The following is a 51,232-nucleotide window of genomic DNA, read 5'->3' on the forward strand; positions in this document are numbered from 1 at the left end:
AGTCAGGTATGACCATCGAGGAGCGCCGGCTCCGTGAGCGCGCTGCGCAGCGGGGGCTCATCACCGCGACGGCCCGCGCGCTGGCCGAGCGCGACGGCTGGGACGCGGTAACCACCCGTCGGTTGTCCACCGAGATCGAGTACAGCCAGCCGGTGCTGTACAAGCACTTCGCCTCGATGGAGGACATTGTCGAGGCCGTCGCATTGGAGGGTTTCGGTGAACTGACCGAAGCCCTCGGCACGGCCCGGCGCGGAGTCGGTGCGCCCGAGGAGGCGTTGGGTCGGGTCGCCCACGCGTTCAGCGCCTTTGCCGCAAGCAACCCGGCGCTGTACGACGCGATGTTCACCCGCGCCACCCGACTGCGCTTCGGTGCCGACAACACGCCGGCGCCGTTGTCGGCGGCGTTCGGCGAACTACGTGAGGCGGTCGCCACCGTCGCCAACGGGCGAGACGTCGACACCCTGACCGAGGTGCTCTGGGCGGCCCTGCACGGACTGACCACGCTCGGCCGGAGCGACCGGTTACGCCCCGGTCAAGACGCCGCCCGCATCGAGCTCCTGGTCGCCCAGTTCCACACCGCCCATTCCTAATTGCTCTGTCGCTCCCGCGACGCGTTCTGGTACCTGTGGGGTCCGATTCCTATCGCGGTGCGAAGGTGCTGCTGGACCGGCTGAACGGGGGCATCGCCGAGCTGGTCGATCGGCAGGCAACCCTGTCGGCCGAGGAGGCGACCCTTCACGCACGCACAAACCTGGACGCCTACATCAACCAGCTCTACCGCTGCGTAAAGAGTCGCCGAGACGGCTTCGCCGAGGCCGCTCTGCTCGACGAGGCGGAGAGTCTGCCCTGGCTGCTGGAGACGGTGTTCGCCTTGCACGGCAGACTCCGTCCCTACAACAAGTACCTGCGTTGGGAGTTGGAGAGCTTCCCGCTGCCCGGCCACTGGAACACGGCGCTCATGCCAGATCGCGTCCGGACCGCGTCGCTGCGCCTTTTCCCCGCGGTTGAGACTTTGGCTCGTTGCCACGGTCACGCCGAGGTATTCGAAGGCTGGGGAAGCGATATCGAGCTCATCCGTGCCTTCGCCGAAACCGCCGCGGCCGACCACTCCCGACCACACGGCTAGCCGGCGAAGGTGCACGGATCTGCCGCAAGGCTCGGAGGACTGCCGCGGCGGTGTGAGGCTGTGTTGTCGCTCGGGCGGGGAGGCTGTTGTAACAGTCGCCGCGTACGGTCGGTTCGGGTCTTTGGACGTAGCGCTCCTTGGCGGGGATGTGATTCATGAGCACGCCGGACATACCGCTGTTCGACATCGGCGCGTGGCGGGCCGCCGGCGTTGTGGAGCGCGCCGCGCTCGCGGCCCGGCTTGACCGTGCCATGCGGGACTCGGGGTTCTTCCTGGTCAGCGGGCACGGCGTCGACGAGTCGCTCGGGGAGCGCATCCGGGAGGCGTCCCGCGCGTTCTTCGCGCTGCCCGACCCGGTCAAGGACGGGTATGCGACGGGCGTCGGCGGGCGGGGGTGGATAGCCCGTGGCCGCGAGGCGAACGCGTTCTACGGGGAGGTCGCCGATGTCGAGAAGGCCGATCTCAAGGAGACCTTCACGTTCGGGCGGGAGGATCCGGCCGGTGACCCCGGCTGGTTCACAGCGAACGTCTGGCCGGTCGAGGTGCCCGGCCTGCGTGGGCCGGTGACCTCGTACGCCGGGCAGGTTCAGGGCCTCTATCGGGAGTTGCTGGAGGTGCTGGCCACCGCGCTCGGGCTGGAACCCGGCTACTTCGTCGAGCGGAGCAGGGACGCGCCGTACACGTTCAACATCAACCGCTATCCGGCGTTGTCGGTCACCGGTGCGCCGCTCGAGGGGCAGTTCCGGGTCGCACCGCACACCGATTGGGGGATCCTGACCATCCTCGACCGGCAGCCGGGCTACGGCGGGCTGCAGGTGCAGACCCTCGACGGCGGGTGGGCGGACGCGCCGTACGTGCCGGGCGCGTTCACGGTCAACATCGCCGACCTGCTCGCCCGGTGGACCGGTGACCGGTGGCGTTCCACCCGGCACCGCGTGCTCCCGCCGTCGGACGCCGACCCGGACGAGGAGTTGATCAGCCTCATCGTCTTCTGCGAAACGAACATGGACCGGCTCATCACCCCGCTCGCACCCCCGGTCGGTGGCGGCACGCAATATCCGCCGGTGGTGGCCGGCGACTACTACCGGGAGCGGGAGGCTGCGGCCTCGGTCGGCTGATCCCGACCATCCGGCGTGCACGGACATGGCCGTGCTGCGTTCGCCGAGGCGGGAAGCGGGGTCGCCCACAATGATCAAAGGCGCATAGCTGAAAGCTATACGCCCTGGTGAAACCTGGTGCGCCGCGTAGGACTCGAACCTACAACCCGCGGTCCGCATCGGCCGGGCGATGCGTTTGCGGCCGTGCCGATGGCTGGCGTCAGCGAGCTCGGCCTGGATCCGCGGCGCACCATAGGTGCCGTTCGACGCCGTATGCACCTGGATGATCCGTGCGGTGAGCTGTTCGTCGACGCGCTCACGGGTGCTCTTGATGTTGCGGGTGTAGTAGGCGGACCGGGAGACCTCGAGCAGCTCACTCGCGCGTTTGACACTGTGTTTGCCGGCCTGCTCCGATGACCACTGCTTGTCGGATCGGGGCGGTAGCTCAGGGCCGTCGCGGTGAAGACAGACGTTTCCGGATGCCACCGGCCGGAGGCGCGGTGCCCGTTCGCGCGCGTCGGACAGCAATTGGCCCTGGTGGAGCTGCAGGTCGTCTTCGGCACGCTCTTCCGGCGGATACCTACACTCGCAGGGACCGTCGCTTCCGGCTCGTGCCGGAAGCGGTCGGTCACCTAGATCCTCGCTCCTACCGCGGCGCCGTTCGCCGGCACCAGGAAGTTGGAAGTACGGATCGAGCCGTCGCTGTTGCGGGCGCCGGTGATCGTGGACTGGTCGGTGCTGAGCAGCGTCCAGGTGCCGCCGATGTTCCACGAGTTGCCCGAGGCCGTCGAGGAGCCCAGCGCCACCGCAGTCTTGTTGCCCACCGCCAGGTTGGCGGTCAGCTTCGACGTGGAGCCGCCGTCGACGTCGAAGCCGGTCTTCGCGTTCTGGTAGGCGGTGCTGCGGTTGATCGTGATGGTGCCGGTGTTGCCGTTGTCGGTGAAGCCGTGCGCGGCGTTGCCGAACGACATGCTGTTGTTCACCGCGTGGCCGGCCGCCGGGCCGGTGCCGCCGCTGCCGCCCAGCTTGAAGCCGTTGCCGTCGCCGGAGAAGTCGGGGATGCCCCAGCGGTTGTAGCCGTTGCCGTACGCGATGCTGTTCTGGATCGTGATCGGCGAGGTGAAGGCCCACGCGTCGAAGCCGTCGTCGATGTTGTTCCACAGCCGGGCGCCGCGCACCACGTTGCCGGTGCCGCTGCCCTCCTTGATGCCCAGGCCGTCGGCGCTCTCCCCGTTCTTGCGGGGGTCCCGGTTGTTGTAGCTGTCCAGGTTGAGGATCAGGTTGCCGGCCGAGGTGCCCTGCAACTGGAAGCCGGTCTCGTAGTTGTCGTGCGTGGACAACCGTTCGAAGGTGTTGTTGTTGCAGTTGTTGCAGTAGACCGCGTACGGGCCGTGGACGATCTCGAGGCCGGTGATCCGCCAGTTGGACGCCTCCATGTGGATCGCGCCGCGCTGTGCGGCGGGGATGGTCGAGCCGACCGCGCCGGGCGTGTAGGGCAGCGCCTCGGCGTCGATGACCGGGTGCTCCGACTGGTAGGCGGCGAGCGTGATGGGCGCGCTCGCGGTGCCGCTCTTCGCGATCGTGATGGTGGTGTCGAGTTTGTACGTGCCCCCGCGCAGGGCGATCGTGTCGCCGGCGGCGACAACGGCGACCGCCTTCTGGATGGTGGCGAACGGCGCGGCCTGGGTGCCGACGTTGCTGTCGTTGCCGTTGGGAGCGACGTAATAGGTGGTGGTGGCTGCGGCGGCGGCCGGCGCCGGCAGGGCGAGCACGGCGATCGCGAGGGCGAGCATTGACTTCACGGAAACCTCCTGTGCCGAGGACGACGGCACCGGCGCCACCCGGCTGGCGCGGGTTGGTCGGGTCACGGCGACTGCGTACAGGAATGCGCTTTCCCCAGGGGAAACTATGTCACACATCAGCGAGAGTCAATGCTTCGGGCCGCCCGGGTTGTGCCGGTCAGGACTGGCTGACGCGGTGGAGCGCGGCAGCCGCGTCGCGCCCAGGCGGCCGGCCGGTGCTGGCTCGCCGTGGGCCCGACTTCTTACCAGGTCAGAGGGAGCGTTGAGAGGTACTGGGTCAGGGCGCCGGCGATGATCTGGTGGTCGTGCTGCGATGGGTGCCAGTCGCAGCCGAGGTGATCGAGCCCGAGGGCGGTGTCGTCGTAGTACAAGGAGGAAACGTGGGAGTCGCCGGCGTCGTTGCGCGTCTTGACGATCTGCTGGATCGAGGTGGCGAACGCGGTGGTCTGGTACGACAGGTCGGGATAGGTGAGCACGATGAACGTGTCGGAGCCGTACCGGGCGCGCAGCTGGCCGATGAACGCCAGATAGGCCGTCCGGTAGTCGGCGGCCAGTTCGTCGATCGTCGCCCACTTCTCGCCGGAGTTGAGCGCGGTGGAGAAGTCGTTGATGCCCAGGCCGATCACGACCGCTCGGGGTCGCCAGGTGCTCGGCACCTGCCAGGTCGCGCTGTTGTAGAGGGCCTGCAGGTCGGTGTCGTAGTAGGTGCGGAAGTTGTAATCGGGGTTCGTGCCGTTGTAGTTGCGCACCATGCCGAGACCGGACCAGGCGTTGATCTGGTAGTCGGCGTTCAAGCCCTTGGCGGTCAGCGCGCCGAAGCTGACGTCGGCGTTGGTGTTTCGGGTGACGCCGCCGTTGCTGCCGCAGTCCCGCGTGGTGGACATATCGCCATAGCCGGCCGTCCACGAGTCGCCGATGAACTCGATCTGCCGGCTACGGGCCGCCGGCTTGGCGAGGATCACGCCGCCGTTCGCGGCGACCAGGCCGTCGAACTCACCCACGGCCCACGGGCTTTCCGTACGCTTGGCCAGCCGCACGGTGTGGTCACGGTCCGCCAGACCCTTGACCCAATAGGTGGTCTGCCCCGGCGTCACCAGCGTGCCGACGATCGCCCCGTCGACCTCGATGACATAGTCGTTGTTGGCGTCGTTGAGCACGAAGCCCACGCCGGTGCCGCGGAAGCGTCCTTCGAAGTAGGTGCCGGGCCAGGTGAACTGCACCCCGGCGCCGGCCGGCCGGGCCCGGCTCGGCGTACTGACCTGGTCGAGGACGCCGGTGGCGGGCCCGCTGGAGGTCGGCGGGGTCGCCGGCGTCGAGGTGGTGGGCGCCACGCTGCCGGTGCAGGCGGCGCCGTTGAGAAAGAAGGCGGCGGGTACCGGGTTGGACGCGCCGCTGTTCGATGCGTTGAAGCCGAACGAGGTAGTGGCCCCGGTGCCGATGCTCCCGTTCCAGGTGGCGTTGGCGACCGTGACGCTCGCGCCGGACTGGGTCACCGTGCCGTTCCACAGCTGGTTGATCGTCTGCCCGGCGGTGAACGACCAGGTCAGCCTCCAACCGGTCAGAGGATCGCCGAGGTTGGTGACGACGACGCCCGCGCCGAAGCCGCCGGGCCATTGGCTGGTCACCTTGTAGGTGACCGTGCAGCCGGCGGCGGCGTGCGCGGCGAGGGCGGTGGAGAGGACGGCGCCCGCAACGATGGTGCCGGTGGTGAGAAGAGCGAACGTTGAACGGGAGCGCAGTCGCATCTGTCCTCCTTCCGGTTTGGCGAGAGAGCTTCGCGTGGCATCTACTGCTGTTCGAAGGCGCCGAGATCCGGCGCCGAGCCCTGGTAGGGCAGGCCGACAGCGGCGCCTTTGTCGATCAGGGTGCTGTTCGCGGAGAGGTGGAGCTGGGGGAGGACGGGCAGGCTGCCGTCGGCTTGGCGGGGCGCGTCCCAACCGGATACCGAGACGCTCTGGAACTGTCCGTCCGACAGAGTGAGGCCCAGATTCCACGAGTTGTACGAGGCGGTCGCGCCGGTCATGTTCGACGCGAGGACGCCGGTGTAGGCGATGTTGTTGCGCAGGTTCCCCCGGCCGACGGCGGCGCCGCTGGAATCGACGCCCAACATGTTGAAGTCGGGGTGGTTGCCGTAGCTGGTGTTGTTGAAGAAGTCGTTCGCCACCGGATGGTGGTTGGCGTAGAAGCCGGCCGCCCGGTTGGCGAAGGCGACCGAGAAGCGAACCGTGTGCTTCACCGCGCCGGCGTCGTAGTCACCACAGTCACTCCCGGTCACACGTTGAGGAAACCGTCCATCGCCGCCGTGGGCCGTCGGCTGCTCTCGTCCCAAGCTGAACTGTTGTAGCCGTTGAAGGACGGATAGCCCTCCGGCTCCCAGAAGAAGGTGCCCAGACCACCGAAGCCCCTGACCCCGGTGACGAACGCCCTCAGTGAATCGCGCACCTGGGTGGGCTTGCCCACCGGCCCGCCGTACTCGACCTGCATCACCGGCTTGCCGTAGCCGGACTGGATGGTCTGCATATTGGCCAGCACTGTGGGTACGTTCCCGCCCTGGGCGTACGAGGACAGGCCGGTGATGTCCCACTTCCCGCCGTTGCTGCGGTAGGCGTCAAGGAAATTCTGGACGCCGGCCAGGTTCTGCGGCTGGGCCAGGTGCACCAGAACCGGCGTGCTCGGGAAGACCTGCTTGGACATCTCGTACGCGGCGTTGAGCAGGCCAGTCATCTGGGCCGGCTTGCTGATGCTGCCGGTCGGCTTGCAGATGCCGGAGTTGGTCTCGTTGCCGATCTTCACCCATGCCGGCGTCACGCCGTAGTACTTGATGACGTTGCAGGAGTGGTAGACGTAGTCGTACATGGCCTGGAGCATCTGGCTGTAACTCATGCCGGCCCAGGCCGCCGGCGGGTTTTGCACGCCGACCGAGTTCCAGGTGTCGCCGAAATGGAATCCGATGAGCACCTGCATACCGGCGTTCTTGGCGCGCTGCGCCATCTGCGCGGTCTCCTCGATGCTGCAATGACCGTTGCCCGGGTCGCTGGACGGGTTGACCCAGGTGCGCAGGCTGACCGCCGTGATGCCGTAGCCCTTGAGGATGGTGAACAGGTCCTGCCGCACGCCGCTACTGTTGTTCCAGTAGTAGCCCTTCGCCTCCATCTGCGGCATCCAGCTGATGTCCGCCCCCTTGACGAAGGGCGCCGCCGCTTGCGCCGGGGGCGCGATCGCGCCCCCGGCGCCCAGCGCGACGGCGCCGGCGCCGGCAGCTGCCCCGAGCAGCAGGCTGCGCCGCGGCACGCCGGCGCGTTCGGCCGGTTCACTGGTCATTGATGCCTCCGTCTGCTATCGAAGGTCATCAATCTACGAACATCTATCGCACCGGGGAAAGCGCTTACCAGCAGAAGTCACATCATCCGTGAATTAAGTGGGGTTTGCAGACCGAGCCATCCTCCTCGTCACCACAGCCTCGCGCCTCCGCGTTGGCGGCTCATCCCTGCACCCCGAGGTCACGGCGCTCCACACGAACTCCCGGCGAGCGAACAGCAAGATCAGCATTTCAGGCAGGCCTCACCGCGGTCACTGCCGGTGTTGACAAGCTCGAGCTGACCGGCGGCAACGCCGGCTGACCGGGGTCGACGAGATCGTCCTGTCGTTGCATGCGAAGGGATCGACGACGAGAGCTCGCCCCAAATATTTACGAACGGGGCGAAGCAGGCGGCGGTACGCCCCGCCTGCTCAGACGCGCTGCCCAACCTGCCACGCGTTCATCCGTAAGGCGGCACTTTCCCGCGTATGCGCGTCGGGGCGTAGCCACTTCTGCCTAGTCACTTTGCAATACCGGCTCTGGGCCAGCCCGCTATATGAAGCCAGGCGAAGTCCGTTCCTGCTCAGCGGTCATGGGTGGATCGGCGCCGGGGCGCCGGCCGAGTGCCCGCAAGTGCTCGGGCTCGGGACAGTGGCCGATGCCAATAGAGCGAGGATGTCTTACGGGGTCGGCCGCAGGGCGTAGCTCGCGCTGTGGGCGACGACCTGCTCCGCCGCACCGCCGTTGAGGATCTTCGTGTTGGTGGTGCCGGCGACTTTGAGGGCGTCGGTGTCGGAGGCGATGCGGATGCCGGTCTTGCCGTTGCGGTAGGAGTTCTGGTTAGGCGTGAAGCCGACACCGTCGATGCAGAAGTCGCGGAACTCGATGGGGGCCAGCCGGGGGGCGCCACTGCGGGTGACCAGGAATGCCTCCGCGTTGCCGTCGGTGTTCTCCACCTTGATGTGGCTCGCGCCGGGCGACAGTTCGTGCCAGTTGGAGGTGCCGGCGGTGTTGTAGCGGATGCTCAGCGAGGCGAAGCCGTGCCCGGATCCTTTGATCTGCAGGTAGCTGATGTCGATGACGACCCGCGTCTTGAGCGAGTAGTCGCCGGGCGGGACGTAGATGACGGCGCCGGGCTTGGAAACCTGGCCGAGTTGGCTGGCCTTGACATCGGCGATGATGCTGTTGATCACGGTGCCACTATCGTTGGTGGCGTTGACGCCGGGCCGGCCGGGAATCGTCCAGCGGTCACGTCGTACACAGTGGACGCGGTCCACCGTCCTTCCTGGGAAAGTCGTGGCAGGGCGGGCGATCTCGGCGTCACAGGACGCCGATGAGTCCGCGCCGACCAGGAGGTTCACCGCACCGCTGCGCCGATCGACGTCGTCGACACCGTCGGCGCCGGCGACGCCTTCATCGCCGGACTGCTGTCCGCCCTGCGATCAACCGGATGCGGCACACCCGCGACAATCCGGGACCTCGACCGCGAACGGCTCGCAGGCATCATCGACCAGGCCATCGAGGTCGCCTCGATCACGTGCACCCGCGCCGGCGCCGACCCGCCACACCGCGCCGACCTTCGAGTGGCCACGCCAACATGACCCCGGCCGGACTCGGGGCGCCGAAGCCACCAGGTAGGGGGGTCCACGGCCAATGCGGTGCGGCGACTGGGTGAAGACGGCGAAGCTGCTCACCGAGGACACCGGCCAGACCTGGGAGCAGTACCTCCAGAAGATCGCCGGCGACAACGCCCGATCGAGCGCTTCGCGACGCCGGAGGGTGGCCGACTTGTTCGTCTTCCTCTGCTCGGAGAGGCCGTCGTACACGGTCGGTTCGACCTGCTACGTGGACGGCGGACGGCTGAACGTCACGACTTGAGCGAGTTGGGCGGCGTCGGCGAGGGCCGGGCCGAGCGCCACGATGCGGGCGCCGCCATCGGGATCGGCGCTGCTGACGGTGGCGGCGGATGCGGTCGGCGAGGTGGGTTCAGCGTCCGGCTGGACAGTTCCCTCCCGCGGGCAGCGCCGATTCCGCGTGCTCGACGAGCTGACGGCCGTGCTCGCCCGCTTCGACGGCACCTTCGCCACATGGGAGCGGCCATTTTGCACGGCTTGTCCTTGGGACTGACACCTCGGGAGTGACGACGACGCCCCACGGCAGTCCGGGGGCGTGCCCGCATCGAGGCGCTGACCACGTGCTGTACGGCGCGGCGACCAGATCGGCGCAGCAGACGAGACCATCACCCGAACACCCACGGCCTACGCCCCGCGACGTGCCGCCGGTTCACTGCGCGCCGCCGAGCTCGTCCGCACTTTGCGGGATAGATGCTGGCTGGATGCCGGCTGACGGGGACGAGTTTTGCGGTCCGCTAGACGGACCACTAGTACCACGTGAAAATCCACCGTCCATGTAAACGCTGAATTTCCAGCGACGCAAGAAGCCGTTTCGCTGCTGGGTGATCCATCAGGCGGTTCTGACACACCGTGAAGTGGACCTCCGCTTAAGGTCACGTCATGACGTACATCGATCGCCGCCAGCTGCTGCGGGGTACCGCCGCGCTGGCAGCCGCCGCCGCACTCACGCCCATCGACAGTCCGGCATACGCCGCGGCCGCTCTCGGCGCGGCGCAACCCCTTGACGGCCGGCCGTTCCCCGCATACGACTACACCCGCGCCAACAAGTTGCCCCGGGAGATGACCGGGTACTGGACCAAGTCATTCGATGTCGGTGGCGTGACAAGGACCGCCAAGGTGTACATATCGGCCGAGACTCCCATTCGCGCCTACTACACGGTGGTCGCTGTGCCCGACCGCGCCGACACCGCAGAGTTCCTCCAATCGTCGGGGTGGCGGGACGTGGCCGACCGGCGACAGGAAGGTCTGTTCGTCCTTGAGCCCGGCCCCTCCGGCTGGGCCGACGCCGAGCAGGAGGCTGCGTACGTCGCGGCGGCGCTGGGTTTCTACCAGAGCAACAACTACTTTTCGATCTTCGGGGAGAACTACTTCGTCGGATACGGCAACGGCGCACCCGCCTTGGAGGCGTGGGCGGTTGCGAACCCGCTGAAGGTCATCGCCCAGGCCTACGTCGACTCCCCCGGTCTGAACGCCGCCTACCTCGCCTCGTACGCGTCGCGCGAGTACGACGGCCAGACGCAGTACTCACCGGTCGACTTCCCCGCCGGGTTCCGGCTCATCCGGTACGACGAGACGGTCCTGCCGACCTGGTACATCCGTCCCGAGAAGCACCGGGCCGGAGCCAGCGTGGCCTACTGGAAGCGCTCCAACGACACCGTCTCGGCCTGCAGCTATGACGACGTGCTCGGCACCGTGTACCGGCAGCGCCCTGGATCAGGCCGGTGGATGACGTCCCACGCCGGGCCGATCTCGAAGGTCGCCGTCCAGACGCATGGCGCCGCCACCCGCCAGATCGTCGAATTCCTGACCGCCTACACCCGGTATGAGAACTCCTTTGCCTACGGGAACCAGCTCTACGAACGGGCCGACTTCCGCCGGCTCGGCATCGAGGTCCACACCATGCAGGTCGAGGGCTTCGTCCGGGAATACCTCGTCTATCGGCCCCGATCCGCCCGCCGCAACGCGCCCGTCCTGTTCGTCTGGCCCGGCGACAGCCAGACCGACAAGGTCTTCGTCGACGCCACCCAATGGTGGAAGGTAGCCGACCGTGAAGGGATCCTGCTCGTCTTCGTCTGCGAGCAGTACAGCCGGACCTCCGTGGTGGTCAGTCATCGCGACTCGTTGGCCTTCTACCGCCAGCTACGTGACGTGATCACCGCCCGTTATGACGTCGACCCCACCCGCTTCTACTCCACCGGCCAGTCCGCCGGCAGCGGCGTCACCCAGAACCTTGCCATCGCCTTCCCCGAGTATTTCGCCGCCGTCGCGTCCAGCTCGTTCCCGACGGCGCCGAACGCCGCGGGCACCGTCAGCCTCGACGGCGTGGCCTACCCGGCCAGCGGCCGAAAGATCCCCAACTACCTGATCTATGGGTACGGCGACATCCAGGGCTTCGTCGGCACGCTGTGGGACGACACCCAGAACCAGACGGACAGCTGGGCGCAGTACCACCTCGGCGTGGACGGCCTGGTCCTCTCCGACGTCGACACCATCGCCGGCCGGCGCAGCGGATTCCACGATCGCTTCCAGACCTGGACCTGGTACGACAAAGGCGCCCGGGTACCCATCCTCAAGCTGACCAGAAACGTCTACAGATCGCACAATACGACTGCCGAGGAACCGCCCTTGCTGTGGGACTTCCTCAAGCACTACAGCCGGGAGATCGCCCCGGACGGTACCGTCACCCGCTACTACAGCCCCTCCGCCTTCGACCGCCCCGGCGACCGACGGCGCATCTGACCCCGCGGTTCACAAGGCCTTCAGAGGGGCTCCAGTCGGAGTGTCAGGTGGCCGAGTGATGGTGGCCTTGGCATGAGGTGCGAAGGCGTTCCGGAGAACCGCTCGCTCACACCAGCCTTGAACCGAGCTCGGCGGGCGTCATGGTCGCGCGGACGAGGGCGACGTCGACCACGCCCGGATCATCCGAATCCTCGCCGAGGCGGGTTACGCCGACAACGTCGACTCCGACCACGTTCCCGACCACCCCGACCGGGCCCGTGCCGGCTGGCGGATCGGTACGGCCGCAGGCGGGTGTTCCTGCTCGGTGTGGTGGCCTTCAACGTCTTCGGCGCGCTGTGCGGCTTCGCCCCCCGGCCCCGCTGTGTCGATCGCCGGCCGCGCGCTGCAAGGGTAGTTCGCCACGCTGGTGGTACCGACCGCCCAGGCGGGCCGTTGCCGCGCTCGAGATCGACCGGCCCGCTCACCAGCGCCCTGCACCGCCCGACACTGCCTGACCCTCCGAGCAGTCAACGCACCAGGCCCTCGCCCGTATGCGCAGCTCGGTGCCGACGAGCTTGATCGGTTGATCCATGTCCGCGAGGATGCGCTTCGCTTTAGATCGCTGGGATGACGTGTTGTACCCGTAGCGTGTCGAACAGGTCGAGGAACGATCGTGTCGAGTCCTGGAAGTCGAGGAAGCCGAGCGCGCGGCTTTTCGACATGTCGGCGAATGCCTCCACCGGCCGGCCGAGGTCGGCATCGGTGTGCCACCAGGATGCGAGGTCGCCGGCCCGGTACGGGGCGAGGCTGTACTTGTCGGTGAGCGTGGCCCAGGTCTCGTCGGCGTGGGCGAGCCGGGCGTCGAGGGGATCGGCGTGCCCGGCGTACGGCGCCGCCTCGACGCCGAGCGCCTCGGCCAGCCGCCGCCACATCTGCCGCCACCGGAAGACGTCGCCGTTGGTGGTGTTGAATGCCTGGTTGGCCGCGGCCGGTTCGGAGGCCGACCAGACCGCGTGCCGGCCGAGCAGGCGCGCGTCGGTGATGTCGGTGATGCCGTTCCACTGCTGGGGGCTGCCGGGGAACACGAACTGCTCGTCGCGGGCGCGGCAGATGCTGCCGTAGACCGCGAGGGTGACGCCCATGTTCATGGCGTTGCCGAGCGCGTAGCCGATCATCGTGTGCGGCCGGTGCACCGACCAGGTGAAGCCATGCTCGGCCGCCGCCCGGAACAGGATGTCTTCTTGCTCGTAGTAGAAGTTCTGGTAGGGCAGGCGGTCCTGGGTCTCGCGGAACGGGGTGTCGGCGGGTGCCTCGGCGTAGGCCTCGAACGGGCCCAGGTAGTGCTTGAGCCCGGTGATCAGCACGGTGTGACGCAGCGAGGCCGTCTTCGCCAGCGCACTCAGCGTCGTGTTGAGCATCGCGCCGTTGACCGTGCAGTTCTCGGCCTCGGTGGGCTGACGCGACCACGTGCTGTAGAACAGGTGGGTGATGCCGCGGCCGGCCGTGGCCGCCTCCACGGAGGGTTGGTCGAGGACGTCGGCGTACACGTGCTCGACGCCCGGAATCTCGTAACGTGGCGCCCGGGACAGGCCGATGACCCGCCAGCTGGCGGCGAGCAGCGCCTCGGCGATGTTGTAGCCGGCGATCCCGGTGACGCCCACGACCAGTGCGGTGCGGTCCATGGTCCCCGATGATGACCTGACACTGGACGCGCCGTCAACTGTTGCTTTACGGTGCACGAGGCGGGCGTTCGCTCTGGCCGCACGAACGAGCTCCCGATGGGCGGAGCGGGGACGGCGTCCCATAATGAGCGGGACGCAACCGAGGGGATCACGTGACCGAGCTGAGTCCGTCTGTCGCCAAGCCGCTGGTCACTCTGGGTATCCGGCTGAAGCGGGTCCGGGAGCGCTCGGGCAAGTCGCTGCGCGAGGTGGCCCGCGAGCTCGGAGTCTCGGCGTCGTTCCTCTCGCAGATGGAGCGGGGCAAGTCGCAGCCCTCGGTCGCCACCCTCTACTCGCTGTCCCAACTGCTCGGCGTCTCGATAGACGAGCTGTTCGCCGAGGAGGACGACGGTGACACGGCGGGGGAGCGGGCGGCGGCCGCCGCGCCCGAGCCGGTGGCGACGCCGCCGGTCAACCGCTCCGACCTGGGCTCTCTGGCTGACGCGTGGCCGCACGAGCGTAAGCTGCCGATGCTGTCGGTGACCCGGCCTGGGGAGCGGCACGTCCTCGAGATGGACAGCGGCGTGATCTGGGAGCGGCTGGTTGACAATACCGGCACCGGCCTGGACTTCATCGAGATCATCTATCCGCCGCACTCCAGCTCGACAAACGACCAGCGGATGCTCCGGCACTCCGGATTCGAGTTCGGCTGGCTGATCGAGGGCGAGCTCGAGGTGACGGTCGGATTCGAGGTTCTCACGTTGCGTGCCGGCGAGGCGATCGGCTTCGACTCGGCGGTGCCGCACCTGCTGGCCAACCGCACCGATGCGACGGTGCGCGGTATCTGGTGCGTCCGGCACGGCTACTGAGCCTTTGTTTCCACGAAGTAACGGTTGACATATTGACGAAGCCCCGTTCAGTATCGGTGAACACATGGCACGGAGCGCTGGAGCAACCATGAAGGCTCTTCAGTTTGTCGGAGACAGTCGTGCGGTGATCGCCGACCTGGAAGTCCCGGACATCGCCGAGGACGAGGTGCTGCTGGCGAGCCGCCGGGTCGGCATCTGCCACAGCGACATCGAGCTCCTCGCCGGGCGCTACATCATCCCCTTCGACTTCCCGGTCATCCCCGGGCACGAGTGGTCGGCCGAGGTGGTCCGCACCGGCCGGTCGGTCAAGAGCCTCGGGGTGGGCGCCCGGGTGGTGGGCGAGTGCGTGATCGGCGCCGACCATTTCGGCTTCAGCATCAGCGGCGCCGCGGCCGAGTTCTTCGTCGCCAAACAGAACTGGCTGCACGAGCTGCCCGACAACCTCTCCTGGACCCAGGGCGCCCTGGTCGAACCGTTCAGCTGTGGCTACTACGCGACCTTGCGCGCCGACGACCTCGACGCGAGCGACACGGTCCTGGTGCTCGGCGCCGGGCCGATCGGGCTGGGCATCGTGGCCGCGGCCGTCGGCAAGGGCGCTCGCGTCCTCGTGGCCGAGCCCAGCGAGGCGCGCGCCCAGCTCGCCCGGACGCTCGGCGCCGACACGGCGCTCGATCCGACCGGGCTGGGCTTCCTTGACGAGGTGGCCGCGCTGACCGGAGGGGCCGGCGCGTCCGTGGTGTTCGAGGCCAGCGGCCGGCCCGAGGCGATGGCCGTCGCGCTCGAGGCGGCCGCGTTCCGGGCCCGCCTGGTCTACGTCGGCATTGATGTGGGCTCGTCGGCGCCGGCCAAGCTCGGGCTCTTCCAGTCCAAGGAGCTGCAGGCCCGCGGGATCATCGGCTCGCCCGGCGTGTGGCCGCGCACGCTGCGGTTCCTGGCCCGCGGCGGCATCGACCTGTCGCCGCTGGTCACCTCGGCGTACCCGCTGGCCAAGGCCGACGACGCGGTAGCGGCCGTGCTGGGCGACAGATCCCAGGTCAAGGTCCACCTGACCTCGTCCGCGACGCTGTAGGGGCGGAGGCTGCCATGCGCGCCGCCGTTCTGCACGCCCCCGGGGACATGCGGATCGAGGAGTACGCCGAGCCGGTCGCCGGACCGGGAACGGTCGTGCTCTCGGTGGCCTACAACGGGTTGTGCGGCACCGACGTCACCGAGTACACCAAGGGCCCGATGATGGTCCCACTGACCACCCGGCACCCGGGCAGCGGTCATCTCGGCCCCACGATCCTGGGCCACGAGTTCGCCGGCGAGGTCGTCCACGCTGGAGCTGGAGCCGAGCGCTGGCGCGGCCGGCGCGTGGCCAGTGGCGCCGGCGTCTCCTGTGGCGGCTGCCGCCGGTGCCGCCAAGGCCGGACCAACCTGTGCGAGCGGTACTACACGCTCGGCCTGAGCACGCACGGCGCGCTCGCCGACTTCGTCGCGGTGCCGGCGGCCACGCTGCGCGAGATTCCGGACGGGTGCGCCGACCGCGACGCCGCGCTCGCCCAGCCGCTCGCGGTCGGGCTGCACGCGGTCGACCGGTCCGGCGTCCAGCGGGGCGACACGGTGGTGCTGCTCGGCGCCGGCGCGATCGGCTCGTTCATCCTGGCCGGGCTGGCCGGGCACGACGGCCGGGTAATCGCGGTCGACGTGGACGCCGGCCGGCTGGCTGCCGCCCGGCGCCTCGGCGCGACCGAGACGTTGCTGGTCAGCCCGGACGATCCGGAAGATCCGGTACGCGACCTGGTGCCCGACGGCGCCGACGTGGTCATCGAGAGCTCCGGCGTGCCGGGCGCCGCACAGCGCGCGGCCCATCTGGTCGCCATGGGTGGCACGGTGCTGCTGGTCGGGCTGATCAAGGCGCCGCAGAGCCTGGCCCTGGCCGATCTCGTCCTGCGCGAGGTGACCGTCCGCACCACGGTCGCGCACGTCTGCGATACCGACCTGTCCCGCGCGCTCGAGCTGCTGCGCGACCGCCCGCTCGCGGACGAGCTGGTCGGCCGCGTCGTTCCGCTCGGCCGGGTGGTGGCCGATGCGTTCGAGCCGCTGGCCGCCGGCGCGGTGCCGGGCAAGGTGCTGATCTGCGTGTGAAGTAGCAGCTAACACTTGGCCGACAAGTGGCACTGTGCTGTCCAAGAGGGCCACAGTGCGGACCTCTACATTTTCGAGTGTCAACCTATTGTGAACGACGACACGTGTTTGTAAAGTCAGGCACAACGCTCGGCCGGTTCGAGGAGGTCGCATGAACACCCACCGCACCGTGTCCCGTGGCCTGATCACCGTTCTCGTCGCGCTCGTCGCCCTGGCCGTGCTGGGGTGGGCGACCGCCCGCAGCAGCATGAGCCACGGCGCGCTGCTCGGCATGCTGCCGTTCGCGGCCGTGCTGGCCATCGCCGCGCTCGGTCAGACGCTCGTCGTCATGCAGGGCGGCATCGACCTCTCGATCGCCGGCACCATCTCGCTGACGGTCGTGATCATCACGCACGAGGCGTACGGGAACGACGCCAAGGTGCTGCCCGCGGCGGCGCTGGCCCTGGCCGCCGCGATTGCGGCCGGGCTGCTCAACGGCCTACTGGTGGGACGCCTCGGGCTCAACGCGATCGTGGCCACGCTGGGTACCAACGCGTTGCTCTACGCGGCCGTCCTCGGTGTCTCCGGCGGGACGCCCCGGCAGACCACCGACCTGATGGCCAGGGTGGCCGGCGGCACCACGCTCGGCGTTCCGAACGCGGTGTACTTCGCGGTCGTGGCCACCGCGGTCACCACCGTCCTGGTCAAGAAGACCGTGACCGGGCGCCGCTTCGAGGCGGTGGGGGCCAGCGGGCTCGCCGCCTGGGCGGCGGGACTCAAGGTGGACCGTTTCCGAGGCGGCGCCTACGTCGGCGCCGGGCTGCTCTACTGGCTGGCCGGCTTCCTGCTGGCCGGGATCGTCAACAAGCCCACCGCGTACGAGGGCGACAGCTACGTCCTGGCGTCGGTGGCAGCCGTCGTGCTCGGCGGCACTTCCCTGCTCGGCGGCCGCGGCAGCCTCGTGGCGAGCGCGCTGGCCGGGCTCTTCCTCACCCAGCTCCAGCAGTACGTGCTGGCGCTCGGCGAGACCTACGCGGTGCAGACGCTCGTGCAGGCCGCTGCCCTCGCGATCGGCGTCGCCCTTTACACCATCAACTGGAGGCGCTTGCGGTCGCCGCAGCGTACGCGTGCCCTTCCTGCGTCGGCCTAGGCCGCGCTCCCCGTTCTGACATCTCCACGTCGTCTGCAAGGAGGACGCCCCACCATGTCCAGATTCCCCTCCGGCCTCCGGCTGGCCGCCGTCGCCGGCGCCCTAGTCGTGCTGGCCTCCGCGTGCAGCAACGCCAATTCCACCGACGCCTCGGCCGACGGCGGTGGCGCCCCGATTCCCGGCGCCCCGTCCTGGTGCGGGTCCAAGAAGATCAGCCTCGGGCTCACCGACGGCTTCGGCGGCAACAGCTGGCGCCTCGTGACCACCGCCTCGGCCAAGGCCGAGGTGGCCAAGTGCAAGAGCGTGACCAGCTTCAGCTACGCCGACGGGCAGGGCAACGTGCAGAAGGCCATCTCCGACATCCAGGGCATGGTCGCCAAGGGCGTCGACGCGCTGGTGGTCTTCCCCGACGCCGGCAATGCAGTGCTTCCCGCGCTGCGCAGCGCGTACAAGGCGGGCGCGATCACCGTGCCGTACCGCGTGGACCCGGGCGGCAAGGCCGGCGTCGACTACACCACGTGGATCGGCGCCGACTTCGCCAACGACGGCAAGAACTGGGCCAATTGGATCGTCAAGAACCTGCCCGGCGGCGGCAACGTGCTCTTCCTGTCCGGGCCGGCCGGCAACAGCCAGGGCCTCACCGAGCTCAAGGCCATGCACGAGGTCCTCGACCCGAGCGGTAAGTACAAGTTCATCGGGCAGGAGCCGTTCGAGGTGACGAACTGGGATCCGTCGCTCACCCAGCAGGTTCTGTCGGCCGCCATCGCCAAATACCCGAAGATCGACGTGATCGTCTCCGACTTCGGCCCGTCGCTGGTCGGCGCGCTGCCCGAGTTCGAGAAGAGCAACCGGTCGATCCCGGCGCTGGTCACCTCCGACGGCAACGTGCTCTCCTGCTTCTGGGCGGACCACAAGGCCAAGAACCCCGACTTCAAGCTGTTCACGGTGGCCACCGGCAACGACAACGCCCGGTTGGCCGTCGACTGGGCCGTGGCCAAGGCGACCGGCGGCACCCCGCCGGCGAACACGCAGTTCGAGGCGCCCGCGTTCGAGGACTCGGTCGGCGGTCAGCCCCATCAGGTCACCTGCGACCGCAGCCTCCCCGGCGACGTCTATCTCTCCGCCGAGCTGCCCGGGCCACAGCAGGCCGCCCTGTTCAACAAGTGAGGACCGACGGTGAACGAGCAGACCACGGTGGCGGTGGTGCCGGCGATGATGGCGCTCACCGGGATCAGCAAGAACTACGACGGTGTGGCGGCGCTGACGGGCGTCGACCTCACCATCCGTTCCGGTGAGGTGCACGCGTTGCTCGGCGAGAACGGCGCCGGCAAGTCCACCCTCATGGGCGTGGCGTCCGGCGCGGTCGTGCCGGACGCCGGCTCGATCACCATCGGCGACCAGACCTACGACCGCCTCACCCCGGCGCAGGCCGGCGAGCTGCGGATCGCGATCGTGCACCAGCATCCGGCGCTGATGCCGGACATGACAGTGGGGGAGAACATCCGGGTCGCGGTGCCCGCCGAGGTGTTGCGCCGCGACGGCGACACCGAGACCACGATGCGGGCGATGCTGGCCGACGTCGGGTGCGCCGCGCACCTCGACGACCGGGTGGAGTCGCTCGGCATCGCCCAGAAGCACCTGCTCGAGCTGGCCAAGGCCCTCGTGGTCGAGCCGTCCCTGCTGATCCTGGACGAGCCGACCGCGCCGCTCGGCCCCGACTCGGTCGACCTGCTGTTCGACCGGGTCCGGGCGGCGGCCGCCGCCGGGGCGGCGGTCGTCTACATCACCCATCGGCTGGCCGAGGTCCGCGCCCTGGCCGACCGGGTCACGGTGCTGCGCGACGGCACCGTCCGCGGCGGCGCCGCGACCGCGGACATCTCCGACGACGAGCTGCTCGCGCTGATCGTCGGCCGGAAACTCGAGTCCACGTTCCCGGCCAAGCTCAGCGACGCCGAGGCGGGCGAGCCGGTCCTGGCCGTCGACGGGCTGTCCGGGCGCGGCTTCCACGACGTCTCGTTCACCGCCCGGCGCGGGGAGATCATCGGGATTTCCGGCATCGTCGGCAACGGGCAGAGCGCGCTGCTGCGGGCGCTGGCCGGGCTCGAGCCGTTCACCGGCACGGTCCAGGTCGGCGGGTCGGCGTACGGCCCCAAGCGGCTGCGCCACCGATGCGGCTACCTCCCGGCCGACCGCCACCGCGAGGGCCTGATGATGTCCCTGTCGGTGCGGGAGAACGCCGCCCTGTCGGCCCTGCGGCTGTTCACCCGCGGGCCGCTGCTCGACGCGCGGGCCGAGGCCGAGGCGGTGGCCGGCCAGCTGCGTTCGCTGGCCGTCAAGACGCCGTCGCAGCAGACCATGATCTCCGCGCTGTCCGGCGGCAACCAGCAGAAGGTGGTGCTGGCCCGGGCGCTGCTGTCCGCGCCGGCGATTCTGGTCGCCGACGAGCCGACCCAGGGCGTGGACGTCGGTGCCCGCTCCGAGATCTACCGGATCCTGCGCGAGATCGCGGCCGAGGGCGTACCCGTGGTGGTGGCCTCCTCCGACGCCAAGGAGCTGGAAGGGCTCTGCGACCGGGTCGTCGTGATGTCGCGCGGCGCGGTGGTCCAGACGGTCGAGGGCGACGCGATCACCGAGCAGGCGCTGATCCACGCGGCCGTGCGGGCCACCGGGCATCGTCGCGAGGAGGTCGCGGCCCGGCCCGGCTCGACCCCGCTGCGCCGGTTCCTGCTCGGCGACTACGCGCCGGTCGTCATCCTCGCCCTGGTCATGCTCGGCCTCGGCGCGTACGTCTACAGCACCAACGACCGGTACCTGTCGGCCTTCAACATCACCTCGGTGATGACGTCGTGCGCCGCGCTCGGCTTCATCGCGCTCGGCCAGACGATCGCCTTGCTGGTCGGCGGGATCGACCTGTCGGTGGGACCGCTGGCCGGCTTCATGGTCGTGGTGGGGTCGTTCTTCCTCAACGACGGCAAGTCCGGGCCCGTGATGCTCCTCGGGCTCCTGCTGATGCTGCTGACCGGGGCCGGAACCGGGGCCGTCAACGGCACGCTGATCCGGTACGCGCGATTCACTCCCGTCGCTGCCACCCTGGCCACCTACATCGCCCTGCAAGGTCTCAGCTTCCTGCTGCGCGACTCGCCCGGCGGCAACATCGGCACGGCCGTCACCGGCGTCGTCACCGAGCAGGTCGGACCGGTCCCGCTCAGCTTCGTGCTCCTGGTGGTGGTGGCGCTCGCGCTCGAGGTGGCGCTGCGCCGCACCCGGGCCGGGATGCGGCTGCGCGCGGTCGGCTCCAACGAGGAGTCGGCGCGGCGGGTGGCGGTCAAGGTCACGGGGACCGTCATCGGGGCGTACATCTGCTGCTCGGTCTTGGTTTTTCTGGGTTCTCTGGTGCTTCTCGCGCAGCTCGGCATCGGCGATCCGGCGCAGGGCGTCGGCTACACGCTCAGCAGCATCACCGCGGTCATCCTGGGCGGCACCAGTCTGCTCGGCGGGCGGGGCACCTTCATCGGCACGCTGCTCGGCGCCGGCCTGATCGTCCAGGTGCTCAACGCCACCGTGTTCCTCGAGTTGAGCCAGACCTGGCAGTACTTCTTCCAGGGCGCGCTGGTCGTGGTGGCGGCCGTCGCCTACAGCCGCGTCCGCGGCGCCGACCCGATCGCGAAAGGCTGAGAACAGTGCTGGCAGCTCGCTTCTACGACAAGGGCGACATCCGCCTCGAAGACGTCGACGTCCCCGTGCCCAAGGCGCCCGACGAGGTGCTGGTCGAGGTGGCCTGGTGCGGCATCTGCGGCACCGACCTGCACGAGTACCTGGTCGGCCCGATCGTCACGCCGGTCACGCCGCACCCGCTCACCGGGGTCACGCTGCCGCAGACGCTCGGCCACGAGTTCTCGGCCCGGGTCGTCGAGGCCGGGCCGGAAGTCACCGGGGTCCGAGCCGGCGACCGGGTCGCGGTGATGCCGGCCATCGTCTGCGGCCGGTGCGCCTACTGCCGGCGCGGGCTCGGCCATCTCTGCGTGCGGTTCGCCTGCACCGGGCTGAGCGCCGAGACCGGCGGGCTCGCCCAGTACGCCGTGCTCAAGGACTACCAGGTCGCCAAGCTGCCCGACGGGGTCTCCGACGTCGAGGGCGCCGTGGTCGAGCCGGCCAGCGTGGCCGCCTACGGCGTCGACCGGGCCGGCGTCCACGGCGGTGACGTCGTCCTGGTCACCGGGGCCGGCCCGATCGGGGTCCTGTCCGCCCTGTACGCCAACGCCATCGGCGCGGCCACCGTGGTCATCGCCGAGCCCAACCCCAACCGGGCCGCCCTGGCCCGCGGCCTCGACGTCGGTCCCGTGCTCGACCCGGCCGCCGAGGGCTTCGCCGACGCCATCGCCGAGCTGACCGACGGCATCGGCGTCGACATCGTGGCCGAATGCTCCGGCTCGACCCCGGGCCTGGCGACCGCGCTGACCAGCGTCCGCCGGCGCGGCTCGATCGTGCAGACCGGGTTGCACACCCGGCCGGCCACGCTCGACGCGATGGCGCTGTCGGAGAAGGACGTCACGCTGGTCGGCAGCTGGTGCTACCTGATCACCGATTGGCCGCGCATCATCCGCCTGATCGCGTCGGGCAAGTACCCGGTCGCCCGGGCGGTCACCGCCCGCATCCCGCTGCCGGACGTGGTCACCAAGGGCTTCGACGTGCTAGTCGACCCGCGCGGCGACCAGCTCAAGGTCCTGGCTTCACCGGCTTCCGTCGCCTGAGGAGGCGCGAATGGAACTCACCGCTGTCCACCACGCCGGCCTGGTCGTCCGCGACCTGGATCGATCCGTCTACTTCTATCACGACCTCCTCGGCCTGCCGTTCGCCAACGAACCGACGCCGTGGTTCGAGGGGCCCGACCTGGCCCGCGGCGTCGGCGTTCCCGACGCGAAGCTGCGCCAGGTCAGCCTCTGGGTGGGCGCGCAATCCACGATGGAGCTCATCGAGTACGCCAACCGCCCGGCCACCAGCACCGCGCCGGTGCCCAACAACCACCTCGGCGCCGCGCACATCTGTTTCAAGGTCGACGACATCCGCACGGCGAAGGCCGAGCTGGAGAACAAGGGCGTGGCCTTCTACTCGGACGTCAACGTGGTCGACGAGGGACCCCTCGCCGGGTGGCGGTGGTGCTACTTCAGCGATCCGGACGGCCTCGCCCTCGAGCTCGTCGAGGTCGCCTACTACCGCAAGCAGGAACGCGACGCCAACGCGGCCGAATACCTGCGCACCCGCCCGGCCCTGAGCCTGCTGATCGAGGAGTGACGACGATGGTTTCCGCGACGTACGGGACGACCGGAGTGGACTGGGAGAACCGGCTCGACATCGGGCGGCTGCGCCGGGAGCGCCTCCAGAAGCTGAAGGCCGAGCTCGACCGGTCCGAGTTGGGCGCGCTGCTCAGCTTCGATTTCCACAACATCAGGTACATGACGTCGACGCACATCGGCACCTGGGCGATGGACAAGCTGATCCGCTTCGCGATCCTGCCGCGTGGCGGCGACCCAGTGCTGTGGGACTTCGGCTCGGCCGCCCGGCACCACCAGCTGTACAGCCCGTGGCTGGACGAGCCGCACGCCGCGGCCGGGCGCGGCGAGCACTACGGCGCCCGCGCCGGCATCTCCACCCTGCGCGGCGCGATCTCCCCCGGCGCCGGCCGGGCCGAGGACGTGGCGGCGAAGATCGCCCAGGTGATGGCCGACTTCGGCCTGGCCGGGCAGCCGATCGGCGTCGACATCATCGAGCCGCCGGTGCTGGAGGCGTTGCAGCGCCTCGGGTTCCCGGTCGTCGATGGTCAGCAGCAGTTCCTGGAGGCGCGGCGGGTCAAGACCCGCGACGAGGTCGGCCTGCTCACCCAGGCAGTGTCCATGGTGGACGCGGCGTACGAGGACCTGTACGCGTTCCTGCGCCCGGGCGTGCGCGAGAACGAGTGCGTCGGGCTGGTCAGCAAGAAGCTCTTCGACCTCGGCTCGGAACACGTCGAGGGAGTCAACGCGATCTCCGGCGAACGCTGCTCGCCGCACCCGCATATGTTCTCCGACCGCCTGATCCGCCCGGGTGACCCCGCGTTCTTCGACATCCTGCACAGCTATCAGGGCTACCGGACCTGCTACTACCGCACGTTCGCGGTCGGCAGCGCCTCGCCCGGCATGCGCGGCGCCTACAAGGTCTGCCGCGAGCTCATCGACAACGCGATCAGCCTGGTCAAGCCGGGCGCGACCACCGCCGACATCGTGCAGGTGTGGCCGGACGCGACCGACTTCGGGTTCGCCGACGAGGAGGCGGCCTTCGGCCTGCAGTACGGCCACGGCGTCGGCCTCAGCATCTGGGAACGCCCGATCTTCAGCCGGCTCACCTCGATCGAGAACCCGGAGACCCTCGAGCCCGGGCAGGTGTTCGCCCTGGAGACGTACTGGCCGGCTGCCGACGGCTGGGGGGCGGCCCGGATCGAGGAGGAGATCCTCGTGACGGAGTCCGGTTGTGAGGTGATCACCAAGTTCCCGGCCGAACAGCTGCTGATCGCCGGGCAGCGGTACTACTCGACCGGCGGCGAGCTGCCCGCCGTACGGGAAAGTCAGTCGCATTTGAACTCCCGCCCGGCCGCCGGGGGCGCGTCGTGAGGTATCCACTGTCCGAGCACGACTACGGCGCTCACCCGGCCGTGCTGCCGCCGGACGATCCGACGCGCCACGACGGCGACGCTGTGCCGCTGCCGGTCCGGCTCGACCTCTACCGCAAGATGCAGGAGATGCGGCTGTTCGAGAAGCGGGCGTACGACCTGTTCATGCGCCAGTTGGTCAAGGGAACGAGCCACCTCTCGCTCGGCATGGAGGCGATCGCGGCCGGTTTCGGCGCGGCGCTGCGGGCAGACGACCTCACCTTCGCGACCTACCGCGGACACGCGCACACGCTGGCCCGGGGCGTGCCGATGACGCCGGTGCTGGCCGAACTGCTGGGCCGCTCCAACGGCCTGATGGGCGGCAAGGGCGGCTCGATGCACCTGACCAGCGTCGAGCACGGCGTGCTCGGCTCATACGCGATCATCGGCGCTCATCTGACCATCGCGAACGGCGCCGCCTGGTCGGCCCAGTACCGCGGGTCGGGGCAGGTCACGGTCTGCTTCTTCGGCGACGGCACGACCAACATCGGCGCGTTCCACGAGGCGCTTAACTACGCCGCGGTGTTCCAGCTGCCGGTCGTCTTCGTGTGCGAGAACAACTTGTACATGGAGTACACCCCGATCGCCGACATCACGGCCGTGCCCCGCCCGGCCGCCGATCGCTCTTCCGCGTACGGTCTGGACCCGGTCGCGATCGACGGCAACGACGCCGACGAGGTCTACCTGACGGCCACCACGGCGGTCCAGCGGGCCCGCGCCGGCGGCGGGCCATCCCTGATCGAGGCGGTGACCTACCGCCATGGCGGCCACTCGCGAGCCGATCCCGGCAAGTACCGGCCGGCCGACGAGGTCGAGGCGTGGAAGCGGTACGACCCGATCACCGTTTATCGCGGCCGGCTGCAACGGCTCGGCATCGACCAAGCCTCGATGGACCGTATCGACAAGGAGGTCGCAGCCGAGGTCGATAGGGCTACCGAGGAGGCCATCGCCGGTGACCTGCCCTCGCCGGCAACGGCACTGACCGAGCTGTGGGCGGACGGAGGATCCTCATGGCACAACTGACCTACCGGAACGCGGTCGCCCGCGGCATCGCCCAGGAGATGCGCCGCGACGAGCGCGTCGTGCTGATCGGCGAGGACGTCGCCGGCGCGGGCGGCGTCTTCAAGACCACCGAGGGGCTGCTCGACGAGTTCGGTCCGCGTCGGGTGGTCGACACGCCGATCTCCGAGCAGGCGATTCTCGGCGCGGCCATGGGCGCCGCGATGACCGGCCTACGCCCGGTGGCGGAGATCATGTTCGCCGACTTCTTCGCGGTCTGCTGGGACATCGTGGCCAACCAGATCGCCAAGACCCGGTACATGACCAACGGGCAGGTCACCGTTCCGCTCGTCATCAAGAGCGGCAACGGCGGCAGCCTGCGTTTCGGGGCCCAGCATTCGCAGTCGGTCGAGAACTGGGCGATGGCGGTGCCGGGGCTCAAGGTGGTCACGCCGGCCACGCCGCGCGACGTCGTCGGGCTGATGGCGGCCGCGGTGCGCAGCGACGACCCGGTGCTGTTCTTCGAGCACAAGGGCCTCTACGCAATGAAGAGCGAGGTGCCCGACGGCGAGATCGTCGACGAGTTGGGCAAGGCCGTCATCCGCCGGGCGGGCACGGACGCCACCATCTTGTCCCTCGGCCTGACCGTCGGCCGGGCGCTCGACGCCGCCGCACAGCTGGCGTCGAGCGGGATCGAGGCCGAGGTGATCGACGTACGGTCGCTGGTTCCCCTGGACATCCGGACCATCCTCGCATCGCTCAACAAGACTGGACGGCTGTTCACCGTCGAGGAGAACCCGCGGCTGCTCGGCTGGGGCGCGGAGATCGCCTCGATCGTGGCCGACGAAGGCTTCTGGGATCTCGATGGCCCGGTCCAGCGGATCACCACCCCGTACATCCCGCTACCGGCCGCCGACTCGCTCGAGGACCTCGTCATCCCGTCCGCCGACCTGGTGGCCGCCACCGTCACCAAGGCGCTGCGATCATGAGCGGCACCGATACCAGGCCGTTGCGGCCGCGGCACACGCTGTCGCCGCGCGCCCGGCGGAGCGCAGCCACGGCGGGCCCGCCGCCGCCGATGACGGCGTCGTTCGCTATCGCGGAGGCCGAGGTAGATCTCACCGCGCTGAGCGGCGACATCGTCGCGTACGTGGCCAAGGCCGCGGTGGAGGCGATTCCGGCCGGACCCGTGCATCTCGCGGCCGGCCCGAACGCCACGGTGATCCGCGACGCGGACCAGCTCAGCCTGGCCGGCCTGCGGCGGCGGCTCAACCAGCCCGGCACCGAGCCGGCGGAGGCGGGCGCCACCATCACGCTGGCCGAGTCCAGCCTGCTGTCCGAGATCGTCCCGCCCGAGCCGGGACAGCTCGGCACGCTCGTGCTCGGCGCGGCCCGGGAACGCCCGGCGGTCATGCGGACCAGCGGCGGCGACCCGGCCATCGCGATCCGCTCGTTCGCGCGACTCACCTTCAGCTACGACCAGCGGTCGCTCCCCCGCTCCGACATCATCCGGTTCCTGACCGCCGTGCAGCACCGCCTGGAGACGCCATGGACCTCGGCCGGCTAGGTCACCTCGCCTACTCCACGCTCGTGCACCCCGGCGACACCTGGGACGAGATGCGCGCGAGCCTCGAGACGTACGCCCCGGCGGTGAAGCAGCGCGTGTCGCCCGCCGAGCCCTACGGCGTCTCGTTGCGGTTGTCCGGCGCGTCGGCCCGTACGCTCGCCGGCGATCCGGGCGAACGCACCCGGCTGCGGAACTGGCTCGCCCAGCACGACATGTACGTGTTCACCGTCAACGCCTTCCCCTACGGGCCGTTCAAAGGCCGCGCCGTGATGGCGGACGTGTACGAGCCCGATTGGGCATCCGAGGAACGCGTCGCGTACACGAACCAGGTGGCCGACATCCTGGCCGACATCACGCCGGCTTCGGTGTCGCCGTCGATCCAGACCGCGCCGCTGGCGTTCGGCGCCAACGTGCGCGCCGAAGAAGACGTCACCCGGATCACCGGCAACCTGCTGCGGGCCGTGGCCCACCTCATCGACCTGGAACAACGCACGCACCGGCGGGTCAAGCTGGCGCTCGAGCCGGAACCGTTCTGCCTGCTGGAGACGACCGCGGAGACACTCGACTACTTCCGCAGGCACGTCTGGTCGCCCGAGGGCATCCGCACTCTCTGCGGGCTGACCGGCCTGCCCGCGAGCGAGGCAGCGGGGCTCGTCCGGCGGCACCTCGGCGTGGTGTTCGACATCGGTCACCAGTCGGTGGAGTTCGAGGACATCGCGGCGGCGCTGCGATCGTTGCGCGATGCCGGCCTACCCGTCTTCAAGCTCCAAGCAGCCGCGGCGCTGCGCGTGCCGGAGGTGACCGAGGACGCCGTCGCGGCGCTGGGCGCCTTCACCGACACGATCTACCTGAGCCAGACCACCGAGGCACGCGACGGCCGGCTGACCAAGATGCTGAACCTCGCCGACGCGATCGACGCCTGGCGCAAGGACCCGACCGGCACGCGCGAATGGCGCACCCATTTCCACGTACCGATCTTCCTGGACGACCTCGGCGGATTCCGCACGACCCGCTCCGGCATCGAGGACGCGCTGGCTCTGCACGCCGACGTGCCGCTCTCCGACCACCTCGAGATCGAGACGTACACCTGGGACGTCCTGCCGGCCCACCTCAAGACCGGAGACATCACCGACTACATCGTCCGCGAGTGGACCTGGCTGCGGGATTGCCTGGATCGTTCAGCAGCCGCTCATGATCATGCCACGGGTCAAGGCGAGGTCCGTTGAACCTTCACGACCGCCGAAGAAGCGATCGGCGCTGAACCAGCGGCGCCCGGTGACGCGGTTTCCCGTCGATCGCGGTGGGCAGTATCGCAGGCACGGGCGTTCAGCACGCGTTCGCAAAGGAAGACCCAGAGGCCCGTCGGCGACCTGCCAGTGGGCTTGCCCGTTCAGATTTCTCGCACGCGGGCATGAGTGATCATTGGCCACCCCAGCAGGGCCCCGGCAAAGTCGTCAGGTGATCCCGAGCAGCCTTCCACGGCAGGCCGGCGAGCTGTTTGTGCAGGTAGCAGATCATCGAAGTGCACGCGGCGTCAAAGGGCACTATGGTGCGCCGCGGATCCACGCCGAGCTCGCCGGACTGCTCAGTCGGCCCGGCCGCGGTCGACACCCTTGTTGTCCTTGGTGTGCCGCGACCACCGCTGACCGTGGATCGGTGCCGAAGGGTCCCGAGCTGAACGCCTGGGACGAATTCGTAGTGCAGCAGCGTGCCGGTTTGATCGAACTCCAGCCATCACGCGACGACATGGTGGCCGGCGACCAGTTCACCCAGATCGACTCGAGCACGACCGCGGACGGCTGACGGCCGATCGGTTCCGGATCCTTGCCGACTTGATCTTCAGGTACAAGGTGGGCCTCGCGGCCGCGCACAGCAGCGCCGTGGTCGCGCATACTCATGCCGGTGAGCGGATGCCCCGGCCAACGGCGCCCGGCGGTTGCGGGCTTCGCGTGGCGTTCGTCGGGTCCCGTATCAGCAGGAAGCCGGCGCGGCCGAACGTCGTGACCATCACGGCGCAGGTCACCGTCGTGTCCGTCGCCGAGCCGGTGGGACATGTCTGGGACCAGCACGCACGTTTGCAACAAGTTGGAATACATCATCTTGACTTAACTAGGTAAGGCCCCCACCCTGACTGGGAGCGCTCCCATCGACGCTCTTCCATGAAGGGATGCCCCGATGAAGCATCGCGTTGGCCTAGTGGCAGCGGCAGCAGCGGGCCTGCTCATCGCAGGTGCGACGGCGGTGGTGTCCACCGCATCGGCCGCCACGTCCGGCTGTTCGGCAACGTATTCCATAGCCAGCCAGTGGCAGGGCGGGTTCCAGGGCGGTGTCTCATTCGCCAACCTGGGTGACCCGCTCACCAGTTGGAAGCTCGAGTTCAACTTCCCCAACTCAAGTCAGACGGTCACCCAAGGCTGGAGCGCCACCTGGACGCAGTCCGCCGCGCATGTCACCGCCACGAACATGAGCTGGAACGGGGCCGTTTCCACCGGCGGCGCCGTATCCGTCGGCTTCATCGGCGCGTGGAGCGGCAGCAATCCGGCGCCCACCTCGGTCAGCGTCAACGGCGTGACCTGCACCGGCAGTACGACATCTCCCCCCACGACGACACCGACCACCCCGCCCACGACCACACCGACCACGCCCCCCACCACCACGCCGCCAGCCGGCGGAGTGGCCCCCGCGCTGAAGGTTTCCGGCAAGAACCTCGTGACGTCCGCCGGGAAGACCTACCGCCTGCTCGGTGTCAACAGGTCCAGCGCCGAGTTCGCGTGTGTACAGGGCAAGACGGGTGTTTTCGACGGCGCGGACCCCGACCAGGCCACCGTGGATGCCATGAAGGCATGGAACATCCACGCCGTCCGGATCCCGATCAACGAGCAGTGCTGGCTGGGCACCTACGGCACGCCCAGCGGTGCCACGTACCAGACGGCTGTCAAAAACTACGCCAACCTGCTCGTCGCCAACGGAATCAATCCGATCATCGACCTGCATTGGACCTACGGCAGCTACAGCGGAGGCGGCAACGGCAACTGCACTGACGTCAACGCGACGTGCCAGAAGCCAATGCCGGACGCGCAGTACGCGCCGCAGCTGTGGACCAGCGTGGCCAACGCGTTCAAGGGCAACAACGCGGTCCTGTTCGACCTGTTCAACGAGCCCTGGCCGGACAACGCGGACGGGTACGCCAGCGCGGCGAACGAGTGGAAGTGCTGGCGTGACGGCGGCACGTGCGGGGGCATCACCTACCAGGTGGCCGGCATGCAGAGCCTGGTCGACGCGGTCCGCGGCACCGGCGCCACCAACGTCATCATGTTGGGCGGCCTCGCCTGGTCCAACGACCTGACGCAGTGGCTGACCTACAAGCCGGCCGACTCCGCCGGCAACCTGATGGCGGCATTCCACGTCTACAACTTCAACTCCTGCTCCAACACCTCCTGCTGGGACAGCCAGATCGCCCCGGTGGCCGCGCAAGTGCCGGTCGTGGCCGGCGAGATCGGCCAGAACTCCTGCGCACACGACTTCATCGACCAGGTGATGGCGTGGGCCGACGCGCACGGCGTGGGATACCTGGCCTGGACCTGGAACCCGTGGGGCTGCAGCGGCGGCAACGTGCTGATCCAGGACTACAACGGCACCCCGACCGACAGCTACGGCTCCGGGTTCAAGGCACACCTACTGACCGTCAATCCGTAACGCCACACGGGGAGCCGCAGCCGGCCGGTGTTGCCCGGCCGGCTGCGGTCCGCGCTCACATCCAACTCACTGCCGCCACGCGCGGTCGTGCGGTACCGGTTGGCCCCGGGAGACGGTCTGTCACACCTGCCACGAAGACATCCACGCGGGCCGGACACACGCATCCACCTGGAACGACCACTGGAGAGCTTCGTGTCCCGAAAGTGGTGTGCACGTTGCGGGCGAAGTAGCCGACGTCCTGGTAGGCACGGGTCAGCGTGGTTGGAGTGATCTTCGCGTAGTACTGGGTCGATTGCGGAGACCGGTGGCCGAGCCAGGCTTGCAACTCGAACAGGGTCATCGGTCGCGTGCGTGGTTGATGGCCGCTGGGTGTCGGCGAAGACGAGATGGTCCCCGCGAAGGGTTGCGGTAGCGAGGGCGGAGAGCACCTGCTGACGACCCGGATCGACGCCGGGCAGCAGGACCGCGATGCCGCGGCCGGTTGATGGCGTCATCGAGGATGTGCGCTCCGGTGGCGTCGGTGGTCGACACCCGTGACATGCCGGCCGGCGGCACGCCGGCGTCTGCATCCCTAGCTCGCCATGCTCCGATGCCGGGTCCCCCGGCTGCCTTGAGATCCGCGAGCAGGCTGCCCCGTTCACGCAGGACTTCGTGCAGGATCCAGCGGGCGGCGACAAGAAGCTCCGCGACGGGAACCGTCCTGCAGCAGCTCCAGCACGCGGATCCTCACAGGAGCTGGAAGTGGCGCTGGACCCAGTGCTGGGACCTGCTTCGCCGGCGCCGGGCCGCCCCTCGAGGTCGGCAACGACCCGAACTCTGAGCAGGCCCACAGGATGCACAACCTGATCATCTACACCGCCGAACCCGGCGCTGCTTCCGAAGACCGGCTCAAACTTCTCGCCAGCTGGGCAGCTACCCAATCTCGCGAGGCAGGGCCCACCCCAATCTCCCCAGCCCGGACCGCTCTGATCCGTCGAGCATGCGTGGTGCTGGTCATGTTCGGGTTGTCAGACAGGGTCGTCGTGACGGGGCGAGTCGGCGCCGGCTCGGGTGCACGTGATCGAGGCGATCCGGATGGCCTGGTCGATGACGGCGATGAGCTGGTCGCCGTCGAGGTCTCGGATTGTCGCCGGTGTGCCGCGTCCCGTTGATCGCAATGCGGACAGCAGTCCGGCGGTGAAGGCGTCGCCGGCGCCGATCGTGTCGACGATCTCGATCGGCGGTGCGGTGCGGTGCACCTCCTGGCCGGCGTGGACGGCGAAGGCGCCGTCGCCGCCGAGGGTGATGACGACCAGGCTTGGGCCGAGAGCCGCCCAGTGGCGAGCGACCGCGGTGACCGATTGGCCGGGGTAGAGCACCTGGAGGTCTTCGCTGCTGGCTTTGACGACGTGCGCAGCGCTGATCAGCTCAAGGGTCCGCTTCCGTGTCGCGGTGAGGTCGCCCCGGACGGCGGGGCGGATGTTCGGGTCGAAGCTGAGCAGGACTTCACCATCCCGGCGCATGCGCCTCAGCAGGTCGCTGATCCGTTCGGCGCCGGGGGACAGGTAACAGGCCAGGGATCCCGTGTGCAGGATCGTGGTGCCGACTGGCACGGCAAGCTCGGCCGAGCTCCATTGCCAATCGGCGGTGCCGTTGAGGTAGAAGTCGTAGCCGGCGACGCCGTTGCTGTCGAGGCTGACGACGGCCAATGATGCCGGTTCCGGCTGATCGACCGGGCCGGTGACGGTGACCCCGTTGCGCTGAGCGTGCGCGTGCAGCAGGCGCCCGAACGCTGATCCGGACAGGCGCGCCAGCAGCGCGGTCGGCTCGCCGAGCCGGGCAAGCGCCACCGCCACGTTGAGCGGGCTGCCACCGGGATGGGCGCGGAAACCGGCGTTCGTGTCGCTGGGCAACAGGTCGACGACCGACTCGCCGAGGACGGTCAGCACGTCGCCGCCATCGTGGTGTCCGCTTGGAGTGTGCCGTCGGCGAGTCGGACCGGCATGGGGTCGCTGAGCCCGCCGACGAATCGGCCGCCGGCGCCGCGGTTGTGGAAGGCGAGCAGCTGCCACTGTCCGCGGGGGTCTTCGACGAGACGGCCGGCGTACAGGCTCTCATCGGTGATCTGGTGGGCTTTTGACGTGTCGAAGGGACCGAGCAGTCTGTCGCCGGTGACCGACCAGATACCGCCCGTCTCGCCGTCCGCGCGGCGTACCGCCGACAGTTCCGGTCGAAGGCAGGAGAACAACAGCACCGGCTGGCCGTCGACAATCTCGACCTGGGGCACCTCGAGTTGTCCGAAGCCGCTGCCGGGGTTGGTCAGCGGCGGTTGCACAGCCCAGTGGATCAGGTCCGCGGAGCGGGCGTGGCCGATCACGCCGCGGTCGTCGGCCGGGCCGTGGTTGGCGCGGGCGGTGATCAGCATGTGCCAGCCGTCGCCGTCGGGGTCGGCGAACACCCACGGGTCGCGCCAGGCCTCGTTGGGCCAGGGGGCCTCGCCGAGTCGCTCGTACCAGCGCGGGTCGGCTTCCAGCAACGGACCGTCGTGCCGGTTCCAGGTGGTCAGGTCCGGTGAGGTGGCCATCCCGATACGTTGCACGAGCCCGTCGCCGGGGCTGCCGACACCGGTGTAGAACATGCGCCAGAGCCCGTCGGGGTCGCGAACGACCGAGCCGGTCCAGGTCGCGATGTCGTCGAAAGCCGGTCGGTCGTCGTGGACGAGCGCGTCGTCGACCTGGGTCCAATGGCGCAGGTCGGTCGAGACGGCGTGGCCGATGCCGGCCCGGTAGTGCCGCCGGTCCGGGTCGTGCAGTGCCCGGGAGGCCTGCAGGAAGAACAAGTGGTAGCTGCCGCCCTCGCGGGCCAGCCAGAAGTCCCACGACCAAGCGTTGGCCATCGTGAACACAGGGAGATCCTTAGAAAGTCAGGGTGAACCACCGGTCCCGCGTCCTGCGCGGCACCGGAGCAACGGGTGCGGTCGTTCAGGGAATGGTCGGTGCCGCCACGGAGTCGCGCCGAACCAGCGGGCATTCCATGGTTATGTGCGCGGGCGTGCGGCGCCGGCGGCGAGCCGGTTGTACCTTGCCCAGGATGTCGATCATGGTGTTGACTGCCCAGGCGCCCATCTCGTAGTGGGGGAGGGCGACGGTGGTCAGGGCCGGGAAGAGGCCGTCGGCGATCATTTCCTGGTTGTCGAAGCCCACCACCGACACGTCGTCCGGTATCCGTAGGCCCAGCTCGTGAGCGGCCCAGTAGGCGCCCATCGCCATACGGTCGTTGAAGCAGAACAGCCCGGTCGGCCGGTCCGGGCGGCGCAGCAGTTCCATGGCGGCGCGGTAGCCGCCGGGAGTGTCGGATTGTTCGACAACGACCAGGTCGGGGGCGAACGGCAGGCCCGCGTCGCTGAGCGCCTGCCGGTAGCCGACCAGCCGGCCGTGGGTAGCGGGGATGTCGTCGATGTTGGTGGCGAAGCCGATCCGGCGATGCCCGGCGGTGACCAGCTCCTGTACGGCGGCGCGCCCACCACCGACCTCGTCCGGGACCACGGACGGATAGACCTTCGCGGTGGAGCTGGCATCCAGGAGGACGACCGGCAGACCGGCGAGCCGGTCCGGGACGGTGACCTGCCGGTGGTACATGGTCGCGTAGAGCACTCCGTCGACCTGGTGCTGCAGCAGCGCGCTGATCTCCCGGTCCTCGAGGTCCGGGTCGCCGCCGCTGTTCAGCAGCAGGACGACCCAGCCTTTCGCGGAGGCCGCTTCCTGGGCGCCGAGCATGATGCGCCCCGCGTGCGGGGTGGTGGCGATCTGATCGGAGAGCAGGGCGAGGATTTGCGTACGCTGCAGCCGCAGGCCTTGGGCGAGCTTGTTCGGGGCGTATCCGAGTCGCGCGGCGGCCTCGGTCACCCGTTCGCGGGTCACCTCGCTGACGCGTGCGCCGGTGGTGTTGTTCAGCACGTGCGAGACCGTCGTCACGGACACGCCGGCCGCGCTGGCCACATCCCGGATGCTTACGTTGCGTCCCATCGCCCAACCTGTGTCGTCTCGAATGTCCACCCGGGTGCCGCCGCGGAGTCCGTGCCGGCACCACGCTAGCGGAGCCCTTATTCATCCCACAGACCGTGCTCTGGCCAGCGGCGGGGCAGCCGCTGCTCGACCGGCGGCAGTTCCGGGGTGGGCCGGTGCGGCAGGTGCTGGTACCAGTAGGCGACGCTGGAGTAGTCGTTGCCCTGGTCGTTGGCGTGCCCGTGCTCGATGGTGACCCGGATGGACTTGCTGAACCGGACCGGGTCCTCGATGTGGAAGCGGTACAGGCTCCACAGCCCGAAGTGTTCCTGGGCGCTGCTGGCCAGGGAGATGCCGTGGTACGGCCCGGCGTACGCGCCGCTGGGAAAGCCCCAGGCCGCGCCGAAGTAGTCCTCGGTGCCGGTGCCGTGCAGCGATGGCGGCCATACCTCGCCATCGATAAAAATCATGTCGTCGCCCTCGCCGGGCCAGGTGAACATCTGATTGGAAGCGTCGAAGTTGTCGATACTCAGCACGCAACCGACATAGTGACCGGTGCCTTCCGCCTCGAGGATGACGTAGTTGTCCTCGCCGGTCAGGTTCACGCCGGGCAGGTCCCACGGGGCGGGCTTCTCCTCGGTGGTCGGGTGCACCACCTTCTGCGTCGGCTTCTCCTGCCGGTAGAGGGCGTGGAATCGGCCGATGTCGTCCGGTACGGACTCATCGGTGAGGTCGTAGTCGACGTAGTAGAAGAGGTTCTCGATCGGCTGGTCGCTCTCGTTACGGATGACGATCCGCGCGCCGGTGGCGAAGGGCATGGGGAAGTAGCAGTTCATCGCGGCCGCGAAGGGCCCCTTCGGGCCGCGTCGCGGGCCGGTGACCTGGCTGATCGGCAGCGCGACGAAATGCGAGCTGACCGCGTGCCCGACGCCGAAGAAGTCGCCGAGAGGGCTTCGTACGCTGGGCGTGTTCTCGCCGTCCCAGTACATCTCCAGCACGAGTTTGCGCAGGTACCGCTCGGAGTAGCAGCGGGTCGTGAGCCAGATGTGGGTGATGATGCCCGCGCCGGTCAGGTCGGCCAGCACGTGGGTCTCGCCGGCGGGGACGACCGCGAAGTCGCGGTTGCCGCCGGTACGGTCCCAGCTGGATTCGCGCCGGGACCGGGCGGACTTGATCTTCGGTAGTCCGCCGAGCGGGCTGCTGGCTTGCCAGAACGTCACGGTGCTTCCTTTCGTACGTATGGCGGGGTCAGCCCTTGACCGCGCCGAGGCTGAGGCCGGCCACGATGCGCCGCTGCAGCAGCAGGGTGAGCACCACGGCGGGCAGGGAGTACAGGGCGGCCAGCGCCGTCATCGGACCCCAGTCGAGGCCGAACTGGCTTTGCAGATTCGCGATGGCCAGCGGAGTGGTCTGGGCCTTGATCGAGGTGAGCAGCAGCGCGAACAGGAACTCGTTCCATGAGGCGAGGAACGCGAAGATGGCGGTGACCGCGGTGCCGCCGGCCACGACGGGCAGGATTACCGAGATCAACGCCCGCGGCCGGGAGCAGCCGTCGACCAGGGCGGCCTCCTCGATCTCCGGAGGTACGGATTCGAAGAAGCTGGCGAGGAGCCAGATGGACAGCGGAAGTGCGACGGTGGTCTGGGCCAGGGCGAGCCCGGTGGGGGTGTCGATCAGGTGGACGGCGCCGAGGATGCCGACCAGCGGCACGCCGATCGCGACCGCCGGGGCCATGCGGACCAACAGCGAACCGGCGAGCATGATCCGCCCGGCGCGGGTGCGGTAGCGGGTGATGCCCCAGCCCGCGGGGATGGCCAGGGCAAGGGAGATCGCGGTGGCCAGCGTCGCGGTGGTCACGCTGTTGATGAATGACGCCCGTACGCCCTGCCGGTTCACCGCGGTGATGTAGTTGTCCAGGGTGATGCGGTGCGGCAGGACGGTCGGCGGGACAGCAATGGCCTCCGTCGCCGGCTTCAGCGAGGTCAGCAGCAGGTAGAGGAAGGGGAAGGCGTAGGCCACGACGACGGCGATCGCCAGCAGCCACAGCAGCGCGCGGCGCAGCCGCCGCCGGGCGGGATCGGTACGGCGGCTCATCACGACTCCCGGCCGGGGCGCCAGAGCGTCATGACGGCGATCAACGCAACCACCATCATCACCGCCATGAAGACGGTGCTCATCGCGGCGGCGGATCCCGGGTCGTTGTAGGTGACCATCGTTTTGTAGATGTGCAGGCTGAGTGTCTCGGAGGCGGACTGGGGGCCGCCGCCGGTCTGGATGAGGATCGTGTCGAACGCGCGGGCGGCGTCGACACCACGGATGATCAGCGCGACGGCGATGACCGGTCGCAGCAGGGGCAGGATGATGGTCCGCAGCAGCCGCAGCCCCTGGGCGCCGTCGAGCCGGGCCGACTCGAGCAGCTCCGGCGGGATGGACTGGAGCCCGGCGAAGATCATCAGTGTCATGAACGACGTGGTGAGCCAGACGTCCGGGATCGCGACCGAGAACAGCACCAGGTGCGGGTTGCTCAGCCAGGCGATGTCGCCCGCGTCGCGGAGAATGCCGACCCGGGTCAGCAGCTCGTTGACGATGCCGAAGTTGTCGATGAGCATGAACCGCCAGAGCAGGCCGGCGACCAGCGGCGCGATCATCAGGGGATAGAGGAACACCGTCCGCAGGATCTGGGAGCGGGGGCCGAGGGCGTAGAACAGCAGCGCTACCGCCAGTCCGAGACCGAGCTCGGCGACGACGACAATCACCGTGTAGACCAGGGTGCGCAGGCCGGCGGCCCGCACCGCGGCGTCGGTGAAGAGGTCTTGATAGTTGGCGAGCCCGCCGAAGCGGCGACCACCGGCGTCGAAGGTGGAGCCGGTGTGCAGGCTGTCGATCAGCAGTTTCAGCAGGGGCCAGCCGACGAGGGCGAGCAGCACCAGCGCCGCGGGAGCGATCAGCAGCAGGGCGTAGTTGCTGTCGCTGAGTCCCCGGCGATGCCGGCGAGGGCTGCTCTTGGCAGACCCGCGCAACACAGCCGGTTGCGCGGCGGCTGGGGCTCGGCTCACTTGATGATGCCTTCGATCTGCGTGCGCGTCGACTTCAGCAGCGCGGCGTAGTCGGCGCCCGGGGTGACCGCTTTCTGGAGCATGGGGATCAGCGCGCTGTCGACGATCTGCTGCCACTTCGGATGCGCGGGACGGGATCGGGTCGCGGGCGCGTCGAGGGTCTTCAGCAGCGGACCGAACGCCTCGAAACCCTTCTTGTCGGCGTACTGCTGATATGCCGACTTGCGCGCGGCCAGGCCGAGCGACGTGTCCAGGCTCAGGGCATTGTTGTCGTAGCAGAACTGGATGAACTGCTTGGCCAGGTCCTGCTTGGCCGACGACTGCGGCACCGACAGGTACCACGGGCCGGGGATGCCGGCGACGCCGGCCGAGCCGCCGATCATCGGCGCGGCGCCCACCTTGCCGGCGACCGCGGCGTCGGTGGGGATCTGCCGATACGCGTGTGCCCAGAACCGGGTCATCGCGGTGCTGCCCTGGTTGAACAGGTTCTGCGCGGCGGACCAGTCGATCTGCGCGGCGCCGGCCGGGCTGACCTTGTACTTGTTCTGCAGGTCGGCGTAGAACGCCAAGGCGGCCAGGTGCTGCGAGTTGTCGACGATCACGGCTCCGGTGTCGTCCAGGACCACGCCGGGGGAGCCGGCCTGCAGCACGTGCGCCAGCCATTCGGTCTCGACCTTGCCCTTGACATCGGTGCCGTAGAGCTTCTTGTCGGGGCGGGTGAAGAACTGGGCGACGTCGGTGAACTGTTCCCAGGTGGCCGGTGGGACCAACTCGTAGCCGTACTTCGCCTTGAACGCCGCTTTTTCCTTGGGGTCGCCGAACAGGTCGGTGCGGTAGAGCAGCACCTCGGCGTTGGTCCAGACGGGCATCCCGACGAAGTGGCCGCCGACCTGTGGCTCCTTGACCAACGCCGGGAACAGGTCCGCCTGCACGGCCGGCGTGAACAGGTCGTCGAGGGGGGCGAGTTTGCCCGCGAACAGCGGGATCCAGACCGCGTCGATCGCACAGATGTCGAAGCTGGCCTTTGCGCCGGCAAGTTCGCTGGTCAGCCGGTTGAACAGGCCATCGTAGGGAAGCTCCACGAGGGTGACCGTGGTGCCGGTCTGCTGGCGGAACTTGTCCACGATCGGCTGTAGCTCGATCTTGCCGCCGCCCTCGCAGGCGAGGGTCAGCGTCTTGGAACCTGCTGAGTCGGAGCTGTCGCCGCCGGCGCCGCAGGCGCTGGCGAGCAGGGCGACCCCGGCACCGGCGGAGAGGCCGAGCAGTCGTCGGCGGCTCAGCCCGGCAGACGCCGGATCGATGGAAGCAATGGCGCTGGAGCTCGGAAAGCGGGCGCCGCGGCGGGTAGAGAACACGGACTGGCTCCTTCATGGCAAGGCAAGAACCGTCGAGCGCCGGGACGCGCGGGACGAGGCACACCACGCCGCGGTCATCTACCAGCCTGGCGCGCGGCGCCCGATCAACGCAGGCGACCAGGGAAATCCCGGAGCGGATCGCCTGCCAAAACGTTAAGCCAAATGGTTTTGGCAGACGATAGATCGCACGTCGTGCGGCCGTCAAGTGTCGGCAGTGTTTCCGCCGCGGCCCTCGTCGGCGGCCGGCCCGGGATGGTTGACGCCGCCAACGTCACGGTGCTAGGACTTGCGCTGACACGCGTTCGCTCCTCCTGGTGCGGCATCGCCGGCCCACCCGAGGACGCTTCGGTCTGCCCCGGCCGTGTCATTCCCGGTTCCTGCGCGAATCGCCGCTACCCCCATTTCGAGGAGTGGCTCATGCCTGCCCACGACAACCCCAATCGGCCGGCGCACGGTGCTCAAGGCGCCGGCCGCCGCGCCGATCCTGGCAAGTCCGCTGTCGGCCGGGCCGACCGATCGCGGCGAGCCCGCCGACCACCGGCGTACCCGCGCACCGCGCTCACCGTTCGGCCCGCCGGACCTGGCCCACGAACCCTCATCGGCGTCCTGTGACGTCGCCATCGCGCGCCCTGCCACGACTCTTCCAGGAAGGACGGTGGACCGTGTCCACCGTGGACGACTGACTCGCTGGACGATTCCCGGCCTGCCCGGCGTCAACGCCAAGAACGACATCGGCGCCGTGATCAACAGCATCATCGCCGACGTCAAGGCCGGCCAGACGAACCAGATCTCCAAGCCTGGCGCCGTCATCTACATCCCACCCGGTGACTACTCGCTGAAGACCCGCGATCGGCCTGGGGTACGACGAGCGGCGACCAGAGCAATTACGTGGACGCGCAGGCCGACTCGACGATCGTCCGCGTTCACCAACGCTGCCGGAGCGCGTAAAGGGGGCTCAGCAGTAAGGACTCGTAGGTACGTCAGGGTCTGGGTCGCTCGCGCGGGGGGCTGACCACATGCAACAGACGCTCGTCGACGACGACAGCACGCTGATCGGAAACAGAGGAGGTAGTCATAACTCGCGGTGCGTCAACGCCAGCATGAGCACCAATGCCCTCGACGCGGCAAAAAAGGATGCCGGCTCCTCCGCGAGGCATGATCGTCGAGTGCGTGAACTGACGGATCTGACCGGCCGGTGGTGGGATTGGCAGGTGGATCGGTGGGACGCGTCAGTCAGCGGCTGTTGCCCATCGTCCACCTGAACGCTGATGCCGCGTGGGTTGCGCCTTGGCGTAGGTAGAAGCGATGTGCGTCGGTTCGTGCGACGCCGGATTCCAGAAAGACGTAGTCGGCGCCATGTTCCTGCGCCCACGCCCTGGTGGTTGCCAGCAGGATGGCGCCGACACCTCGAGAGCGCCATTCCGGGTGCACAGCGAGATCCTCGATCGAGGCTCGACGGCCGAAGCGTACCGACAGAATGTCCAGGTAGACGCTGGCCACGCCGATCACCTGATCGTCGTGCGAGCGGGCTGCGAACAATGCGGCGTTTTCGTCGGCGAGGATCTGCACGGTGCGCTCGACGGCGCGGTCGCGGTCCCATCCCGGTGGACGGCTGCCGGGCGGGTCGAAGAGCCACTCCAGCCCTATGACGAACTCGGCTGCGGCATGTCGCTGAAACTGTCGCACCTGAATGCTCATCGGAGCATCCTCCACTGCGTCGGCGAGATGCACGCTCTCGGAGGTCCTCGCCGCTTCCGTGCGAAGATCGCGGCATGGTGGAACTCACCGCACGTCGTGCATGGTCAACGCTCGAACCGCCGTGGCGGCACGCGATGACGATGGCTTGGGAGTCCTACCGTGACGGCGGAGTAGCGGTCGGCGCCGTGATCACCGACGACGCGGGCACCGTACTCGGTAGTGGTCGTAACCAGCGCTTTGCCGCGGTGGGACCGCGAGGTTTGCTGGCCCATGCCGAGATCGGAGCACTTGCCGGTGTGCCGGACGACAAGGAGTTCGCCCGGCGCATCCGGCTCTACACCACGTTGCATCCTTGCCCGATGTGTCTAGGCGCCGCCGTCGTGGCCCGCGTAGGTCACCTCGCTTTCGGCGCCAACGACCCAACTTGGCTCGGCATCGAACATTTGCCACAGCTCAACGACGAAGTGCGGCACCGTTGGCCGACTATCGAGGGTCCGTTGCCCGGCCCGATCGGCGAGTGGCTGGCGGTGCTGCCCTGCCTGAACACGAACGGCACTCTCTTCCGGGCGATGCGGCGAGTCTCCCCGATCCGTGCCCAACTGGCGCGGGTCATCGCCAAGAGGCTCGACAACCATCGCAAGCCGCCGGAGACCCCCGACCTCGCCTTGGACCGGGTATGGGATCTGCTGACGGAGGTCTGGCGCACGCCACCGCGCGGATGATCATTCGTCGACTGTGTGATCACGTATCCGCACGGCAGGCGTTCACCTGGCTCCCGGTCGACGAGCACCCCACCGGAAGCTGGCAGCTGCTGGGCCGCCGGCGAATTCCCCCTGGCCGCCGAGCCCGACAGCTGGGCGTTGACCACCCGGTCGATCCTCCAGGGAGACCGAGAAGCAACGACGGTTCTGCTCGACGACAACGCGTTCGACGTGCTCGACGATCGCGGCCACGAGGCCGACGACCTCTGCGTCATCTATCTGGGCCACCTCGTCCAGCGACTGCCCCGCCTGCACCGACTCGACGATCTGACCGACGGCTCGGTCGCGAACGCCACCGCTGACCACGGCTGGCATCGATCGGCGATCTCAGCTCAACAACGCGAGGCGAGCGTCGCAGCATCGTCGCTGGCAGCCCAGCGAAGGGATCGCTTGACGGGCGTCGGCCGTCGCACCCGGCTGGCAGTGCGGGCAGCGAGTGAGGCTGTCGCCAAGGCCCAGGCGCTGAGCCCCGGCCGCCGGAGGCTTGGTCGTGCGAGATCTCTTGCTGCCATCGCTTTCCGCTGTATCGGCTCGCTCGCCGCCAAATCGGCCGGGCAACCGGCGGGCCCGGCGACTCAGCGAGTTGGCTAAGCCTTGCATCGCCAACGAACGGCCACTGATCGACTAGCTCGAAACGTACCTTTACAAGTCCATAGTGACCGCTCAAGGGTCCGGGCCACCTTGCGCCGGGCACTCAACGCGGCAGCCGCCCACGGCTATCTGACCGATAACCCGGCCCGGATGCTCGAACTGCCCCTCGCCCCGGCTCACCCGTCCGGTGACCGGGTCGCAGCCGCGCGTTGCGGCCTGGCTGCACGACGGCACCCGGCCGAAGATCGCGGTCTGGGCGCCCGCGGTCGCCGACGATGATCTGTACGGGCTGTGGTGGCTGGCCGGCCTGAGCGGGCTGCGCCGCGGGGAGCTCGTAGGCCTGCGCTGGGTCGATGTCGACCTGGCCGATGCCACCCTGACGGTGAACCAGACTCTGGTCGAGTTACCCGGCACAGTCGCCGAATCTGAACTCAAGACCGCCGCCGATAACCGGACCATCACTCTCGACCCCGCCACCGTCAAAGTCGTCGCCGATCACCGGCGGCGGCAACAGCGCAGGTACGAGGCCCACGGAACAGCGATCGGGGAGACCGGCTTTGTGTTCGCGCGGCCCGACGGACGACCGATCCGGCCCGGCTGGCCCACTCACCGGTTCACCGCCCTGGTAGCCGCGCACGGACTGCGGGTTGGGTCCTCTCTCAACGAGGGCGACGTTCGTGCTCGGTCTGGCCTGACGGCAAGGAGTTGCGCAACGTTCGTCACGCGGCAACGTCGGGCGCTCTGCGGCAGAGAGCTATGACGCTCGGGATAGATCTGCCGCCGAGCTGCGGGATCGTCGCGCTGTCCCGTCCCCGCGGAGAGCCTCTTGAAATTGATGCGCATAGGTCTATGGTGAGGACTCTTCAGTCTGGACAAGCAGTCGGGGGAAGTCGTGGTGGCAAGGCTCAACATCGATGTGGATGCCTTCTGGGAAAACGGCTACCAGATCATCCGCAACGTCTATTCGCCGCAGGAGATCAAACGTCTCCGCGACGCGGCCTATGCGTCCCTGAGCCGCGGCCCCGGCGACCTGCTCTCCAATGCGCAGATGCGGAGCACCCTGACCGACGGCATCTTCGTGGAGGTCGCCAGAAGGCTCCTCGGAAGCGACGACATCTGGTATGCCGGCGACAGCTCCTTCACCATCAACTCCCGTCAGCGCGGTTTTCACAAGGACAACGCGGATCGCAAGGACCCCAACGGCCCGGACTGGAAGGGCCGCTACACGATCCTCCGGTTCGGTATCTACCTGCAGGACCACTGGAAGCACACCGGCGGGCTCAACCTGCGCGCCAAGTCGCACAACACGACCGACCACGCGGCCGGCGAGAACGTCTATGTCCGCACCCGGGTGGGCGACCTCGCGGTGTGGAGCCTGCGCACCACCCACAGCGGCAACGGCGTCCTGCTCAAGTTCCCCAGGTGGCGGTATCCCGAGCCCAAGGACATCCCGAAGTTCCCGAACTGGCGGATCGCGCCGGCGGACGGCGATCGGATCGCCGTGTTCGCCGCGATCGGCCTCAACGACGCGCACCACGAGCGGTACATCCAGTACCTCAAGACCCGGACGTACATGGTCAACTCATTCCGCGCGTCGCATTACGACGAGGAGACGCTGGCGGAGGCGGCCAAGGCCGGCCTGAACGTGCGCGACATCGGCAAGGAGATCGAGGGCGACGACACGGTCGGCAAGAACGCCGCCTGGGAGCCGATCCCGTACGAAGTGAGCTCCTGATCCACACGGTTGCGGACGACGATGTCGGTGTATCCATGTCGCCGGTCCGGAAAGCCGCGGCGTCCCACCCTTTTCCGTTTCCGATTGGGGCCTGATTGACGTGGGCGCCGATCCGGTCATTTGCGGTCGGCACCGATATCGCCACCTTCGCAGGACGCACACTTCGCCGGAACGCGAACGGAGCGGAAGCCCGTCCACGCCGTGGTCGGCGCGATCTCGTCCGCCGATGGCGCGGCCGGCGGGCGGCGGGGGAGCGGTGGCAGGAGACCGGGTAGGTGTTCACCACCCCCGACGGGCAGCCGTTGCACCCCGACTTCCTGACCCGCCGGTTTGTCCGCCTCGTCGAGGACAGCGGGTTGCCGCCGGTCCGGTTGCACGACCTGCGGCACGGCGCGGCCAGCCTCGCGCACTGCGCAGGCGCCGATCTGAAGACGTTGCAGGAGCAACTCGGGCACACCAGCATCGTGCTGACCGCGGACACCTACACCAGCGTGCTGCACGAGCAGCACGTCAAGGCCGCCGCGGCCACCGCCCGCCTGGTGCCCGGCACCCGACGCCGGAAGGGCTCCGTGACTGGGCCGCGAAAATCCGCAGCACCTCAACCGGCAAGCCGGCCGAAACCGCGCCGGGCCAGGCGGTCCAGCACCAAGAGCAGACGTCGGCAGGGACGCCCACGCGCGCCCCACACGCGCCCCGCAAAGATCAAGGCCGTATAGCCAGATGGCTATACGGCCTGGTGAAGCGTGGTGCGCCGCGTAGGACTTGAACCTACAACCCGCGGATTAAGAGTCCGCTGCTCTGCCAGTTGAGCTAGCGGCGCTCGTTCGGCAACGACGAAAACGTTAGCACGGGGTTCCTTGATCCTTGAAATCCGCCCCCTCCCATGACCTTCACAGCTTGAATCAGCCTCAAGGATGACTCGGACCCTTGCATCCATGCGGCAGGATGTCCCCGAAAACGGGGAAACATGATCTAGGGATGGTCGGCATGCGGCGCAGGCTGATGGCGGTCGTGGTGTTGGCGGTGGTTGCGCCTCTCGCGCTGTCCGGCTGCGGTGACAAGCAGCAACCGGCGGCGGCCGCTGGGGCCAGCGCTGGGCCCAGCGACAGCGCGAGTCCGGGGGCGAGCGGGCCGGCGCCCGAGTCCGCCACCGTGCCGATCGAGTTGTCCGTCACGCCCACCGCCGGCAAGACCGGGGTGCCGGTCAGCGCCGAGATCGGCTTCAAGGTCACCGGCGCCAAGGTCACGTCGGTCACGCTGACCGGCAGCGACGGCAAGGCCGTGCCGGGCGCGCTCCGCGACGACGGTTCCAGCTGGGTGCCGGGCAAAACCCTCAAGACCAAGGAGAGGTACGCGGCAAGCGTCGTCGCCACGTCCGACAGCGGTCTCACGAAGACCGTCCGCACCACCTTCACGACGATGGGCGCGCCGGGCCGCAAGACGGGCACCGGCCTCTACCTGTTCGACAACCACACGTACGGCGTCGGGATGCCGGTCGTGGCCGAGTTCAACCCGGGTATCAAGAAGGCCGACCGCGCCGCCGTGCAGAAGCGGATGTTCGTGCAGACCGACCCGCCGCAGCCGGGCGTCTGGTCGTGGACGTCGAGCGGCACCCAGGCGTACTACCGCGCTCCTCAGTTCTGGCAGCCGGGCACCAAGCTGACCGTGCGCATCGCGGTCGGCGGCGTGCCCACCGGCGGCGGACGCTACGGCGACCGGGACCGCTCGGCCACCGCCAAGATCGGGCGCGATTTCGAGATGAAGGTCGACAACGCGACCAAGAAGATGACCGTCACCCAGGACGGCAAGGTTGTCCGGACGGCACTGGTCAGCCTGGGCCGGCCGAGCAAGCCCTCGGTGAGCGGCACGATGGTCGTGATGGACAAGCTGACCGAGACCGTCTTCGACACCACCGACACCGACGGCGCCGCCGGCTACAAGACCAAGATTCAGTACGCGCAACGCATCACCTGGAGTGGGCAGTACGTGCACTCGGCTCCCTGGTCGGTGGGTGCGCAGGGACACCGCAACGTCTCGCACGGCTGCGTGAACGTCTCCCCGTCCAACGCGAAGTGGCTGTTCGACAAGACGCTGATCGGCGACCCGGTGATCGTCACCGGCACGGGCTCCAAGCTCGCCTACGGCGACGGCTGGACGGCGTGGAACGTGAGTTGGCCCGAGTTCGTCAAGGGCAGTGCTCTCCCCGTACCCCCGTCTCTGAAGTGAAAAGAATCTAGTCAGACCGAGGCAACGGACCGACGGGCCGGGCGCGTCAGGTCAGTAGGAAGTGTCAGTAGAAGGCCCCCCGGCCTCTGTGACCGGCGTGACGCGGCACGAATCCGGGATTGGTCGCCCGGCTTTCATAGAGCAAGATGGGGCGCCGGGGATGAACGACGCCGTGAGGGGACCATGAGCATCAGTCGAGTTCGCCGGCCGTGGCGGTTTGCCGCGGTCGCGCTGATCGCAGGCACCGTCCTGCTCAGCTCGGGCTGCGGTCACGGCGACAAGTCGCCGTCCTGGCAGGGCGGCGGTGACAGCTCGGCCGCCGCCGGCGGTGGCACCGGCTCTGGTAACGACGCCGCCTCGCCGTCGCCGTCACCCACGCTGAGCACCGTCGCGGTCGTCTCGCCCGCCGCCGACGCGACGAACGTGGTCGCCGCGATCGAGGTGAAATACACGAGCGAGGACCCGGAAAACACCTCCGTCGCCGTGACCGACGCCGGTGGCAACGAGGTCAAGGGCACGCTCGACAAGGACAGCAAGGTCTGGCGCCCCGACAAGGCCCTCGCGTACGGCACGAAGTACACGGTGACCGTGAACGGCACCGCGTCCGAGGGCAAGGGTGGCTCGACCACCAGCACCTTCACCACGATGGCGAAACCGTCGAAGATCATCCGGGTGACGAGCTTCCTCGGCGACGGGCAGGTGGTCGGTGTCGGCATGCCGCTGATCATCAAGTTCAGCCGTGCGATCCCCGCGAGCTACCGCGACGACGTCGAGCGCCGCATGACGGTCACCGCGACCCCGTCGCAGGAGGGCTCCTGGGGCTGGATCAGCCCGACCGAGGTGCACTACCGCCCCAAGGTCTTCTGGAAGGCGAACTCCAAGGTCTTCACCGACGTCCGGCTGGCCGGCGTCCCGCTCGGCAACGGCTACTACGGCAAGAGCGACCTCACCGTCGACACGAAGATCGGCCGCTCGTTCGTCATGACGGTCTCCAACAAGACCAAGCAGATGACGGTCAAGCAGGACGGCAAGGTCATCAAGACCATCCCGGTGAGCCTCGGCAAGAAGAGCACCCCGTCCTCGAGCGGCACGATGGTCGTGATGGAAAAGGCGAGGCACACCGTCTTCGACACCACCGACACCGACCCCGTGAACGGCTACAAGACGCCGATCGACTTCGCCCAGCGCATCACCTGGAGCGGCCAGTTCATCCACGCCGCGCCCTGGTCCGAGGGCAAGCAGGGCCACGTCAACGTCTCGCACGGCTGCGTCAACGTCTCCGAGGCGATGGGCGCCTGGCTCTTCAGCCGCACGATGATGGGCGACCCGATCACCGTGAGCGGCACCGAGGAGAAGCTGAAGCAGGGCAACGGCTGGACGGACTTCAACGTGAGCTACAGCGCGTGGAAGAAACTCAGCTACCTCTGAGTCTGGTTCCGCTTGGAGATCAAGGCGCGGTCGGCGACGACCGCGCCTTTTCCTATCGTACGGGGGAAAACCGCCTAATCTGGGCGTATGCGTCTCGTGGTCGTTCTCGCCTGCGCCCTCCTGGCCGGGTGTGGCGGTGAGGCGCGGACGGCCGTGACGCCCTCCTCGCCGGCGTCCGCCGGGCCCGCCGAGATCTCACCGAGCGTGATCGAGTCCGGCGTCGACGATCCACCGGGGTCGATCGCCTGCGCCCGGCTGGCCGTGGCGATCGAGGCCGGTTCGTTCATGACGCCGGGCGTGGTGGAAAATATTGTCTCCGCGAGCGCCACGGCCGACGCTCCGCTCGCCGACGCGGCTACCCGGCTGGGCGACGCGTATCGAGCGGCGGTCGCCGCGAAGGACAAACCCGATGAGCCGGACAGGATCGCGGCGGTTGGTGCCGTCGCTTCCGACATGTCCGGCGTTTGCGCGGAGAGCGGCCTCCGAACCGTCGGTTGATCTCAAGCAAGAAGATCAATGCCGAGCTGAGCTGCGGGGATGCCGAACAAAGAGAGCTTCGCGCGTTGTTTCGACATCTGTAGCCGGAACGTGACGCAACCTGCGTCACACTCCTTCACAAGTACGCGATCAAGCAGGCAGTATGCAGCGCGGACCTGGGGCTTTGAGGGAGGAACCGGCGATGGCGCAGATCCATCATTTCGATCACGGGTGGATCACCCCCACGATCAGTTACTCACTGTCCGTGCTGGGGTCGCTGCTCGGCCTGACCCTCGCGGCCCGATTCCGCTCGGCCCGCTCGAACGGCGAACGAGTCTGGTGGCTCATCCTCGCGGCGGTCGCCATCGGCGGCACCGCGATCTGGAGCATGCACTTCGTGGCGATGATGGGCTTCAGCGTCACCGGCACCCCGATCCGGTACGACGTGGGCCTCACCGCGGCCAGCGCCATCCTCGCCGTCATCGCGGTCGGGATCGGTCTGGTGATCGCGCTGTTCGGCCAGAAGGGGCAGAACGTCCGCATCGTCGCCGGTGGCATCGTGGCCGGCCTCGGCGTCGCCGCGATGCACTACACGGGCATGGCCGCGATGCACCTGAACGGCGAGGTCTCGTACTCGGCGACCCGGGTCGGCATGTCGATCGGCATCGCGGTGGTCGCCGCCTCGGTGGCGCTCTGGCTCGCGGTCACGGTGCACAAGCCGCTCGCCATCTTCGTCTCGGCGCTGGTCATGGGCATCGCCGTCAACGCCATGCACTTCACCGGCATGTCCGCCATGTCGGTGACCACGCACGCGCCCGGCGACCTCACCGGCGCCAGCGCCACCAGCATGATCGTCCCGATCGGCGCCACGGTCGTCTTCGGCATCATCGGACTCGCGTACGCCCTGATGGCCGCGCCCACCGAGGAAGACCGCGAGGCGGTGGCCTATCTCGCCGCCCGGCGCGCGGCGGCGGCCAACGCCGGAACCATGCCGCGACAGACCTTCGGCTACTCCGAGCCCCCTCAGGCCGCCCCCGACCAGCAGCCGCAGCGGGGTGCATCCGCGCTCGGCGGCAGTTCCTGGACCTACCGGGACCGTTCTCGCTGACGCTGGGTCGTTCCCGGCTATCGCGGTTGCACCAGCCAGTCCCATGCCTTCTTGAGGCCGTGGCGCAGGCCCTCGTCCTCCTCCGCCACGCGGGCCGACGGGTCGGCGCTCGGCTCCGGCAGCCCGGCGGCCGGCACGGCGACGATCACGCCGTGCTCGTAGAGCCCGTCGACCAGCGTCGCGCGGGCGAACCGGTGGCCGGCGGCGGTCTTGACCAGCAGGCCGTGGAAGACGTCGGCGCCCTCGTCGGCGAGGACGTGCTCGACCTCGCCGATCCGCTCGCCCGACCGGTCGAAGACGGGCGTTCCGTCCGCCAGCACGAGGTAGGACACCGGCGCGCCGAGGTCCTCGGGTGGTTCCTTGTCGGTCATGCCTCCGAGGTACCCAGGCCCCGCACCCGGTACACGGGGATCGTCAGTGACGGGCGCCGGGCAGGCTCGCCACCTCACGGTAGAAGCGGTCGATCTGCCGTACGGTCGACTCGAAATCGTCGAGGCCGAACGGCTTGGTGACGTAGGCGTTGGCGCGCTGCTGATAGCTCGCCACGATGTCGGGCGCCGCGCCCGAGGTGGTCAGGATGACCACCGGGATCGCCTTGAGCTGGTCGTCCGTCTTGATCGCGGCGAGCGTCTCGCGCCCGTCCATCCGCGGCATGTTGAGGTCGAGCAGGATCAGGTCGGGACGGCTCGCCGTCGCGTACTGGCCCTCGCGGCGCAGGTAGTCGAGCGCCTCCCGGCCGTCGGTGACCCGCTCGACCGTGGCGCTCGTCTCGGCCTCGGCCAGCGCCTCCGAGATCATGAGGGCGTCCGCATCGTCGTCGTCGACGACGAGAATCTGCAGGCTGCGCATGACGTCCCCCTTATTTGCAGTGCCGCAAGCATAGGGGTCGGTATCGATCCGAACTACCGCTGGGTCGTGTGAATTCGCGGTTCGGCCGTGATCTCCGGCTCGAGCTCGGCGAACCACCGCAAAACCTGGCCGGGCGTGAGGTCGTAACCGGTCGCCTTCGCCCCGGCCCAGTTGACCCCGACCAGCAGTTGGTCGTGTTCGAGCCCGGCCATCCAGTTCGACAGCCACTCCTCGACCGGGATCGGAACAACCTCGAATCCGCCGTACGCGGTGACGTGCTTGACGACCAACTGGGCGCGGGTGGGCTTCGACCAGAACGGCACCGCGCGCCGGCCGTCGTCGTCGGCGGGCGCCGGGAAGCCGTCCGGATCGCGAATCGCGAAGACCTGGCCCCCCTGCGTGACCTCGCGGCGGAACGCCGCCTTGTGGGCACCGCTGAGCGACATGACGTCTCCCTTCAGGCGTACGCCTTCCATCGTGGCCGATCGGCGGGCGTCCGAGCTGCCTTTTCGGCCGAGCCGCGACTAACCATTTTGTCCAAAAAGATTAGATAAGTCCGAAACGCCGCTCAAAACCGGCCCCCCGTGAGGCATTGCACCTAGTGTCCGTTTTGCCCGCCGCGACTTCGAGCGCCGGGTGTCGGATCTCCCCACCGGAGGAATGGATGAACAACACTCGGCGTCTCGGCGCGATGCTGGCCATGGCCACCGCGACGGTCGGCATCGCCACGGTGACCGCGACCGCCCCCGCGTCCGCGTCCCTCGCCCCCCGCGGCCCACAGCCGGTCTCCAACTTTCTGCGCGCCGTCCGAGCGCACTCGATGAGCTGGGTCAACATCAACTGGCGTACGGACCGCCGGATCTGCGACGTCGAGGTGCGCGTGATCGCCCCCGACGTGCGGGTCGGTTACTCCGCCCACCGCCCCTACGCGACGTTCTCCCGCGGCGGCAGCCTCCGCCCGGGCCGCGCCGACGTCACCCCGATCGCGGTGAACGCCAACTTCGACCGCGCCGGCCTCATCCACCTCCGCACGACGATCTCCTTCGACAACTGCACCCGCCGGGCACGCACCGAGTACCGCTCGTTCTCGCTGGCCCTCCCGATCCTGCGCAACCCGAGCTGGCCGGGCCACGGCCTGCCGGGCGCGCCGGGTCACCCGGGCGCTCCCGGCCACCCGGGCAGCCCCGGCGGGCCGGGCGGTCAGGGTGGTCCGGGCGGTGCCGGCGGCCAGGGCGGTGCCGGCGGCCACGGCGGCCACGGCGGGCCGGGCGGCTTCGGCGGCCAGGGCGGGTCGGGCGGCCAGGGCGGCTTCGGCCACGGTCAGGGCGGCGGTGCCGGTCAGGGCAACGGTGCCGGGCAGGGGAGTGGCGCCGGGCAGGGGAGTGGCGCGGGTCAGGGCAATGGTGCCGGGCAGGGGAGTGGCGCGGGTCAGGGCAATGGTGCCGGGCAGGGGAATGGCGCGGGCCAGGGTGGTGGCGCCGGGCAGGGTGGTGGCGCCGGGCAGGGTGGTGGCGCCGGGCAGGGTGGTGGCGCCGGGCAGGGTGGTGGCGCCGGGCAGGG

48 protein-coding genes, 1 tRNA gene and 2 pseudogenes are annotated in these 51,232 nt (G+C 68.8%); 31 read left to right on the forward strand and 20 right to left on the reverse strand.

Translation table 11 applies throughout. The annotated features are described in order from the left end of the window. The first annotated feature begins 8 nt into the window (after positions 1-8). The 3 genes from A3CQ_RS0135770 to A3CQ_RS0135780 all read left to right on the forward strand — a co-directional run bounded on the left by A3CQ_RS0135770 (position 9) and on the right by A3CQ_RS0135780 (position 2,244). The gene (locus tag A3CQ_RS0135770) at positions 9-590 is read left to right on the forward strand and encodes a TetR/AcrR family transcriptional regulator (protein ID WP_020515764.1); all 582 of its coding nucleotides are present in this window, start codon (positions 9-11) and stop codon (positions 588-590) included. A 65-nt stretch (positions 591-655) separates the two neighbouring features. After that, positions 656-1,126: a hypothetical protein gene (locus A3CQ_RS55265; protein ID WP_157296752.1), complete on the forward strand. Its 471-nt coding sequence runs from the start codon at positions 656-658 to the stop codon at positions 1,124-1,126. A gap of 155 nt (positions 1,127-1,281) precedes the next feature. After that, entirely contained in the window at positions 1,282-2,244 is a 963-nt protein-coding gene (locus A3CQ_RS0135780; protein ID WP_020515766.1) for an isopenicillin N synthase family dioxygenase, read from the forward strand. Between the two features lie 150 nt (positions 2,245-2,394). Here the strand turns inward: A3CQ_RS0135780 and A3CQ_RS64110 are convergent. The 6 genes and pseudogenes from A3CQ_RS64110 to A3CQ_RS55270 all read right to left on the reverse strand — a co-directional run. Further along, positions 2,395-2,709 (reverse strand): annotated as a pseudogene (locus A3CQ_RS64110) (IS3 family transposase); the annotation flags it as partial. 146 nt (positions 2,710-2,855) lie between these two features. After that, positions 2,856-4,091, reverse strand: coding sequence for a right-handed parallel beta-helix repeat-containing protein (locus tag A3CQ_RS0135785; protein WP_211216740.1), 1,236 nt, complete (start codon positions 4,089-4,091; stop codon positions 2,856-2,858). A gap of 176 nt (positions 4,092-4,267) precedes the next feature. Continuing rightward, complete coding sequence (locus A3CQ_RS0135790) at positions 4,268-5,770, reverse strand: cellulose binding domain-containing protein (protein WP_020515768.1); 1,503 nt, start codon at positions 5,768-5,770, stop codon at positions 4,268-4,270. A gap of 41 nt (positions 5,771-5,811) precedes the next feature. Continuing rightward, positions 5,812-6,300: a hypothetical protein gene (locus A3CQ_RS0135795; protein ID WP_020515769.1), complete on the reverse strand. Its 489-nt coding sequence runs from the start codon at positions 6,298-6,300 to the stop codon at positions 5,812-5,814. Continuing rightward, positions 6,297-7,346 carry a glycosyl hydrolase 53 family protein gene (locus tag A3CQ_RS0135800; RefSeq protein ID WP_020515770.1) on the reverse strand — a complete coding sequence of 350 codons (1,050 nt, stop codon included), beginning with the start codon at positions 7,344-7,346 and terminating at the stop codon, positions 6,297-6,299. Before A3CQ_RS0135800 ends, A3CQ_RS0135795 begins: the two co-directional genes overlap by 4 nt. A gap of 657 nt (positions 7,347-8,003) precedes the next feature. Then, positions 8,004-8,516 (reverse strand): hypothetical protein, encoded by a 513-nt coding sequence (locus A3CQ_RS55270; protein WP_157296754.1) that lies wholly within the window; start codon positions 8,514-8,516, stop codon positions 8,004-8,006. Between the two features lie 162 nt (positions 8,517-8,678). On the opposite strand from A3CQ_RS55270, the pseudogene A3CQ_RS59640 reads away from it, so the two are divergent. From A3CQ_RS59640 to A3CQ_RS0135815, 3 genes and pseudogenes are all read left to right on the forward strand, one after another. Beyond that, positions 8,679-8,924: pseudogene (locus A3CQ_RS59640) on the forward strand (PfkB family carbohydrate kinase); the annotation flags it as partial. A 70-nt stretch (positions 8,925-8,994) separates the two neighbouring features. Further along, positions 8,995-9,201, forward strand: coding sequence for a hypothetical protein (locus tag A3CQ_RS0135810; protein WP_211216741.1), 207 nt, complete (start codon positions 8,995-8,997; stop codon positions 9,199-9,201). Between the two features lie 635 nt (positions 9,202-9,836). After that, entirely contained in the window at positions 9,837-11,696 is a 1,860-nt protein-coding gene (locus A3CQ_RS0135815; RefSeq protein ID WP_020515773.1) for an alpha/beta hydrolase family protein, read from the forward strand. Between the two features lie 106 nt (positions 11,697-11,802). Here the strand turns inward: A3CQ_RS0135815 and A3CQ_RS63770 are convergent, their stop codons facing one another. Continuing rightward, entirely contained in the window at positions 11,803-11,928 is a 126-nt protein-coding gene (locus A3CQ_RS63770) for a hypothetical protein (protein ID WP_020515774.1), read from the reverse strand. A 361-nt stretch (positions 11,929-12,289) separates the two neighbouring features. Next, a complete protein-coding gene (locus A3CQ_RS0135825; protein WP_020515775.1) occupies positions 12,290-13,357 on the reverse strand; it encodes an SDR family oxidoreductase in 1,068 nt (355 codons plus the stop codon). A 152-nt stretch (positions 13,358-13,509) separates the two neighbouring features. On the opposite strand from A3CQ_RS0135825, the gene A3CQ_RS0135830 reads away from it, so the two are divergent. The 15 genes from A3CQ_RS0135830 to A3CQ_RS0135900 all read left to right on the forward strand — a co-directional run bounded on the left by A3CQ_RS0135830 (position 13,510) and on the right by A3CQ_RS0135900 (position 30,405). Continuing rightward, positions 13,510-14,205, forward strand: a complete 696-nt coding sequence (locus A3CQ_RS0135830; RefSeq protein WP_020515776.1) for a helix-turn-helix domain-containing protein — start codon at positions 13,510-13,512, stop codon at positions 14,203-14,205. A 124-nt stretch (positions 14,206-14,329) separates the two neighbouring features. Further along, positions 14,330-15,274, forward strand: a complete 945-nt coding sequence (locus A3CQ_RS0135835; RefSeq protein WP_020515777.1) for a zinc-dependent alcohol dehydrogenase — start codon at positions 14,330-14,332, stop codon at positions 15,272-15,274. Positions 15,275-15,288: 14 nt separating this feature from the next. Next, positions 15,289-16,332 (forward strand): zinc-dependent alcohol dehydrogenase, encoded by a 1,044-nt coding sequence (locus tag A3CQ_RS0135840; RefSeq protein WP_020515778.1) that lies wholly within the window; start codon positions 15,289-15,291, stop codon positions 16,330-16,332. A gap of 151 nt (positions 16,333-16,483) precedes the next feature. Continuing rightward, on the forward strand, positions 16,484-17,461 hold the full coding sequence (locus tag A3CQ_RS55280; RefSeq protein WP_020515779.1) for an ABC transporter permease: 978 nt from the start codon (positions 16,484-16,486) through the stop codon (positions 17,459-17,461). Between the two features lie 54 nt (positions 17,462-17,515). Beyond that, positions 17,516-18,628 carry a substrate-binding domain-containing protein gene (locus A3CQ_RS0135850; RefSeq protein WP_020515780.1) on the forward strand — a complete coding sequence of 371 codons (1,113 nt, stop codon included), beginning with the start codon at positions 17,516-17,518 and terminating at the stop codon, positions 18,626-18,628. 9 nt (positions 18,629-18,637) lie between these two features. Then, positions 18,638-21,136 (forward strand): ATP-binding cassette domain-containing protein, encoded by a 2,499-nt coding sequence (locus A3CQ_RS0135855; protein WP_020515781.1) that lies wholly within the window; start codon positions 18,638-18,640, stop codon positions 21,134-21,136. A gap of 5 nt (positions 21,137-21,141) precedes the next feature. Further along, on the forward strand, positions 21,142-22,212 hold the full coding sequence (locus tag A3CQ_RS0135860) for a 2,3-butanediol dehydrogenase (protein WP_020515782.1): 1,071 nt from the start codon (positions 21,142-21,144) through the stop codon (positions 22,210-22,212). A 10-nt stretch (positions 22,213-22,222) separates the two neighbouring features. Next, on the forward strand, positions 22,223-22,753 hold the full coding sequence (locus A3CQ_RS0135865; RefSeq protein WP_020515783.1) for a VOC family protein: 531 nt from the start codon (positions 22,223-22,225) through the stop codon (positions 22,751-22,753). A 5-nt stretch (positions 22,754-22,758) separates the two neighbouring features. Further along, complete coding sequence (locus tag A3CQ_RS0135870) at positions 22,759-24,105, forward strand: M24 family metallopeptidase (RefSeq protein ID WP_040433672.1); 1,347 nt, start codon at positions 22,759-22,761, stop codon at positions 24,103-24,105. After that, a complete protein-coding gene (locus tag A3CQ_RS0135875; RefSeq protein WP_020515785.1) occupies positions 24,102-25,166 on the forward strand; it encodes a thiamine pyrophosphate-dependent dehydrogenase E1 component subunit alpha in 1,065 nt (354 codons plus the stop codon). The genes A3CQ_RS0135870 and A3CQ_RS0135875 overlap by 4 nt, the downstream gene beginning before the upstream one ends. Then, positions 25,154-26,131: an alpha-ketoacid dehydrogenase subunit beta gene (locus A3CQ_RS0135880; protein WP_020515786.1), complete on the forward strand. Its 978-nt coding sequence runs from the start codon at positions 25,154-25,156 to the stop codon at positions 26,129-26,131. Before A3CQ_RS0135875 ends, A3CQ_RS0135880 begins: the two co-directional genes overlap by 13 nt. Beyond that, the gene (locus A3CQ_RS0135885; RefSeq protein ID WP_157296756.1) at positions 26,128-26,709 is read left to right on the forward strand and encodes a 2-oxo acid dehydrogenase subunit E2; all 582 of its coding nucleotides are present in this window, start codon (positions 26,128-26,130) and stop codon (positions 26,707-26,709) included. Before A3CQ_RS0135880 ends, A3CQ_RS0135885 begins: the two co-directional genes overlap by 4 nt. Further along, positions 26,691-27,935: a metabolite traffic protein EboE gene (eboE, locus tag A3CQ_RS0135890; RefSeq protein WP_020515788.1), complete on the forward strand. Its 1,245-nt coding sequence runs from the start codon at positions 26,691-26,693 to the stop codon at positions 27,933-27,935. The genes A3CQ_RS0135885 and eboE overlap by 19 nt, the downstream gene beginning before the upstream one ends. 430 nt (positions 27,936-28,365) lie before the next feature. Continuing rightward, a complete protein-coding gene (locus A3CQ_RS61280) occupies positions 28,366-28,512 on the forward strand; it encodes a hypothetical protein (RefSeq protein ID WP_020515789.1) in 147 nt (48 codons plus the stop codon). A gap of 372 nt (positions 28,513-28,884) precedes the next feature. Then, positions 28,885-30,405 (forward strand): cellulase family glycosylhydrolase, encoded by a 1,521-nt coding sequence (locus A3CQ_RS0135900; protein WP_026206580.1) that lies wholly within the window; start codon positions 28,885-28,887, stop codon positions 30,403-30,405. 1,007 nt (positions 30,406-31,412) lie between these two features. Here the strand turns inward: A3CQ_RS0135900 and A3CQ_RS0135910 are convergent. From A3CQ_RS0135910 to A3CQ_RS58025, 8 genes are all read right to left on the reverse strand, one after another. Beyond that, the gene (locus A3CQ_RS0135910; protein ID WP_020515793.1) at positions 31,413-32,333 is read right to left on the reverse strand and encodes a carbohydrate kinase family protein; all 921 of its coding nucleotides are present in this window, start codon (positions 32,331-32,333) and stop codon (positions 31,413-31,415) included. Further along, positions 32,327-33,280, reverse strand: coding sequence for a glycoside hydrolase family protein (locus tag A3CQ_RS0135915; RefSeq protein ID WP_245577483.1), 954 nt, complete (start codon positions 33,278-33,280; stop codon positions 32,327-32,329). The genes A3CQ_RS0135910 and A3CQ_RS0135915 overlap by 7 nt, the downstream gene beginning before the upstream one ends. Positions 33,281-33,365: 85 nt before the next feature. Next, the gene (locus A3CQ_RS0135920) at positions 33,366-34,409 is read right to left on the reverse strand and encodes a LacI family DNA-binding transcriptional regulator (RefSeq protein ID WP_020515795.1); all 1,044 of its coding nucleotides are present in this window, start codon (positions 34,407-34,409) and stop codon (positions 33,366-33,368) included. 77 nt (positions 34,410-34,486) lie between these two features. Next, positions 34,487-35,608 (reverse strand): glycoside hydrolase family 172 protein, encoded by a 1,122-nt coding sequence (locus A3CQ_RS0135925; RefSeq protein WP_020515796.1) that lies wholly within the window; start codon positions 35,606-35,608, stop codon positions 34,487-34,489. A 28-nt stretch (positions 35,609-35,636) separates the two neighbouring features. Then, on the reverse strand, positions 35,637-36,482 hold the full coding sequence (locus A3CQ_RS0135930; protein WP_020515797.1) for a carbohydrate ABC transporter permease: 846 nt from the start codon (positions 36,480-36,482) through the stop codon (positions 35,637-35,639). Further along, positions 36,482-37,444 carry a carbohydrate ABC transporter permease gene (locus A3CQ_RS0135935; RefSeq protein WP_211216742.1) on the reverse strand — a complete coding sequence of 321 codons (963 nt, stop codon included), beginning with the start codon at positions 37,442-37,444 and terminating at the stop codon, positions 36,482-36,484. The genes A3CQ_RS0135930 and A3CQ_RS0135935 overlap by 1 nt, the downstream gene beginning before the upstream one ends. After that, complete coding sequence (locus A3CQ_RS0135940; RefSeq protein ID WP_020515799.1) at positions 37,441-38,799, reverse strand: ABC transporter substrate-binding protein; 1,359 nt, start codon at positions 38,797-38,799, stop codon at positions 37,441-37,443. The genes A3CQ_RS0135935 and A3CQ_RS0135940 overlap by 4 nt, the downstream gene beginning before the upstream one ends. A gap of 1,233 nt (positions 38,800-40,032) precedes the next feature. Further along, positions 40,033-40,497, reverse strand: a complete 465-nt coding sequence (locus A3CQ_RS58025) for a GNAT family N-acetyltransferase (protein ID WP_020515800.1) — start codon at positions 40,495-40,497, stop codon at positions 40,033-40,035. Positions 40,498-40,571: 74 nt separating this feature from the next. On the opposite strand from A3CQ_RS58025, the gene A3CQ_RS0135950 reads away from it, so the two are divergent. The 5 genes from A3CQ_RS0135950 to A3CQ_RS0135970 all read left to right on the forward strand — a co-directional run bounded on the left by A3CQ_RS0135950 (position 40,572) and on the right by A3CQ_RS0135970 (position 44,300). Next, positions 40,572-41,219 (forward strand): nucleoside deaminase, encoded by a 648-nt coding sequence (locus tag A3CQ_RS0135950; protein ID WP_051115453.1) that lies wholly within the window; start codon positions 40,572-40,574, stop codon positions 41,217-41,219. A gap of 15 nt (positions 41,220-41,234) precedes the next feature. Beyond that, a complete protein-coding gene (locus tag A3CQ_RS61285) occupies positions 41,235-41,849 on the forward strand; it encodes a hypothetical protein (protein WP_169516336.1) in 615 nt (204 codons plus the stop codon). A 187-nt stretch (positions 41,850-42,036) separates the two neighbouring features. After that, positions 42,037-42,609, forward strand: a complete 573-nt coding sequence (locus A3CQ_RS55290) for a site-specific integrase (RefSeq protein WP_026206583.1) — start codon at positions 42,037-42,039, stop codon at positions 42,607-42,609. Between the two features lie 135 nt (positions 42,610-42,744). Next, positions 42,745-43,584: a phytanoyl-CoA dioxygenase family protein gene (locus tag A3CQ_RS0135965; protein WP_245577481.1), complete on the forward strand. Its 840-nt coding sequence runs from the start codon at positions 42,745-42,747 to the stop codon at positions 43,582-43,584. Positions 43,585-43,859: 275 nt separating this feature from the next. Then, positions 43,860-44,300: a tyrosine-type recombinase/integrase gene (locus tag A3CQ_RS0135970; RefSeq protein ID WP_026206585.1), complete on the forward strand. Its 441-nt coding sequence runs from the start codon at positions 43,860-43,862 to the stop codon at positions 44,298-44,300. Positions 44,301-44,328: 28 nt separating this feature from the next. Here the strand turns inward: A3CQ_RS0135970 and A3CQ_RS0135975 are convergent. Further along, positions 44,329-44,404, reverse strand: a tRNA-Lys gene (locus tag A3CQ_RS0135975). A gap of 158 nt (positions 44,405-44,562) precedes the next feature. Here A3CQ_RS0135975 and A3CQ_RS0135980 point away from each other — a divergent pair. The 4 genes from A3CQ_RS0135980 (at position 44,563) to A3CQ_RS0135995 (ending at position 48,823) form a co-directional block, all read left to right on the forward strand. Beyond that, on the forward strand, positions 44,563-45,810 hold the full coding sequence (locus A3CQ_RS0135980) for a L,D-transpeptidase (RefSeq protein ID WP_020515804.1): 1,248 nt from the start codon (positions 44,563-44,565) through the stop codon (positions 45,808-45,810). 183 nt (positions 45,811-45,993) lie between these two features. Continuing rightward, complete coding sequence (locus A3CQ_RS0135985) at positions 45,994-47,238, forward strand: L,D-transpeptidase (RefSeq protein ID WP_020515805.1); 1,245 nt, start codon at positions 45,994-45,996, stop codon at positions 47,236-47,238. 87 nt (positions 47,239-47,325) lie between these two features. Then, positions 47,326-47,736, forward strand: a complete 411-nt coding sequence (locus tag A3CQ_RS0135990; RefSeq protein WP_020515806.1) for a hypothetical protein — start codon at positions 47,326-47,328, stop codon at positions 47,734-47,736. A gap of 181 nt (positions 47,737-47,917) precedes the next feature. Further along, positions 47,918-48,823 carry an MHYT domain-containing protein gene (locus A3CQ_RS0135995; protein ID WP_020515807.1) on the forward strand — a complete coding sequence of 302 codons (906 nt, stop codon included), beginning with the start codon at positions 47,918-47,920 and terminating at the stop codon, positions 48,821-48,823. A 17-nt stretch (positions 48,824-48,840) separates the two neighbouring features. Here A3CQ_RS0135995 and A3CQ_RS0136000 read toward each other — a convergent pair whose 3' ends face one another. From A3CQ_RS0136000 to A3CQ_RS0136010, 3 genes are read right to left on the reverse strand one after another with little or no spacing between them, the layout of a single operon-like run. Next, positions 48,841-49,194, reverse strand: a complete 354-nt coding sequence (locus A3CQ_RS0136000) for a PRC-barrel domain-containing protein (RefSeq protein WP_020515808.1) — start codon at positions 49,192-49,194, stop codon at positions 48,841-48,843. Positions 49,195-49,237: 43 nt separating this feature from the next. Then, positions 49,238-49,672 (reverse strand): response regulator, encoded by a 435-nt coding sequence (locus tag A3CQ_RS0136005; RefSeq protein ID WP_020515809.1) that lies wholly within the window; start codon positions 49,670-49,672, stop codon positions 49,238-49,240. A gap of 53 nt (positions 49,673-49,725) precedes the next feature. Continuing rightward, entirely contained in the window at positions 49,726-50,118 is a 393-nt protein-coding gene (locus A3CQ_RS0136010; protein WP_020515810.1) for a DUF2750 domain-containing protein, read from the reverse strand. A 218-nt stretch (positions 50,119-50,336) separates the two neighbouring features. On the opposite strand from A3CQ_RS0136010, the gene A3CQ_RS58030 reads away from it, so the two are divergent. Beyond that, positions 50,337-51,232: hypothetical protein (locus A3CQ_RS58030; protein WP_084699381.1), on the forward strand; the 896-nt coding region annotated here is incomplete at its 3' end.

It is taken from the genome of Paractinoplanes globisporus DSM 43857 (assembly GCF_000379645.1).
Lineage (GTDB): Bacteria > Actinomycetota > Actinomycetes > Mycobacteriales > Micromonosporaceae > Actinoplanes > Actinoplanes globisporus.

Bases quoted from the DNA above. Each gene is read 5' to 3' on its own strand.
- A3CQ_RS0135915 (WP_245577483.1), bottom strand. From the start codon at position 33,280: ATGGCCAACGCTTGGTCGTGGGACTTCTGGCTGGCCCGCGAGGGCGGC.
- A3CQ_RS0135885 (WP_157296756.1), top strand. From the start codon at position 26,128: ATGAGCGGCACCGATACCAGGCCGTTGCGGCCGCGGCACACGCTGTCG.
- A3CQ_RS0135800 (WP_020515770.1), bottom strand. From the start codon at position 7,346: ATGACCAGTGAACCGGCCGAACGCGCCGGCGTGCCGCGGCGCAGCCTG.
- A3CQ_RS0135900 (WP_026206580.1), top strand. From the start codon at position 28,885: ATGAAGCATCGCGTTGGCCTAGTGGCAGCGGCAGCAGCGGGCCTGCTC.
- eboE (WP_020515788.1), top strand. From the start codon at position 26,691: ATGGACCTCGGCCGGCTAGGTCACCTCGCCTACTCCACGCTCGTGCAC.
- A3CQ_RS0135770 (WP_020515764.1), top strand. From the start codon at position 9: ATGACCATCGAGGAGCGCCGGCTCCGTGAGCGCGCTGCGCAGCGGGGG.
- A3CQ_RS0135920 (WP_020515795.1), bottom strand. From the start codon at position 34,409: ATGGGACGCAACGTAAGCATCCGGGATGTGGCCAGCGCGGCCGGCGTG.
- A3CQ_RS0135985 (WP_020515805.1), top strand. From the start codon at position 45,994: ATGAGCATCAGTCGAGTTCGCCGGCCGTGGCGGTTTGCCGCGGTCGCG.
- A3CQ_RS0135870 (WP_040433672.1), top strand. From the start codon at position 22,759: ATGGTTTCCGCGACGTACGGGACGACCGGAGTGGACTGGGAGAACCGG.
- A3CQ_RS0136005 (WP_020515809.1), bottom strand. From the start codon at position 49,672: ATGCGCAGCCTGCAGATTCTCGTCGTCGACGACGACGATGCGGACGCC.
- A3CQ_RS0135840 (WP_020515778.1), top strand. From the start codon at position 15,289: ATGCGCGCCGCCGTTCTGCACGCCCCCGGGGACATGCGGATCGAGGAG.
- A3CQ_RS0135980 (WP_020515804.1), top strand. From the start codon at position 44,563: ATGGTCGGCATGCGGCGCAGGCTGATGGCGGTCGTGGTGTTGGCGGTG.
- A3CQ_RS0136010 (WP_020515810.1), bottom strand. From the start codon at position 50,118: ATGTCGCTCAGCGGTGCCCACAAGGCGGCGTTCCGCCGCGAGGTCACG.
- A3CQ_RS0135990 (WP_020515806.1), top strand. From the start codon at position 47,326: ATGCGTCTCGTGGTCGTTCTCGCCTGCGCCCTCCTGGCCGGGTGTGGC.
- A3CQ_RS0135790 (WP_020515768.1), bottom strand. From the start codon at position 5,770: ATGCGACTGCGCTCCCGTTCAACGTTCGCTCTTCTCACCACCGGCACC.
- A3CQ_RS0135930 (WP_020515797.1), bottom strand. From the start codon at position 36,482: ATGAGCCGCCGTACCGATCCCGCCCGGCGGCGGCTGCGCCGCGCGCTG.
- A3CQ_RS0135825 (WP_020515775.1), bottom strand. From the start codon at position 13,357: ATGGACCGCACCGCACTGGTCGTGGGCGTCACCGGGATCGCCGGCTAC.
- A3CQ_RS58025 (WP_020515800.1), bottom strand. From the start codon at position 40,497: ATGAGCATTCAGGTGCGACAGTTTCAGCGACATGCCGCAGCCGAGTTC.
- A3CQ_RS55280 (WP_020515779.1), top strand. From the start codon at position 16,484: ATGAACACCCACCGCACCGTGTCCCGTGGCCTGATCACCGTTCTCGTC.
- A3CQ_RS0135815 (WP_020515773.1), top strand. From the start codon at position 9,837: ATGACGTACATCGATCGCCGCCAGCTGCTGCGGGGTACCGCCGCGCTG.
- A3CQ_RS0136000 (WP_020515808.1), bottom strand. From the start codon at position 49,194: ATGACCGACAAGGAACCACCCGAGGACCTCGGCGCGCCGGTGTCCTAC.
- A3CQ_RS0135850 (WP_020515780.1), top strand. From the start codon at position 17,516: ATGTCCAGATTCCCCTCCGGCCTCCGGCTGGCCGCCGTCGCCGGCGCC.
- A3CQ_RS0135780 (WP_020515766.1), top strand. From the start codon at position 1,282: ATGAGCACGCCGGACATACCGCTGTTCGACATCGGCGCGTGGCGGGCC.
- A3CQ_RS0135865 (WP_020515783.1), top strand. From the start codon at position 22,223: ATGGAACTCACCGCTGTCCACCACGCCGGCCTGGTCGTCCGCGACCTG.
- A3CQ_RS0135995 (WP_020515807.1), top strand. From the start codon at position 47,918: ATGGCGCAGATCCATCATTTCGATCACGGGTGGATCACCCCCACGATC.
- A3CQ_RS0135950 (WP_051115453.1), top strand. From the start codon at position 40,572: ATGGTGGAACTCACCGCACGTCGTGCATGGTCAACGCTCGAACCGCCG.
- A3CQ_RS0135880 (WP_020515786.1), top strand. From the start codon at position 25,154: ATGGCACAACTGACCTACCGGAACGCGGTCGCCCGCGGCATCGCCCAG.